The organism is Roseinatronobacter alkalisoli (genome assembly GCF_028745735.1).
GTDB lineage: Bacteria > Pseudomonadota > Alphaproteobacteria > Rhodobacterales > Rhodobacteraceae > Roseinatronobacter > Roseinatronobacter alkalisoli.
In genome coordinates this window covers 1-52,291 of record NZ_JAQZSM010000025.1, presented here as the reverse complement: position 1 = coordinate 52,291, position 52,291 = coordinate 1, and the positions used below count along the sequence as shown (strand labels likewise).

Here is a 52,291-nt window from a genome sequence, read left to right as displayed (position 1 = left end):
CCAGGCCGCGATTCAGGCGCCGGAACAATGTGACGCCCATGTAGTCTTCCAGCACACGCACCTGTCTGCTGACGGCGACCTGACTGACATTCAGTTCGTCGGCGGCCAATGTCAGGCTGTTGTGCCGCGCCGCCGCTTCGAACGCCTTGAGCGGGTTCAGCGGCGGAAGTGTGCGGTTCTGGATTTGCGTCATGCCTACATCCCTTTTTCGAACCGGTTGATCAGGGACCGGTTGTCAGGATCCACAGTAAGATACCGTGACATTAACATCAGAAAGGCGCGATGAAATGCCATTGTTACACAATGCAGTCGCATCTCGCGACAATGATGCACATTTTTGCATCATTTATGCAGACAATTCAGCATGTGTCCGCAGGTAATGCGGGAATTCAAGCAGCAGGGCAACCGCCGCTGAACAGTGAGGGCTGCAATCACCCCATGTAGGAATTGTGCTGGATGCTGTTCACAAGGAAATACAGATGAGAACGCAGCGCGTCGCGCGAGAGTGATCCGCCAAGGCAGAGCCGCACATGTTCGCCCGGTGGCGTGCCGACAGTAAACGCATCGGATGACAGCAGGCCTATGGGGCGACCGGCCATGCGTGCCACGATATCTGCACGTCCGACACCTTCTGGCAGTGACAGCCATACATTGAATGCGTTTTCTTCTGACCGGAAGGTGCATCCGTCCAGAACATCGCGCGCTATGGCCTGCCGGGCGGCGGTTTCAGAACGGATAAAGCGCCGTATCTGGTCGGCGGTTCCGTCCTCTATCCAGCGCGTTGCAAGGGCGGCCATGATCGGGGACGCCATGACTGCTTGTGTCTTGATGATCTGTCCCAGGGCGTGTGCTTCTTTTGCGTTGGGCGCGACAGTATAGGCCAGTCGCAAGCCTGCGCCGATGCATTTTGCCAGCCCCCCGATATGCCAGGTCAGATCCGGCGCAGAAACCGCGATCGGTGCTGGTGCGCGGGCCGGAACAAAGCCGTAAGCGTCATCCTCGATCAGTTGCACGCCGTGCTTGTTCAGCACTTCCGAAATAACAAGCCTGCGGTCGTTTGGTATTGTTATTGTCGTCGGGTTTTGCAGTGTCGGGTTCAGATACACGGCTTTCGGCCGGTGGGTTGCAATGGCGTCATTCAGCGCCTCGGGCAGGATGCCATGATCATCCATCCTGACGCCGATCACATTCAGGCCGCAACGGGCGGCAATGTTGCGAAACCCCGGATATGTAATCTGTTCACATAGAACCGTGTCGCCGGGGTTGGTCAGTATTGCAAGAATGGCGCAGATCGTACTGTGCGCCCCGGGTGTAATGACCACCCGCGCATTGTTGGGCATCATGCCGCGCAGACTAAGCCATGTTGACGCTGCCATCTTGTCGCGGTCTGATCCGGTCGGCGACTGGTATCTGAGCAGCTGCAACAGATTGGCGGATACATAATTCAGGCCGTTCTGCATTCTGGCGACAAGTGCTGCGTCGGTGGGTTCTGGCGGAAGATTCATGGAAAGATCTTCTTCCGCCATGCGTTGCGGGTCTGGCTCGTTGCCGGAATTCGCCTGTTTTGCAACAAAGGTGCCGCGCCCCACATGGCTTTCGACAAGTCCGCGGGATTGTGCCTCGGAATAGCCGCGCGAAACTGTGGTGAAATCAATTCCAAGGCGGTCTGCCAGGCTGCGCTGTGGCGGCAGGCGCACACCGGCTGCAAGGATCCCGCGTCCGATATCTTTTTCGATGGCATCCGCGATTGCCATGTAGCGCGGTCTGCCTTCGGTTTCCAAATCTGGCGTCCAGTCAATCATCGATCTCTCCGTTTGGGCGCAGGGTAATGGAACTTCGGGCGGGATTGAAGCGGATTGTATGGATGCAGGCCGCGAATCGCTGCAAAGATCAGCTTCGGTGCATGGGAGCGCCGGATTCCCGTTCTGAACCTGAACGAAAACCATGCAGTATGCGCAACTATTCAGCATCTTCTTGGTAAATTGTATGGATAATTGATATCTTATTGACTGCATTATTGCGGGCAAAAATTCTTTGGGCGCATGTTGGGGCATCAACAGTCAGACAGCGATGAAGGAGAACTTGATGCCTGCAGTTACCAAGGAAAAGCACAAGGATGGCGATTTTTTCGTCGATTACGAGGAAAAGGTCTTTGAAGACGTCAAGGCCGATCCTGGCGAGAAAGCTCTTGTGACCTTCCATACAGTTGCGTTCGAAGGGTCTATCGGGCTTGTCAACATTTTGCAGGCAATCCGGTTGCAGCGCAAAGGTTTCGAAACGTCGATCCTGCTTTACGGGCCGGGTGTCACATTGGGTATTCAGCGCGGCTTTCCGACGCTGGGCGACGAGGCGTTCCCGGGGCACCAGAATTTCGCCGCAAACCTGAAGAAATTCATGGCAGAGGGTGGAACGATCTATTGCTGCCGGTTCGGCCTGCAAGCGCTGTATGGTCACGGCGAGCCAGCGTTGCTGCCCGGTATCGTGCCGATAGCCCCGCAGGATGTGCTGGATTGTATCCTGCTGCACCGCAAGGACAACGCCTTCATTCTGGACACCTGGACAGTCTGAAGCCTTCGGGCCGGACCCTATGTATCTGGTCCGGCCCGATACCGGCATTTTCCTATCGACAGAGTGATATCATGCGAACCGATACAATCCGTGCCGCCGCTGTGCAGATTGCCCCTGATCTTACGGGGCGTGCCGGAACCATTGAGCGGGTTCTGAATGCCATTGCAGAGGCGGCGGGGAAGGGCGCGGAATTTATCGTCTTTCCAGAAACATTCGTGCCTTACTATCCATATTTTTCCTTCGTTCTGCCGCCGGTGCAACAAGGCCCTGCGCATCTGGAACTTTATGAACAGGCCGTTGTTGTGCCGTCCAATGAAACTCGTGCAGTGGCGGATATGGCCCGCAGGCATGGCGTCGTGGTTGTTCTGGGCGTGAACGAACGTGACAATGGATCGCTTTTCAATACCCAACTGATTTTCGATGCGGATGGCACGCTGGCGCTCAAGCGGCGAAAGATCACGCCCACGTATCATGAGCGCATGGTCTGGGGGCAAGGCGATGGGGCCGGGCTGAAGGTTGTGGAAACCAGAGTCGGCCGCGTCGGCGCACTTGCCTGCTGGGAGCATTATAACCCTTTGGCGCGCTACGCCCTGATGTGCCAGCACGAGGAAATTCACGCCGCGCATTTTCCCGGTTCGCTGGTCGGCCCGATCTTCGGGGAACAGATCGAAGTGACGATGCGCCACCATGCGCTGGAAGCGGGGTGTTTCGTGGTCAATGCGACCGGCTGGTTGACCGAAGACCAGATTCAGTCGCTGCACCCCGATCCCAGGTTGCAGTCAGCCATGCGCGACGGCTGCATGACCTGCATCATATCGCCCGAAGGCCGGCATCTGGCCGACCCGATCACATCGGGCGAGGGGATTCTGATTGCCGATCTGGATATGCGGCTGATCACCAAGCGCAAGCGCATGATGGACAGCGTTGGCCATTATGCGCGCCCAGAATTGCTGCATCTGGTGCATGACACCCGCCCCGCAGAAGCGCGCGTTGTCATGCCGCCAGCCCCGAACCCGGAACCCTTCGCGAATGTGATGGAAGAGGAGACACCCAATGTCTGACGCTGACCTGATCAACGATCTGCAATCCTACGGGATGCGGCTGGCCGATCCCGGCGCGGGGCACGAAGCGCGCCGCGGCGGGGCGGGCCCGTCTGACCACAAGGCCGTCACGCTTGGGTCAAAGACCGTCATGGTGCCTGTGCATACCGCGCCCGCCTTTCAGTCGCCGTTTCTGGTCGAGGCACCAGACGCCAGCGGCCACGCGCGCCTGACACGCGACGGGAAAGAGGTGGCACGGCTGCATTTTCCCACGCGGCCACGGTTCTATGACCTGAAAACCGCCGACGGCATACCATACAGCCATATAGCGACCCTGCATTCACGCGATGTTCTGGCGACAACAGTTCTGCAGACCTGCATCCGCTATGAAAGCCGCAAGAAGACCTGTCAGTTCTGCGCCATCGGCCAGAGTCTGGCCGCAGGGCGCACCATTGCGCACAAAACCCCTGAACAACTGGCTGAGGTTGCGAAGGCAGCGGTCGAACTGGATGGCGTGAAGCATATGGTCATGACGACCGGAACACCGCCGGGCAAGGACCGGGGTGCTGCGGTCATGGTTGACAGCGCGCGCGCGATCAAGGCAGCGGTTGATCTGCCCATTCAGGGCCAATGCGAACCGCCCGCCGATGATATCTGGCATCAGCGCATGTTTGATGCGGGCATTGATGCGCTTGGCATGCACCTGGAGGCCGTGACGCAGGAGGTGCGCGCGCGCATCATGCCGGGCAAGGCCACGGTTCCGGTTGAGAAATACATGTCGAGCTTTGAGGCCGCAGTGAAGGTTTTCGGGCGCGGTCAGGTGTCAACCTACATCCTGGCCGGGCTTGGGGACACGCGCGAGGCGATCCTGGAAATGGGGCAAAAGCTGTGTGACATGGGGGTTTACCCGTTTGTCGTGCCGTTTGTGCCTATTTCCGGCACACCGCTGGAAAGTCACCCTGCGCCCAGACCTGAATTCATGGCATCTGTCCTGCGTCCGCTTGGACAGATGATCGTGCGTGCAGGAATGCGGTCTGAAGACATTAAGGCGGGATGCGGAAAATGCGGTGCCTGCTCGGCGCTGTCGAAATATGAATCCCTGAAGGTGCCGGCATGATTGAACTGGAACCGCAACATTTCCAGTGCCCGGGATTCTACATCCGCGTGGCTTCCAGACCGTTTGAATTGCATGGTGCGCAAGCCTTGCGCCACAAAGTCTTTGTCGAGGAGCAGAAAATATTTCCGCAACATGACCGCGACGAGGTGGACCATGTCGCGACCCATCTTGTTGCGCTGTCAACCTATGCGCATGAGGCCGATGATGTGGTCGGGACCGTCCGCATTCATGAACCGCAACCGGGCCTGTGGTGGGGGTCGCGGCTGGCGGTGGACCGCGATTTTCGTCAGGTGGGGCGGTTGGGGGCCGAACTGATCAGGCTTGCGGTCTGCTCGGCCAACACCCGTGGTTGCGACACTTTCCTCGCGCATGTGCAAAAGCAGAATGTGCCATTATTTCGCAGGCTTCACTGGTCAGTCGTGGGTGAAGTGGTTCTTCACGGTGTTGTCCATGCGCAGATGCGCGCTGATCTGGCGTTTTATCCGCCTTGTGCAGACCCGGAACTGGGGTGGTTCCTGAAACCGGGAAAACGCAGATGACCGGCCCCGGTCCCTACACCCTTGCGCCGCGGTTGCGCGCGCACCCCGCGATCCGGTCGAAGCTGGGCATTGCACGCGCGGCGGGCATGCTCGGGCTGACAGCGGGGTCTGCGGGCAGGCCCGGTGACGACGCCGCCATGATTGCCACAGCCGATGGCGTTGATCTGCTGGCGGGCGAAGGGTTCATTCCCGCTTTCGTGCAGGCGGACCCATGGTTTGCAGGGTGGTGTGGTGTGATGGTGAATCTGTCCGACATTGCGGCCATGGGCGGGCGGGCGCGTGCGCTGATCGACATGGTATGGGCCCCGGATGAGGCCAGCGCGTTGCCCTTGATGACGGGTTTGCGCGATGCGGCGGCGGCCTATGGCGTGCCGCTGGTGGGCGGGCATACGAATTTTGCGGCCAGTGAACTGAACCTTGCGGTATCGGTGCTGGGCAAGGCAACCGTCCCGGTGACCAGCTTTGACGCGCGCCCCGGTGATGTGCTGCTTGCGGCGATTGACCACCGCGGTCACTATGTGAATTTCGACAATTACTGTGCCGCGCTGGATGCGCCGCATGCACGCCTGCGCGGTGATCTTGCGCTGTTGCCGGAATTGGCCGAAGCAGGTCTGTTGAATGCTGGCAAGGATATCAGTCAGGGTGGCATTGCGGGCACGGCGCTGATGCTTGCGGAATGTTCGAATGTCGCGATTGCGTTGGATCTGGACCAGATCACACCGCCCGACGGGGTTGGCCTTGAACGCTGGATGCGCAGCTTTCCCAGTTTTGGCTTTCTGCTGTCTGTCAGCCGGGAAAATGCCGGAAAGGTCTGCAATGCGTTTCGCGCACGCGGCATCTGGGCAAGCCGCATCGGGGCCGTGTCCGAGGGCAGCCGCGTGGACCTGATACAGGGGCAAGACACCGCGCTTTTCTGGGATTACGCCAGTGCGCCTTATCTGTCGTTTTCGGGAAAGGAAACCGCAAATGCCTGAAACCTATTGGACAATCCGCTGGCCTGACGGGCATGAAGAACGCTGCTATTCCCCGTCCAGCGTCATTGCCGAAACCTTCAGCGCAGGACAGAGCTACCCGTTGCCAGCGTTCATGCAATCTGCGCGCAGGGCGCTTGAACAAGCCTCCGCCCGGGTGGAGCAGAAATATGGGTTCGCTTGTTCGTTGGCCATGGATCAGCTTGACCGCCTGGAACGCCGCGCCGCCACCTTCGCAGGACAAAAGGACGCCAGGATCCTGTGCCTTGCGATTTCAACATAAAGGAGAGCGCTATGAACGCTGCAGATATCTTCGATGTTCCCGTCGCGATTATTGGCGGAGGACAGGCCGGCTTGTCTGTCGCCAAGCAGTTGCACAAAAAGGGCATCAGATCAGTAATTTTCGAAAGGCATGAGAAATTCCATTCCTGGCGGGTGAACCGCTGGGACAGCTTCTGCCTTGTGACGCCGAACTGGCAATGCCGCCTGCCCGGTTTCCATTATGACAAGGAATATGGCGGCACTGACCCGCACGGTTTCATGCTGCGCGCGGAGATCACGGAATATCTGGATGCGTTTGCGCGTAGTTTCGAACCGGACATCCGCGAACATACCCGTGTGACCCGCGTGGCACCGCATGATGATGGCGGTTTTATCGTCGAGACTACGGCGGGCACATGGACCTGCGATCAGGTGGTCATCGCGACCGGCGGTTATGACACGCCGATTGAGCCACCCTATGCCAGCAAACTGGATCCGGCGATAACGCAGATGCATTCGGTCGATTACCGGTCGCCCGCTCAGCTGCCGGATGGGGATATCCTGATTGTCGGAACCGGCCAGTCCGGCGTGCAGATCATGGAAGATTTCGTCCGCGCTGGTCGCAAGGTGCATCTGGCTGTTGGACCCGCCCCGCGCAGCCCGCGCAAATACCGGGGGCGCGATGCGACCGATTGGCTGTATGATGCCGGCCATTATGATATCACCATCGACCGCCACCCCGACCCGCACAAAGCCATGACCCAGACCAATCACTACATGTCCGGGCGCGACGGCGGCAAGGAAATCGACCTGCGCAAATGGCATGTCGATCATGGCGTGGAACTATATGGTTCGCTGGCGGATATGGACGGCAGCAAACTGAAATTCCTGCCCGATCTGAAAAAGAATCTGGATGATGCGGATGCAAGCTATGTCGGTATCTGCAATCAGATTGATGCCTATATTGCGCGCGAAGGCATTGACGCGCCGGAAGAGGCCCCATTCGCAAAGGTATGGGAGCCTGAAACAGAGCGCACCGAACTGGACACGAAAGACGCCAATATCGCATCGGTGATTTGGGCGATCGGCTTTCGCCCGGATTACAGCTGGATCGAAGTCGATGTGTTTGACGGGCGCGGAAAGCCAGAATTCCACCGCGGGGTGACGGATGTTCACGGCGTTCATTTTATCGGTCTGGGATGGCTGAATACCTGGGGGTCGGGTCGTTTTCTGGCCATTGAAGAAGACAGCGCGTATCTGGCAGAGCAGATCGAACGCCAATTGGTCATGGTCGGAACAAGGTCCGTGGCGTGATGACGTCTGTGGCAATTGCTTGCTGCTCGGGGCCGGTATTTCAGGTGAACAACCTGATGCTGGGCATGGCGCAGCTGGCACCGGCGGGCTTGTCCGAACAATGGCTGCTGCGCTATTGCGGCGATGAACACTGGCGCATGGTGGCGACTGCCCTCGGCCAGAATGATGTAATCTTCAGGGCTGCGGACGGGCGGCCCGTCTATGCGGCGTTCTGCACGACATCGCTGAAATTCCATCCGGCGGGGCGGGCATTGCTCGGGCAGGAGGTCAGGATCGCATCTGCCCTGCACGCCGTATCAGACACGCGCACAGGCTCTTGCCACATGATCACCTCGCAGGGCGGGATACTGGCCGAACTCCGGATGATTTCTACATTCGTCAGTCATGACAATAGCGGGTCGAACAAGCGCATTGTCCGCAATTCTGTGTTGGGGCAGATGCATCTTCCGGCTGCGGATGCGGCACTCGCGCGGCTTGATTGTCAGGCCCGCGCGATGTCGCGCAAGATGCGCCTTGTTCACCCGGCTGACAGCACCCCGGTCTATGCAGAGCGGCCGATACCTTCGCTGGATTTCAACGCAGTGGGTTTGTTGTATTTCCCGACATTCTCGCGTCTTGCTGAAACCGCCGAGCATGCCCGGCCATCACAACCTGCGCCGCTGCTTCAGCGAGATGTTGTCTATCTGGGCAATCTGGATCAGGGCGACACCGTGCAGATGTTCGGGCAGGGAAAGCGCTGGTTCATGGCGCGGCAGGACGGGGCGCTTATTGCCGCCGGGTTTACCCGTCGCGGCGCGCGCTAACCGTATGCGCGGGTTGGCGTATCTGGTTCACTGTCAGTGAAAGACGGGCAGACCGCAATTTGTGTCAACCGGGCTGCGGCCCTTGAACGCGATCTTGCCGGTAAGCGCATCGACCACGGCCTGTTGCACTGGCATCACCGCGCTGTAGGCGTTCACGAATGTCGGGCAATCGGGCACATGAAACGTCAGGAACGGCGAACCGAGGGACACATACAGTGTTGGCAGATGCTGCCACATCCGTTGCATGGTCAGCGGAAAAGGGCCATGAAGCTGTTCCCATCGGGGGCCAAGAACCTCTTTTCCGGACAGTCCTTCTTCGGCCATCAGATATAGACCAATATCGTGATCATCCGGGGCAATCACCTCTCCCGGGACAACGCGCGTGATGATAAAGCCCAGTGCTTCAAGCATTGCGGGAATTTCCAGATCGGGCAGGGCCGCAGACGGGCTGCGCCGGTCGCGCAATTCCGCCAGCAGAATGCGCCGGTGACGGGCGGGCAAAATGGGCAACAGGTTCTGGGTGTCCCGCACCAGTGTCACGCACCCTTCGGCGACATCCCTTGCCCAGTTGCGGTGTTGTTCACTGCCAAGCAAACTGGCGCGCTGTTTTTCATCGGGCAGAACTGGGTGGCCCAGATGCAGCCCCATGGACGCTTTCAGCGCCAGAATCCGCAGCACTGCTGCATCCAGCCGGGACTGCGACAGGGCGCCGGATTCCAGCCCGGCCCAAAGGAAGCCGATATCTTCCTCTATATCGCGCGGAAACAGCAGAATGTCACAGCCGTTTTCAATGCACATGGGCACAATGTCCTTGCGCGCCCCGCAGGATGTAAAGCCTGCCATGCCGGTCGCATCCGACACGATAACGCCGTTATAGTTCAGGTCCCCGCGCAGAAGCCCATGCAGAATGTCACCATTAAGCGAGGCGGGAAGATGCGCCCCGCTTCGCGCCGCGCCACCCAGATTGCGCCCGTAGGCAGCAAGGGTCACATGTCCGACCATGACAAGGCGCACATCCTTTCGGATAGCTTCGGCATAGATGCGCCCGAAACTTGCGCGCCATTCGTCCATGTCCATTGTGTTATGTGTGGTGACATAATGCTGGTCCCGTTCATCCAGACCATCGCCGGGAAAATGCTTGATACACGCGACAAGTCCATTGCTGTGCATCCCGTCAAGATAGGCGGAAACCATGCCGATAGTGTTGTCCACATTGTCTGAAAACGCCCGCGTGTTCACGACGTTGGACCGGAAATTCAATGCCAGATCCGCAACTGGTGTCCAGCTTACACCAAAGCCCAGATAGCCCGCCTCGCGCGCAGCGATAGCACCCATGTGGTGGGCGTTTTGCCTGTCACCTGTCGCTGCGACGGCCATTTGGTTGGGAAATGCGGTTCCAGCTTTGATACTGGCCTTCTCCGACATCTCGATATCGGCGGTCAGCAGCGGCGGAATAGCGCTTTGCTGCATCAGCAACATCGCAGAGCGGCGCAATTCGGCTTCGCTATAGCTTGGGAAACGATGAACGCCGCCGGTGCGGAAACGGGCAACTGCCTCGATTCCGGCATCAGAGAGATCACGGCACATGGGCAGAACAAGCTGCGCAATCTTCGCGTCTGTATCAAGCGCGGCAAAGCGTGTTCTGACCCAGTCCAATCCGCCTGCATCCAGATGAAACGGCGCCGCGCAAAGCTGGGCGTCGGTCAGGGGGAGGGCGGCATTGGTCATTGAAGCACCTGTTCTGGGTAAGTTGTACTTTTTGCCCAGCATATGCGACCGCCGCACAAAAGGGGGTGCGCATTCGTCAGGTCCGACCAAACCTTTCGGCAGTGGCGCTGGCGCGTCTGCGCGGTGATTGTCGCCACCAGCAGAATTTCAATTCCGGCAATGGCGGCTTGCATCGCGCAAAGCGGGCCACAACCGACCGGAACCGAACGGAGAAATCCATCATGAAGGCGTTTCAGAATTTCCGGGTGATTGACACGACGCATGTTCTGGCTGGCCCGTTTGCAGCGTTTCAACTGGCAACACTTGGCGCGGATGTCATCAAGGTTGAAGATCCGCATGACCCTGATCAGGCCCGTGGCCAAGGGCCTGACGGCGCGATGAACGATGCCGGTATGGGCACCGCGTTTCTGGCGCAAGGGTCTGACAAATCCTGTATCGCGATTGACCTGAAAACACAGGAAGGCCGCGAGGCGATGCTGCGGCTGATCGAAACTGCCGATGTCTTCATCGAGAATTACCGCACCGGCGCGTTCGACGCACTTGGGCTGGGCTATGACGAAGTGGCGAAGCGTAACCCCAGGATCATCTATTGTTCAGTTTCGGCATTCGGCGCGACAGGACCGCGCCGGGAACTGCGCGGCTATGACAATATCATCCAGGCCTTTTCCGGCTTTATGGCGATGACCGGCGATGACCCTGAAACGCCCTTCAAATGTGGGGCACCGGTCATGGATTATGCGACAGGGACAACCGCGGCCTATGCCATTGCCGCAGCACTTCTTCAGCGCGAGCGCACGGGCGGCATGGGGAATTACATCGACGTGTCCATGCTTGATGTCGCACTCATGTTCGCGACATCGCATGTCGCTTCGTATTTCTGGGGTGGCAAAGTTCCGGTAGCCAAGGGCAACACCTATCCTTTCGCGACGATCGGCATGTACTGGGCGAGTGACGCGCCCATGATGGTGTCGGCGTCAAACCTCAGGCAGCAGCGCAAGCTCTGGACGTTGCTGGGCCGCGAGGACCAGATCAAGACAGACAACAACCAGCGGCTTGATGCACATGCGCAGGAAGCGGAAGCGCTGCGCGAAAGTTTCAGGTTGAAACCGGCCCGGTATTGGGAAGATTTCCTGCAATCGCATGGAATTCCGTGCGCGCGGATACGCACTATGGACGAAGCATTGAACGATCCGCAGGTTGCCGCCCGCCCTGTGCTGCACCGGTTCAACGGACCAGAAGGCACTGTTGCAGGAATGAACACCACACTTGCTGGTTTCGGTATGCGGCACGACGGTCCTGCGCTTGTGCGGCCACCCCAGCCCACAGGCGCGCAGACGGATCAGATTCTGTACGAGCTTGGCTATGGCCCTGACGATATCAAGGCCTTACGCGCGGCCAAAATCATAGCGGGCTAAGGCGAAATGCAGCGATAAAGATGCATTGGGTACGCATTAAAATCCTATAAAAACAGCATCTTATACAAAATGTTTTAGCACGCCAAATGTCAGATGCGTTGACTGAAACAAGGGATTCTGGACGATGACACAGTAACGGTCCGGTCGGAAAAACCCTGCACCAGTACCAATAAAAACAATGCCCCTACCCATGACTGACTGATCAAACCTTACAACCGGGAGAACACCATGACATCGCTGAAGCCTCTTACATTCTGTCTGCTGGCCAGCACGGCCTGGCTGCCAGCACATGCGACAAATCTTGAAGTTACGCACTGGTGGACATCTGGGTCCGAAGCGGATGCGATCCGCGTTATTGCAGAAGCATTTGCGGAATCCGGCCATACCTGGGTCGATGGCGCCATTGCGGGTGCAGGCGGAATTGCACGGCCACTGATCACAAGCCGGATCACAGGCGGTGACCCGATGGGGGCCACCCAGTTCACGCATAGTTCGGCAATGCGCGAGCTGATCGAGTCGGGCTTCATGCGCGATGTGACGGAGTTGGCGCAAACGCAGGGCTGGAAAGATGCCATATTCCCGCAGTCGCTACTTGACAGCTGCACGTTCGAGGGCAAAATTTTCTGCGTGCCGTCGAACATCCATTCGCAGCAATGGCTGTGGCTGAACAACTCTGTTTTCATCGATAACGGGCTGGATGTTCCGCAGAACTGGGATGCGTTCGTGGCCGCTGCACCCGTCCTGCGCGAAAACGGTATCATCCCGCTGGCACAGGGCCAGCAGGCCTGGCAACAGCAATTGTTGTTCAATGTGCTGATGGTGTCCATCGGTGGCCCGGATCTGTTTGAGCGCATTTACCGCGAGCGTGAACCGGAATTTGCGGCAGGGCCGGAAATGTCAGCGGTGTTTGTGGCCGCCGGGGAAGCGCGTGACATGATGCGGGGGTCCAATATTCAGGAATGGAACCTTGCGGCGCAGCTTGTTGCGGACGGACGCGCCGCTGGCCAGATCATGGGGGATTGGGTGCAGGGCGAATTCATGCAAGCGGGCATGACGCCGGGCGAAGACCTGACATGCCTGCCCGGCCTAGGGGTGCATCAATACATCACGGCAGCAGGGGATGCTTTCTATTTCCCCAAGGTGACAGATCCCGACGTCATCGCTGCGCAGGATATTCTTGTCGGAACCATTGTGGCACCGGAAACGCAGTTGGCCTTCACAAAGGCGAAGGGTGCCTTGCCAGTGCGTCTTGATATCGAACTGGTCGATCCGACGCCCTGCATGCAGCGTGGCATGGAGATCCTCTCGCAAGGAAATGTCGTCGAAAGCGTCAATACAATGGTGTCGCCGGACACTTTGGGGCGCGTGACGGATCTGGTGGTAGAGTTTTTTGCCGACACAAGATTTTCAGTGGAACAGGCACAAGCAGAATTCGTCGACATCATTGCATCCGCCGACTGATCACGTCTGGCGTGGACCTTCTTGTCCGGTCCGCGCCATTCGCTTCACCTTCTTGCAGATTGGGGTTTTCAGATGTCGCAAAACGGCAAACCGTCAGGGCTATTCAAGAATCTTAGCGCGAAGATCGCGGCCATTCCCATGGTACTGACAGCGCTGGTCGTTTTTGTCGGTTGCACTGTCTGGACGATCGTTTTTTCCTTCACCAACTCGCGCTTGCTGCCCCGCGCCGACTGGGTTGGTCTTGCGCAATATGAACGTCTGTGGGGGACGCGGCGCTGGCTTATCTCGATTGAGAACCTGTTGATCTATGGCAGCCTTATGCTGATCCTGTCGCTGGTGCTGGGGTTTCTTCTGGCGGCCTTGATTGACCAGAAGATCCGGTTCGAGGACGGGTTCAGGACCATTTTTCTGTATCCCTATGCGCTTAGCTTCATTGTAACCGGGCTGGTGTGGCAATGGGTACTGAACCCCGAATTCGGCATTCAGAATGTCGTGCGCAGTCTGGGGTTCGGGAATTTCACCTTTGACCCGCTCTATAATCCCAATCTGGTTCTTTATGGCGTGCTGGTCGCGGGATTGTGGCATGGCAGTGGTCTGGTCATGTGCCTGATGCTGGCAGGGCTGCGCGGCATAGATGAAGATGTCTGGAAAGCGACCAAGGTTGACGGCATTCCAACCTGGAAAACCTATATTTTCGTTGTCATCCCGATGATGCGCCCGGTTTTCGTGACCACGCTGGTTCTGGTCACGTCGGGCATTATCAAACTTTATGACCTGATCATCGCGCAGACCGGTGGCGGTCCGGGTCTGGCATCTGAAGTGCCTGCAAAATTTGTCTTCGATGCCATGTTCGTTTCGCAAAACCTGGCCCAGGGGTTTGCTGCTTCAACGATGATGCTTGTTGCTGTGACCTTCATCATCATTCCATGGGCGTATCTTGAATTCGGAGGCAAGAAAAATGGCTGATACTGTCATCAGAACACAGCATGCCAGCCATGCCCATGCGGCAGGCCCCAGGCCCCGACCGATATTTTCACGCCGCAACATCATCATCTATGGTGTGCTGATCGTGCTGGCCCTTTACTATCTGCTGCCGATCTATGTGATGGTCGTGACATCGCTGAAGGGCATGCCCGAAATCCGGGTTGGCAACATCTTCGCCCCACCTGTGGAGATTACATTCGCTCCGTGGGTCAAGGCATGGTCAAGCGTATGTACTGGCCTGAACTGCGATGGCTTGTCGCGTGGTTTCCTGAACTCGCTCAAGATCACGGTTCCGTCGGTCTTTTTCTCTATCGCGGTGGCCTCGGTCAATGGCTATGCGCTGTCGATGTGGCGCTTCAAGGGGGCCAATGTCCTGTTCACCATCCTGATCATCGGGGCCTTCATTCCCTATCAGGTGATGATCTATCCCATTGTGGTTCTGTTGCGCGAAATCGGCCTTTATGGCGAGCTTTCTGGCCTTGTGCTTGTGCATACTGTCTTTGGCATGCCGATCCTGACACTGCTTTTCCGCAACTATTTTTCATCGGTCCCGGAAGAGTTGTTCAAGGCGGCGCGTGTCGATGGCGCCGGGTTCCGGACCATCTATTTCAAGATCATGTTGCCAATGGCCCTGCCGATCTTTGTTGTTGCCGTCATTCTGCAGACCACCGCTATCTGGAATGATTTCCTGTTCGGGGCCATCTACACCCGCCCGGAGAATTACCCGATGACGGTCCAGCTGAACAATATCGTCAATTCGGTCACGGGTGTTAAGGAATACAATGTGAACATGGCGGCGACACTTCTGTCCGGCATTGTTCCCCTCTCCATCTATCTCATCTCTGGCAAACTGTTTGTTCGCGGCATCGCCGCTGGCGCTGTGAAAGGATAACGCGATGCAGTCGAGTGTTTCGATCCAAAATCTGAAGCTGGACTATGGCACGGTCTCGGTCTTGCGCGATCTCAATCTGGAAATTGGCCAGGGTGAGTTTCTGGTTCTTCTGGGTTCATCCGGCTGTGGCAAGTCTACCTTGCTGAACTGCATTGCGGGCCTGCTGGAACCGTCGGATGGCAGCATCTACATCAACGGCCAGAATGTCACCTGGGCAGAACCGTCCAGACGTGGCATCGGCATGGTGTTCCAGTCCTACGCGCTTTATCCGCAGATGACGGTTGAGGGGAACCTGTCCTTTGGCCTGAAGAACATCCGTATGCCGAAGGAGGAGATCAGGCGCCGCGTGGCCCGTGCCGCCGATGTCCTGCAGATTGAGCCGCTTCTGAAGCGCAAGCCCGCCGCCCTGTCTGGCGGGCAACGGCAGCGGGTGGCGATTGGCCGCGCGCTGGTGCGCGATGTCGATGTGTTCCTGTTTGATGAACCACTGTCGAATCTGGATGCAAAACTGCGCGCCGATCTGCGGGTAGAGATCAAGCGCCTGCATCAGAAACTCAGGAACACCATGATCTATGTGACACATGATCAGGTCGAGGCGATGACCCTTGCAGACCGCATTGCGATCATGAAGGGCGGTGTGGTCATGCAGCTTGGCAGCCCGAACGAAATTTATAACCGGCCCGCCAACAAATATGTGGCCGATTTCATCGGGTCACCGTCGATGAATTTCTTCGAAACAACCCTGAGCAGGGGCGCGGAACCCAAGGTTGTTCTGGCAGGCAGGGATGTGCCGCTGGCGACATATGGGTTCGTTCGCAAGGATTTTGCGGGCGCGGTCTGGTTCGGCATTCGGCCAGAGCATATCCTGACGGGCGAGGCCGCGGCTTCGGCGCCGGTCAGGTTTGAAGTTTGCGCAGAACTGGTCGAACCTATGGGGTCTGAAATCCTTGTCTGGTCGACGCTTGCGGATACGTCCATAAGGTTCCGACTTGATGGACAGGAAAAGGTTGCGACGGGTGACATGCTCCGAATCGGGTTTGACCCGGCGCGCGCGTCGATATTCGACAAGGCCGAAGAACTGCGCGTGTAATGGCCGCGCCGCTGTCAGGACAGCTCGGCAGGTTCGTTGTTATGTGGCGGAATGCGAAATACATTCAGCGTCATTGATATAAGCGTGTAATATCCCAACACGCCGATCAGATCGACCAGCCTTTCGGTGCCAAGTATCCTGCTGGCCTGTGCATAAAGTGCATCGGGGACATGGCGTGTTTCCAGCACGGATCGTGCAACCGCATGCACGATCTTCTCGTCGGTATCTGCATAGGTTGGCGGCGTTCCGGTGCGGATTGCCTCGATCACATCGGCAGACAGACCGGCTTTCAAGGCTTCTTTCTTATGTGCAGCCCATTCATATTCGGCACCCCAATGGCGGGCCATGGTCAGGATGGCCAGTTCGCTCAGGCGTGGATCAAGTGATGTATCATACCGGCAGTATCGTCCAAGTTCCTGCGCACGCGCCGCCAGTTCCGGGCGGTGCAGCCAGATTGCAAGCGGGCCACGAACGCCGCCGCGCGGACCAGAGGCGATGCTGTCGTGAATTTCGCGCTGGCGCGGGGTGTAGGTTTGCGGGTCGGGCGCGGACAGGCGCGGCGCGGGCCAGTCCGGATTTTGACTATTGCTGTCTTCCATCGGTTTTTCCTGTTCAGCCAGACTTATGCTTGTATCCCACAGTTTTATTGTCGGCTGACCTGATAATTTCTTTGGCAATGCGAATCCCTTGTCCGTTGTCGCCCTTTGCCGAAACCCGCTAGACATAAGGCCCAAGACGGAGGACATGAGCATGACAGACGCCTATATCTGCGACTATATCCGCACACCTGTTGGTCGCTATGGCGGTGTGTTGTCGTCTGTCAGGGCTGATGATCTTGGGGCGGTTCCGATCCGGGCGTTGATGGCACGCCACAGCATTGACTGGTCCGCCGTGGACGAAGTTGTCTTTGGCTGCGCCAATCAGGCAGGCGAGGACAACCGGAATGTTGCGCGCATGTCCGCACTTCTGGCGGGGCTTCCGGAGACCGTGCCGGGAACGACAATTAACCGGCTTTGCGGTTCTGGCATGGATGCGGTCCTGACAGCCGCGCGCGGCATTCGCTCGCGCGAGACTGAGCTGGTCATCGCAGGCGGTGTCGAATCCATGTCGCGCGCGCCTTTCGTGCTGCCCAAGGCTGGTTCGGCTTTTGCGCGTTCGGCCGAAATTCACGACACCACCATCGGCTGGCGTTTCGTCAACCCGCTGATGCAGGCCCAGTATGGCGTCGAGTCCATGCCCGAAACAGCGGAGAATGTTGCCGAAGATTTTGGCATTTCGCGCGCGGATCAGGATGCCTTTGCCCTGCGTTCGCAGCAAAAGGCAGGGGTCGCGATGCAGAATGGCCGCCTTGCCAGCGAGATAACGCCGGTCGCGATCCCGCAGCGCAAAGGTGCCGTACATAATGTAGACACGGACGAACACCCCCGCCCGGAAACGACACTTGACGCGCTGGCCGCGCTCAAGGCGCCGTTTCGCAAGGGTGGATCCGTGACCGCAGGCAATGCATCGGGCGTCAATGACGGGGCTGCGGCGCTGATTATCGCGTCTAAAGCCGCAGCAAAGCGCCACGGACTGACCCCGATTGCCCGCATTCTTGGCGGTGCCACAGCAGGTGTTGCGCCCCGCATCATGGGTTTCGGGCCTGTGCCTGCATCCCGGAAGCTGATGGCGCGCCTTGGTCTGTCCCAGTCAGATTTCGACGTGATCGAGTTGAACGAGGCCTTTGCCAGTCAGGGGTTGGCAACGTTGCGCGGGCTGGGAATTGCGGATGATGACGCGCGTGTAAACCCCAATGGCGGCGCGATTGCGTTGGGTCACCCCTTGGGAATGTCGGGTGCGCGGATCACCGGGACAGCGGCCCTGGAACTTGCCAGAACAGGTGGCCGCCTTTCGCTGTCGATGATGTGTATCGGTGTCGGGCAGGGCATCGCGATCGCGTTGGAGCGGGTCTGAACCCGCCCCTCAAGACTAACCCCCGGTTATGTCATTGCAACATAATGTCGCTTTCATACTGTTCGGATTTGTCTTCGTATGCCCCGGCCAGTGTGTCGCACCACCAATCCCACGGCCATAGAAGGAGTGTCATCCGATGACAAATGGACTTACCCCCGAGCAGGCCGAACTTGCGCAGGCCGTTCGCCGGTTTGCCGAAGGAGAGTTGACCAATGGCGCGCTGCAACGTGCCCATACCCGTGACTATCCTTGGGATGTGGCGGCCAGGCTGTCGGATATGGGGATGCTTGGCATTACCATTCGCGAAGAAGATGGGGGCGTTGGTGGCAGTCTGATGGATGCCGTCATCACCATTCAGGAACTCGCGATGGTCTGCCCCAAAAGTGCAGATGTCGTGCAGGCAGGAAATTTCGGGCCGATCCGCACCTTCGCGGAATTCGCCACCCCTGCCCAGAAGGCGCGGTGGCTGCCTGATCTTCTGACGGGCAAGAAGCTGATCTCGCTTGGCATGAGCGAGCCGGACGCGGGTTCCGCCGTGACGGAGTTGAAAACCACAGCGCGCAAGGACGGGGATGACTATCTCCTCAACGGTGCGAAAGTCTTTTCAACGCATAGTCCGCATGCCGATTTGTTTCTGATATATGTCCGCTTCGGGCCGGGAACCGGTGGCATCGGCTCAGTGCTTGTTGAACGTGGCACGCCGGGATTCACCATTGGTCAGCCAGCCCCGTTCATGAGTGGCGAAGAATGGTGCCCACTGTATTTTTCGGATTGCCGCATCCCGGCGGATAATGTGCTGCTTGGCGAAGGCGGGTTCAAGAAGCAGATTGCGGGGTTCAATGTTGAACGGATCGGCAATGCCGCGCGCGCGCTGGCGCTGGGGCGTCACGCTTATGAGGTTGCGCGCCGACATGTGACCATGCGCAGCCAGTTCGGGCGCCCGTTATGCGAGTTTCAGGGCCTGCAATGGCAATTTGCCGAAATGATCGTCAAGTTGGAAGCCGCGCAGATGTTGCTTTATCGCGCTGCGCGCGATGGCGATGAAAACGGCTTGCCCTGTGCGTTCAATACTGCTGTTGCCAAGCTGGCCTGCAACGAGGCCGGGTTCGAGGTGGCAAATGCCGCGATGCAGGCCATGGGGGCTTATGGGTATTCGACCGAAAGTCTGGTGGAATACTGCGTCAAGCGCACACGCGGCTGGCAGATTGCGGGCGGGTCGACCGAGATGCTGAAAAATCGCATTGCCGAACATGTATTTGAACGGCGATTCAGCCAGAGGCCCGCATAATGGCAGGGCAGGTTCGTTTCGAACGCGATGGCAGCATTGCTGTTCTTGTGATCGACAATCCGCCGGTGAATGCGGGTTCACATGACATCCGCAAGGGATTGCTGGCTGCGATTGCGCAGGTCGAATCCGACAGCGATCTGACAGGGGCCGTGTTGATCGGGGCAGGGCGCAGTTTTATCTCCGGTTCGGATATCCGCGAATTCGATCTGCCGCTTGGCCCGCCCCAGATGCCGCAGGTCATCGCGGCTATTGAACAGGCGTCGAAACCTTTTGTGGCCGCGCTGCATGGTGCGGCGCTTGGGGGCGGGTATGAACTGGCGCTTGGCTGCGACGCGCGGATTGCCGCGCCCGGCACAGTGGTCGGACTGCCGGAAACCGCACTGGGCATCATTCCGGGTGCGGGCGGCACGCAGAAACTGCCGCGGCTTGTCGGCAAGGCTAAGGCGATACAGCTAATCGCAAATGCAACGCGGATCGGCGCTGAAGAAGCCCTTGCACTGGGTATGGTGGATGCAGTCGCACCCCGTGATCTGCGCCGCGTCGCGGTGGAACGCGCGCAGGACATGGCCGGTATCAAGCGGCGCGTGATCGATATGGATGTGCCGCAAGCGGATGACGTGGAAGCGGCAGCGGCGCGCGCGTCGCGCCGGGCACGCCCGCATGTTCTGGCCGCAATCCACCATATCCGCGCGGCCGGTGACGTGCCCGCCGCGCAAGGGTTGGCCGCAGAACGCGCGACATTTCAGATGTTGCGCACCGCCCCCGAGGCGAAGGCCCTGCGACACATATTCTTTGCCGAACGCGACGCCGCGCGGGGCATGCCTGACCGGGTGGCCAAACCCCTGCCTGTTTCGCTGTTCGGGGTGATTGGCAGTGGCACAATGGGGGCAGGAATTGCCGCTGCGATCCTTCAAGCCGGAAAACCCGTGATTCTGGTGGATACGAATGCAGCGGCCCTGCAACAGGGTGTCGAACGGATAGAGGCCGCGCTGGCAAGTGGCGTGAAACGGGGCCGCATGCGACCTGCGCAGGCGCAGGCCGCGCGCGATGCCTTGCGCATAGCAACCGATCTTGCAGCGCTTGCCCCCTGCGATCTGGTCATTGAAGCGGTGTTTGAGGATCAGCAGGTCAAGGAGGCGTTGTTTCGCGCGCTTGATTGCATTGTGGAACCAGACGCCATTCTGGCAACGAACACGTCGTATCTTGATATCGACCGTATGGCAGCGGAAATATCGCGCCCGGAGCGCGTGATCGGCCTGCATTTCTTCAGCCCGGCGCATATCATGAAGTTGCTGGAAATCGTGCGTGGTGCCAGCAGCAGTGACGATGCGATGGCGACGGGCCTTGCTGTTGCGCGCATGTTGGGCAAGCAACCGGTGGAGGCAGCAAACGCTTTTGGTTTCATCGGAAACCGCATTTATGCGGCATACCGCATGGCGTGTGAATTCATGATCGAGGACGGGGCCTTGCCGCAAGACGTTGACGCGGCCCTGGAGGCGTTCGGCTTTGCGATGGGTCCGTTTGCCGTGGCCGATCTTTCCGGGCTTGATATCGCTTGGCGCATGCGCAAGCAAATGGCCGCTGCACGTGACCCGGCGGATCGCTATGTGCATATCCCCGACCGCCTGTGCGAAGCCGGGCGGCTTGGGCGGAAAACCGGTGCGGGATATTACCTTTATGACGCAGAGGGCCGGAAAACCCCCGATCCCGCAGTAGAAGCGCTGATCCTTGCGGCCTCAGCCGAGAAGGGGATTTTGCGCAAAAGCCTGTCATCCGAGGAAATTCAGCTGCGCGCGCTCGCCGCCATCGTGAACGAGGCCGCGCTGGTTGTGCAGGACGGTGTTGCGCTGCGGGCCGGTGATGTCGATGTGGTGCTGGTAAACGGCTACGGCTTTCCGCGGTGGCTGGGCGGACCGGTACATTGGGCACGGCAGCAGAATCCGGAACATCTGGCGCAAGCCTGCGCGCAATTCGCAGAACATGCAGGATCACGTCGTCGCACAGGAGATCTGCGCGCATTGAGCGTGGAAATTGGAGAGAAGAAATGACACAACAGAACTCGGCACTCGATGCGCTTTGGATGCCGGAAAGCGTCGCGGTTGTAGGGGCATCGGCCGACCCGAACAAAACCGGTGGCCGACCGGTCAATTATCTGCTCAAGCACGGATTTCAGGGGAAAATCTGGCCTATAAACCCGCGCGCGGATGAAATCGAAGGGTTGCCTTGCTTTGCCAGCGTGGCGGATCTGCCGGGCGCGCCTGATGTTGCCATCGTGCTTCTGGGCGTGGAGCGCGCAGAAGCGGCGGTCCGTGATCTGGCGGCAAAAGGGTGCCGGGTCGCAATTGTATTGGCCAGTGGCTATGGCGAAGCAGGCGAAGAGGGGCGCAGGCGGCAGGAGGGGTTGCGCGCAGCCGCCGGGGATATGCGGTTGCTGGGGCCAAACACCATCGGTGCCATGGATCTGACACGCGGCATTGTACTGTCAGCAAGCGGCGCGCTGGAGGGCGACAACATTCCCAAGGGCGGGATTTCGGTTGCCTCGCAAAGCGGTGGCATCCTTGGCGCGCTTCTGTCGCGCGGCGCGGCGCGCGGTATCGGCTTTTGCAAGCTGGCGTCTACGGGCAATGAGGCCGATATCGATATTGCCGATCTGATCGAAGCCTATGCGACAGATGATACAACCACAGTCATCGTTGCCTATATAGAAGGTATTCGTTCGGTCGAAAAATTCCGTCATGCAGCCCTGACTGCGCGCAGTGCTGGTAAACCGTTGGTTGTCTATAAGGTTGGACGCTCTGAATCCGGGGCGCGGGCTGCTGTGTCGCATACCGGGGCCATGGCGGGCGAAGACCGCGTTTATGATGCATTGTTCCGGCAGGTCGGTGCCATTCGGGCCGAAACCTTCAGCGATTTGCTGGACCTGCCGGCCATGCTGGCCAGCAAGCGTGAGTTGCCCGGCAAACGTATTGCCATCCTGACCTCCACCGGGGGGGCTGGTAGCCTTGTCGCGGATAATTGTGGTATTCTGGGGTTGGATGTGCCGGAACTTGACGACAGGACCGGTGCCGTTCTGGCGGGTCTTCTGGGACAGGATGCGCCCATGACCGGCAACCCGGTTGATGTGACGCTTGCGGGCGTTGAACCGGCCATCATGACAGCTGCGACTGAAGCCTTGCTTGCATCCGACGGGATTGACGGGGTGGTGGTCGTGGTCGGTTCGTCCGCCCTGGCGCGGCCAGATGTGGCCGTCGGTGCCATTCGCGCAGGCGCTGCCCAAAGCGATAAGCCCCTGATCGCCTATGTCAGCCCACATGCGCCGCATATTGTCGAATTGCTCAACCGTGAAGGTGTCCCTGCCTTCGCCGCGCCAGAAACCTGCGCAACAGTGCTGAAAGCGGCGCTCAGGTCAGGGCCGGTCGGCGCACCGTTGGCGTTGCAGGACAATGTTTCTGTGCCCGATGACCTGCCCGTCGGCACCCTGAACGAGGCGGAGGCGCGCGCGCTTTTCGACGCTTTCGGTCTGAGCGGGGCCGCAAGCCATGTCGTCAGGACGGCAGATGAAGCGATAAAGGCGGCCCGCAAGCTGGGTGGCCCGGTGGTGCTGAAGGTTCTGTCGCGCGAGATTGCCCATAAATCGGATGTCGGCGGTGTCCGCGTCGGGCTGTCAGCAGACAATGTCGGCGCGGCCCTGACAGAGATGGCGGCGACGCTGGCCGCCCGGAACCTGCCAGAACCCGAGGGCTATCTGGTGCAGGCGATGCTGCGCGGCGGGATGGAGATGATTCTTGGTTTCCGCCATGATCCGCAACTGGGGCCGCTGGTCCTGCTGGGCGCAGGCGGGGTTCAGGCAGAGCTGTCGGGCGACAGCACCTTGCGGCTGCTTCCGCTTGCCGAAGGCGATGCGCGCGCCATGGTTGACGAACTGCGCGTCAAGCCTTTGCTGGACGGCTATCGTGGCGGGCCGGCGCATGATGTGGATGCGCTTGTCGCTGCGATAGAGGCTTTGGCGCGGATGGGCGCAGCGCTTGGCGCCCGCTTGCAGGAAGCAGAGATCAACCCCTTGTTCGTGATGCAGGACGGGCAGGGCGTGGCGGCTGCGGACGGGCTGATCGTGCTGGCGGACTGACCTGCACTAACGCGGGCTGTGGGACACACGAAAGATGCCTTGGGCAGAAATGACCGAGGCGTCTGCCACATGGGCGGTGCCCGCGACAAACACCAGGCGCGTGGTCACTTTTACGATTTCCGGTTCTATTTCAACAAGATCACCGATCCTGACTGGCGCCAGGAAATTATGGTTCAGGCTTATAGTGGCCCCGCGTGTTGCCCCCGTTGTGACCCGCGCGAACTGCCCGAACGCGCGGTCAACAAAGGTCATCAGCATCCCGCCATGCACCACGCCGTTGCGGTTGGCGTGAAAAGGGCGGGCGATAAACGCCATCTGCATCCGGCCGTTGATGTCGCGGCGCCACAAGCCGCCCACATGCCCGACGAAGCCGTCATCGGTTTCCGGTCGCCATCCTGCATTTTCCAGATCCTGTTCCATAGCGCAAGTCTGGCGCAGGATGCAGGGGCAGGCAAGCTGCCTGTCGCATGTTCCGAGGCCAACTTCTTGTTATGGCCGCCCCAAGTTTAGACTGTTGTGAAAAAATACGTATGGCTCGACACTCCGCAGATCAGACAGTGGTGCCGTACCGCAGGGAGGGGAAAGTGCTCGATCGAGACTATCGTGATATCGTTGCCGGATTGGTAATAAGCACAATGGGGGGTGCGGCGGCACTCTATGCGCTTGCGACCTATGCAACAGGCACATTGACGCGCATGGGTCCGGGAATGATGCCCGCTACGCTTGGCACAATCCTTGTGGTGTTTGGCCTTCTTATCGCCATTCCGGCGCTGGCGCGGCGCGGGAAAACAGTCCACGTCCGTGTTCGCCCGCTGATTTTCCTGTCCGCCAGCGTCCTGAGCTTCGCGGTCATGATCCGGTCAGTCGGCTTTGTTCCGACAGTTTTCGCGACAACCTTCATCGCGACATTCGCCGAATCCAATCTGTCGCTCACGCGTGCGGCGGTCCTTGCCGGGGCAATGGCGCTGCTGACATGGTCCATCTTCATCCTTGGTCTTGGGCTGACCATTCCTGCTTTTGATTGGCGCTTCTGATGGAACTTCTCGCAAATCTCGCGCTGGGGCTTGAAACGGCGATCACACCCTGGAACCTGTTCTACTGCTTCGCGGGGGTCTTTCTTGGCACGTTCATCGGGGTCATCCCTGGTGTGGGTCCGCTGGCCGCGATTTCGATGCTGTTCCCGATTACCTTCTATCTGGACCCGACTTCCGCGCTTATCATGCTTGCGGGCATTTATTACGGGACCACTTATGGCGGCTCCACCGCATCGATCCTGCTGAATATTCCCGGGGCCACCTCGGCGGCGGTGACTTGTCTTGACGGCTATCCCATGGCGCAGCAAGGCCGGGCCGGTGTCGCGCTGTTCATGACGACGATCGCGTCGTTCGTCGGCGGGTCGATCGGCATCATCATTCTTAGTCTGTTTTCGCCGCTGATCGCGGAATATGCGTTGCGGTTCGGACCCGCTGACTATTTTGCGCTGATGGTTCTGGGACTTGTCGCGGCCTCGACAATTACGAATGCGTCGCCGTCAAAAGGGCTGTCGATGGTTGTGCTGGGCATGCTGATCGCGACTGTCGGCATTGACAGCCAGAGCGGCGCTGCACGCTATACCTTCGGGTCCATGAGTCTTCTGGACGGTTTTGGTATTGCCGCGCTGGCGATGGGCCTGTTCGGGGTAGGTGAGATCCTGACATCCGTGGGCGCGACACGCGACGCCAGGATCGACAGTTCCAGCGCAAAACTGCGCAACATGATTCCCACCCGCGAAGACTGGCGCCGGTCCTGGAAACCGGGGTTGCGCGGCTCTGCCATCGGCTCTTTCTTCGGGGCATTGCCCGGAACGGGACCGTCCATTGCGTCCTTCATGGCCTATGCGGTTGAACGGCGCGTGTCATCGACACCTGAGCGGTTTGGAAATGGCGCGATCGAAGGGGTCGTTGCCCCTGAAAGCGCAAACAACGCCGCCGACCAGACAGCGTTCATTCCGACGCTGACGCTGGGCATTCCGGGCAGCGCGACAATGGCGCTGATGCTGGGTGCATTGATGGTACATGGCATCCAGCCCGGCCCCACCTTGATTTCGCAACAGCCGTCCCTGTTCTGGGGTCTGGTGATGAGTTTCTGGATCGGCAACCTGTTGCTTGTGGTGCTGAACCTGCCGCTGATCGGGCTGTGGGTGCGGCTGCTGCTGGTGCCATATCACTACCTCTACCCGGCGATTCTGGTCTTTGTCTGCATCGGGGCATACAGCGTGCGCGCCAATCCGGCTGATGTGCTGATGGTGCTGGGCTTCGGTGTTCTGGGCTATGTCATGCGCCTTGCCGCTTTGCCTGCAGCGCCGCTGCTGCTGGGTTTCGTGCTGGGACCGCTGGTAGAGACGCAGTTCCGCCGGGCCATGGTTCTGGCACGGGGGGACTTCACCGCCATTCTGGAGCGCCCGCTTGCCGGAACTGTTCTGGCCCTTGCGGCCCTGCTGCTGGCCTGGACCCTGTATGTCGCGGGCCGGGATTTCCGACGCAAGGCGCGGGACCGCAGATCGTCACGAAGCGGTCTGGGCTGAGATGGGCGCACGGCCCGGACACCGGGTCATGCTTGCGGTTGCCCTGAAACCGCACACACAAACAAACAAATTCGCGACACCACCAAAAGGGAGGAACTACCCATGAAATCCATAATAGCCGCCGCCGTTCTGGCAGCCCTTGGCACCAGCGTTGCCAATGCCCAGGACAGCTTTCCAGACGGTCCTGTCACCATTATTGTGCCCTATGGTACGGGCGGATCTACCGACACCACCATGCGCGCGCTTGCGATCGAACTGGAAAAAATCTGGAACCAGCCAATCGTGATCGTGAACCGGCCAGGCGCGGGTTCCATGATTGGCACGACGGAACTGACGCAAGCCGAGCCCGACGGCAAGACACTTCTTATCAACACCGCCGCCATCACCACCGCACCGGCATTGCAAAGTGATCTGCAGTTCGACCCTGTCAACGATATCACGCCCATCTCGCTGCTGATCACCAGCCCCTATGTTCTGGTGGGTGGCGCCAATGTCCAGTCAACCGATTTTTCCGGCTTCATGGAAGAAGCGCAGAGCCGCCTGATGTTCATGGCCACTGCGGGGCCGGGTAGTTCGGGCCATTTCATGTCTGAACTGGTGATGCAGGCAGCAGACCTGCCCGCCGATATTGTGCATTTCGGGGGCGCTGGCGAATCATTCACCAATCTGATGGGCGGCCATGCCGACACCTATATCTCGACGACACAAAGCGTGATGCCCTATGTCAATGACGGCCGCGCAAAAGCATTGGCCGTGCTGGCGCCCGAACGCTTCCCGCTATTGCCCGATATTCAGTCCAGCGGCGAAGTCGGTGTGGCCGGTGTCGAACTGGAAGGCTGGGTCGCAATCTTCGGTCCGGGTGGCATGGATGACGCGCTCGTCGACAGGATCAACGCCGATCTTGCCGAAGCCATGGCCTCTGAGCGGATGCAGGAACAACTGGAGCAGAACTATGCTTTGGCGGGCAACCTGTCACCGGCAGAATTTGGCGAAATATATGTGCGCGATCTGCAAATCTGGCGGGACCTGGCGGCCGAACGCGGCATCGGCCAGTAACATCCAGCCATGTGAAACACTGAAAGTCGGCCCATCGGGGCCGGCTTGTTCATTTGGGCTGCAACAATCTTTGCGGGTTGCCATCCAGCCACCCATCCAGATTCTCAACTGTCTGGCGATAGAAGCTTTCGAATGTTTCTTGCACAGCGTAGCCCAGATGCGGGGTGGCCAGCATATTGGGGAACTGGCGGATCGGGGCGTTGGCAGACAGGGGTTCGTGATCAAAGACATCAATCCCGGCCCCGGCGATCTGCCCGTCGACCAGCGCTGCCTGCAAGGCGACCTGATCGACCAGCGGGCCACGTGCCGTGTTGATCAGGATTGCATTGGCCTTCATGCGGGCAAGGTCAGCGGCCCCGACAATGCCTTCGGTCGATGGCCCCAACACCAGATGCAGCGACACGATATCCGCGTTCCCGAACAGGGTGGCCTTGTCTGCATATTCGGCCCCGGCGGCTTCGGCGCGCTCGGGTGTCAGGTTCGGACTCCAGGCGATGACCTTCATGCCGAATGCCTGCGCGACCAGCGCCATACGCGCGCCCAGCCTGCCCAGCCCCACCAACCCGAGGGTCCGGCCATAAAGGGCCTGCCCAAGCCGCGACTGCCAGGCACCTGCGCGCAGGGCCGCTGATTCTGCCGGAATATGCCGCATCAGCCCGATGATCAGACCCCAGGCCAGTTCTACTGTTGCGAATGCGCCATTGCCGCTGCCATCCGTTGTCATGATGGGGATGCCAAGTTCCGCGGCGGTAACACTGTCCAATGTACGGTTCTGACGCCCGGTTGCCGCGATGACTTTCAGGTTCGGCAGTCCGCGCAGAACGGCTGCAGGAAAATCGGTGCGCTCTCGTAGCAGACAAAGCGCGTCATAGGGGGCCAGTTCCTGAAGCAGACGCCCGGACGGTACGGCATGGGTCAGGAAGGTAATTTCTGCGCGGTCTTCAAGGTGTGACCAGTCCGCAAGGCGATGGGCAACGCCCATATAGTCGTCCAGAACGGCAATCCGGGCTTTGCGGTCCTTTGGTAGCGGGCGGTATTCGTTCATTTTACTGGTCCTTATCCGGTTTTGCGCCGCTCATATCGGGCGAGCAGTCGCACGATCCAGGGAATGTTCGGCATGATTATGAAAATGCGCACAAGATGAAAGGTGGTAATAAGCACAACGTTCTGACCCAGAAACCTGGCTGTCAGGGCCATTTCGACAACGCCACCCGGCGCGGACCCCAGAACCATGGTCTGCCAATCGACACCCGATACTATAGCAATAGCAACTGCGCTGAGTGAACACAGAAGCAGCAACAGAAGCGATGACCCCGCGCTGATAAGCGTGAGCCGCAGCGCAGAGGTCATGAATTCGCGCCGGAACGTTGCCCCCAGCCATGTGCCCAGCAGAATTTGCGCAAGCGCCAGAATATCGGGCGGATAGGCGACAGGCCCGTTGCCACTGACCGCCAGCAATGCCGCAGCTGCCATAGGCCCCAGAAAGTTGGGGTTCGGCACGCGCAGGACACGAAACAGCAATGCACCTGCCACACCGATCGCGACCAGCCACAGAATGTGACCGGGGTCCGGCAGTGCGAAACCAACGGCCTGCCGATGCACGTCCGGCCACCCATCAAGCGCATAGAGCGCGAAAGGCAGAATAAGGACGACAGCAGCCATGCGCAGCGTTTGCGAAAATATTACGGGCGTGGGGTTTATGCCGGCAGCCCGCGCCATGGACGCTGCCTCGACCGGGCTTGTTGGCACAGATGACAGAAAGGTCTGCGCGACGCTTTGCCCGGTCAGATGCGAAACCAGTATGGAAACCGCCAGAATACACAGGCCCGTCGCAAGGGCCGCGCCTATGATAACGGGCGCAAAGCCGAGCAGCAGGTCAAGCGCTTCGGGCGAGAAGGCAAGCCCCACCTGCGTGGCAACCACCACCTGCCCGACAGGGCGCAACCGGGTAGGTACGGTGATCTGCGGCGCAGGCCCCATGAAAATGGCTGCGGTGACAACCAGCGGTCCAATCATCCAGGGCAGGGGCGCGCCCATCCGTTCAAACACCCAGCCTGCGGCCGCCGCAATCAAAAGCAACACGCCCAGGCCCAGACTGTGGCGCCAGCCCCTGACGGATGGCGGTTTCGGGGGTGGGGACTGGGGTTTTTCCATGCGAATGCCCGTTTGTGGCACGCAAATGCGCCACCTTGACGATATTATTGGCACAGCGTTAGCATAACAAATCCGGAAGTTAACCGGCATAAACCTTGCGCAGGGATAACCAATCATTATGCAACGCCGCCGTATTAATCTTCCTCTCAACCCTTTGCGTTCTTTCGCAGTGGCGTCCCGGCATAAGACATTCACGGCCGCTGCGCAGGAACTGGGCGTCAGTCAGGTTGCGATCAGTCGCCAGATTTCCATCCTGGAAGATTTTCTGGATGTCAGCCTGTTTGAACGCGGTGTCCGCTCGGCCAAACTGACAGAGGTGGGACGTGCCTTCGGGTTGGAAATAGCGGGCCTTTTCGATGATCTGGAGCGCGCGACTCAGCGCATGATCAGCCACGAAACCGAAGGGACTGTCAGTCTGCGTGTCCATCCGACAGTTGCGCATCACTGGCTTATGCCAAAGCTTCGTGATTTCACCAGTCGCCACCCCGATATCCGCGTTCGCTTCGACACCAAGGTGGAGCCTCTTGATTTTCGCGGCACGCATCTTGATGTGGCGTTGCAGCTTGGCACAGGCGACTGGCGCGATGCCCGCATGCGCAAGCTGTGGGACGAGGAGGTCGATGTCGTCTGCTCTCAGGCATATCTGGAATCAATCGGTGGATTGGCGTCCCCGCAGGACGTCATCAAGGGGGAGTTGCTGCATTCGCGCTACCGTCGGCGCGCCTGGGAATTCTGGGCACGCGCGGTAAAGGTCGACATGGATTTCAATACAGGCACGGATTTCGACACATCGCTTCTTACTTTTTCGGCGGCGCAGCAGGGGCTGGGGCTGACGATCGGGCAACTGGGCCTGCTTGACGATGTGATAGCAGAGAGGCGACTTGTCCGCCCGCTTGACATGCGCGTTCCGACCGGCGCTGCGTTCTATGTCATCTGGCCGACCACGGTTTCGGTCAGTGTGAAAACCAAGCGGTTTATCGACTGGCTGCTTGATCAGGTTGGACAGCCGCGCGAATTTTTCAAATCCCGCACGACGTGATCCTGCACCCCCGGATCAGACCCGCGATTTGCCGAGCCTTACCTCTAATCAGGTCTCATGCCTTAAAAGCCCTGATAGACTGATGGTTGAGTCATAGAGGGACAACGCATCATGAGTGGACGGCTGACCGGAAAAGTCGCAATCATTACAGGGGCAGGGCAGCAGCCCGGCGCAACCCCGGGCAATGGACGCGCAACCGCCATCCGCTTTGCACAAGAGGGTGCAACCTGCGTTCTGGTCGATGTGAATGCCGGGTGGGCGCATGAAACCCGCGCGATGCTGGACAGCGACGACGCCATTGTTATCGCCGCAGATGTCACTGATGAGGCCGCTTGTCAGGGCATCATGCAGCAAACGCTGGACCAGTTCGGACGCATTGATGTGCTGCACAGCAATGTCGGCATGTCCAAGGGTGATCGCGCCACACCTGATCTGGACACCGAAACCTGGGACAGGTTGATGACTCTCAACCTCAAAAGCATGTTCATGCTTTGCAAGGCGGCGCTGCCCACGATGCGCGCGCAAGGCAGCGGGTCAATCATCACCATTTCCTCGACAGCCTCAAAGGCGATGCGCCCAACGGTGGCCTACAAGACCTCAAAAGGGGCAATCAACACTTTCACCCAACATGTGGCTGCTGAAAATGCACGCCATGGGGTGCGCGCGAATGTCATTCTGCCGGGCTTGATCAACACGCCCATGGCAATCGAGCGCCGCGCGCAGGAATCAGGCCGCCCGCGTGAGGACATTCAGGCAGAACGCGATGCGCTGGTGCCTATGGGGTATATGGGCGACGCATGGGATGTCGCGAATGCCGCAGTCTTTCTGGCATCGGACGAAGCAAAATACATCACGGGCGTGTTGTTGCCCGTTGATGGCGGTCTGTTGCTGAAGCGGGGATAAACCGGATGAACGAAAACCCGCTTGTTGTGCTTGCCCGGGCCGCAAACGATTGGCGCACGCGCGAGCTGTCGCCTGACGTATTGCATGACACCCGCCGTGCGGTGCTGGACTGGTTCGCCGCAATGCTGCCTGGCTGCGCCGAGGGGCCATCAGTGCCATTGGCCCGCGCGCTTGATCGGGCGCGCGGCGATGGGCGCGCGATCGCTTACGTGACAGGGACGGCCGGAAGTGCCCGTCACGCGGCCCTTCTGAACGGCGTGGCAAGCCATACGGTCGAGTTTGACGATATCTTCCGTGATGGCGGTTACCACCCCGGCAGCCCCACCATTGCGGCGGCCCTTGCCGTTGCGCAGGATGAAGGGGCAAGTCCGGAGGCGTTTCACCGTGCGGTGATCGGCGGCTATGAAGTGGGGTGCCGGATTGCGCTGGCCCTTCAGCCAAGCCATTACCGCAACTGGCATATCACCGCGACTGTGGGCACTATCGGTGCGGCTGTCGCCACGGCCATGCTCAAGGGTTGCGGTGCGGAGGGTATTGGCAATGCGATTGCGATTGCCAGCAGTTTTGCGGGCGGGCATCAGGAAAACCTGCAAGGGCAGGGCCAGACCAAGCCCTTGCATTGCGGCCATGCCGCCGAAGCTGGGGTGCTTGCCGGTCTGGCAGCGGCGGAAGGGATCACCGGTTCGCCCGACAGTCTGCATGCAGCGCATGGATATGCGGCCGCCACCAGCGACAGTACCGGGAACTGGGATGCGGCCTTGCAGGGGCTGGGCGAGTGGACGCCGATTTCACGGATGACCTTCAAGAACCATGGCTGTTGTGGGCATATTTTCCCAACCCTGGACGGGCTGCGCGCCGCGCTGGCAAAGCGCCCCTTCGGCCCGGACGATGTTGCGCGCATAGAGGTACAGGGCTACGGTCCCACCGCCCTGATCTGTGACCGCGTAAGGGTTGAAACCACAGCAGATGCGCGTTTCAGTGTTCAGTATTGCGTGGCGGCCCTGCTGTATATGGGTGCTGTGCGCCTTGCGGCCTTTGCCCCGGACGCGATGGCCCGTGCTGATATGCGCGCCTTCATGCCCAAGGTCAGCGTTGCCCAGGATGCCGGGATTGCCGCCGCCTATCCGGCCCGGCGTCAGGCGCGACTGGTGATTACCCTGACCACAGGCGAGGTTCTCACGCATTTCCAGCCCACCCGCAAAGGCGACCCTGACGACCCGCTGAGCGATGCGGAGTTGTTCGAGAAATACCAGGAGCTTGCAACCGAAGTTCTGGACAAGGACAGCGCGCGGCATCTGCGCGAAACGATCATGTCCTCGGACCGCCTGCCTGGCAGCATTCCCCTTCAGTTTCCCAAACATCCCGCGGCCTGACCCGCGCCAGCTATAAGGATCACGAAGATCATGAAAGACAACAACCCTCCCGCTGCCCCGCAAGCTGAATTCGTCGAAACCGAGATCCGGGGCACGATCGCGATTATCCGCTTGAACCGGCCTGATCTGCGCAACGCCATCAATGACCAGATGCGTCAGGAACTTGTTTCGATATTCGAATGGGCCGACCAGACCCCGGCCATCCGGGCCATCATTCTGACCGGTGCGGGCAAAGGTTTTTGTTCAGGCGGTGATATCGGTGGGATGCGCGAACGCCTGAGCGCGCCACAGGATGAAGTGTCCTTCAATGGCTGGATGCGTCAGAAAAAGACACATCGCGGCGTTGCAGTGATCCATGGATGCACCAAGCCTGTTATCGCTGCGATGAATGGGGCCGCGTTTGGTCTTGGCCTTGATATGGCCATGGCATGTGACTTCATCATTGCCGTGGACGGGGCCAGAATGTCGATGAGTTTCCTGAAACGCGGGCTGGTGTCAGACGGGGGCGGCATGTATTTCCTGCCCCGTCGGGTGGGTCTTGTGCGTGCAAAGGAACTTATCCTGTCAGGGCGCGTGGTCCTGACGGACGAGGCGCTGGCCATCGGGCTTGTTGACCGGGTCACAACGTCCGAATCCCTGTTGGACGAGGCCTGCGCATGGGCAGAGGAACTGACACAGGGATCGCCGGCTGCTGTCGCCTTGACCAAGGCAATACTGGACAAGACCTTCGAAAGTTCTGACGAAGACATTTTCGCCCTTGGCCGTCAGGCGCAAGCCATCTGTTATTCGACAAAAGAGCATCGCGCCTCTGTCGAGGCGTTCTTGCACAAGGCCGATACCAAGGCATAAGTTCAGGAACATGGGCGCGGTGGCAGCACGTCAGGCTTGCCACTGCCGCCGGACCCGTCACATCTGTTCGCAGGTGATCCGCCCTGCGCAACATGCGGGCGACGCTGAAACTTGCCTGTCTGTCGCCTAGCCGCAGCAATGGCCCATCTGTTTGATCGCCCCTAACATTTACTCAATTCAGGCAATCATCTGCATCTGCTAGGCTGGTTATAACCGATGGTTCGTTCCCACCGCCAACACATGAGAAACCAATATGACAACGCTGGTCACAATCCCGGGCATTATGTCCGATGAAAGAACATGGGCCCCGGTTGCGGCAGCGTTGGCGCCCCGGATCGGGAATGTGCATGTGGCCGATACCACAACCGATGACACATTGCAGGGGATGGCCGCCCGTGCCCTGTCGCAGACGGGCGGCAACCTGATCATCATCGCCCATTCCATGGGCGGGCGCGTCGCCATGGAGATGGGCCGACAGGCCCCAGAGCGGATCAGGGCGATGGTCCTTGCAGGCATAGACGCCGATGGACCAGGTGAGAACGAAGCGGCGAAGCGCGAAGCGCGGATTTCGAAGGCCAATGCCGGGATGGAAGCCTATGGCCGGGACTGGGCGCCAACGGTCCTTTCGGGCGCGAATGCGAAAAACGATGCCCTTGTGGCGAAGGTCAGGCAAATGGTTGAAGATTGCCCGCCACAGGTGCATGCCCGCCAGAATACCGCACTTCTGCACCGGCCCGATGCAATGGCCTATATCGGGGATTTCCCTTTTCCGGTGCTTCTGATCGCGGGGGATGAAGACCATCTGTGTACTGAAACCGTGCTGCGCGCGGTTGCCGCAAGAATTCCGGATGCGACATGTATCACGATTGTCGGCGCAGGGCATTTGTTGCCATTTGAACAGCCGGATGAATTGGCGCTGGTCATTTCCCAATGGCTGCAGGAAAAGGCAGTGTATTGACGGCGGACAGGCATCCGCCCCGGCCACAGCCGCGCGGCAGCAGGCATTCACTGCCGCCCGGTCCGGATATCCGGTGAAAATCCGCGCCCGGACTGACCGGGTTCAGGAATGATCTGAAATGCCATGAAGGCCCGGAATCCCGTTTCAACTATGATACCATCCCCAAAAGGGGCGGTTGCGCCGCGGTAAACGCGGCAAGCCGACTGGCGTGCGAATAAGCTTTCCGCGCCCCTGTTTGCGCGGTGCCGCCCCTTGCAATCCGCATGGCGGGAAATTTAGCCTTCCAATTCCGACAGTAATAGTAAACTATGCGCAGGCTGCCAGATTCCCTGTCGGGATATCTGGTATCGTCAGCCAGCTGGTCGCGAGCATCACTTCCATCACACAACAATAAAGGAATCGATTCTCATGTTTCGACGTCAGTTGCTGGCCGGTGTTGTCGGCGCGTTTACCGTTCTTGGTGCCTTTGGTCCCTTGTCTGCATGGGCTGAAGGGACGCTTGTCGTGACCGACCTTGCCGGGCGCATGGTTGAGGTGCCACATAACCCGCAGCGTGTCATCCTTGGCGAAGGGCGGTTGCTTTATGCCACCTCTATCCTTGATCGGGATGATCCCGTGGCGCGTCTGGCCGGTTGGGCAGAGGACATGATCGTCAATGACCCGGGAACCTACAGGGCATTTCTTGCAGCCTTCCCGCAGCTTGCAGACGTTCCCCGCTTTGCCAATGCCTACGCTGCGGATTTCAGCGCTGAACAGGCAATCGCCCTGGAAGCTGACCTGATCGTGCTGCCGCTTGGCGGGTATTACAGAGCTGTCGACGGCAACCTTCTGGCCACGCTTGAAGCGGCCGGGATTCCAACAATCTTTGTCGACCTGCGCGAAGACCTGCTGGAAAACACCGCACCGTCCATGGCGCTTCTGGGCCGGATCTTTGACCGCGAAGATGTCGCGCAGCGCTTCAATGATTTCTACCTGTATGAAACCCGCGCGGTCACAATGCCCGCCACGCGGATTGCACCAAAGGACCGCCCGCTGGTCATCATGGAACGCGCGCAAGGGATCGGCACCACCTGTTGCAACACCTACGGGGCAGGCAATCTGGGGCGGCTGGTGGATGCCGCAGGTGGCCAAAACTGGGGAAGCAGCCGTTTTCCGGGGACTGGCGGGGAAATTTCGCTGGAAACCATCATCGCAGAAAACCCTGCAGTCATTATCGGGACCGGCGCGGACTGGTCCGAAGCCCGGCCCGAAAGTACCGCAGTGCGCTTTGGCTATGAACTTGCCGCTGACGAGGCACAGGCAGAGCTTGCCGCACTTGCCACGCGGCCCGGCTGGACGGAATTGCAGGCCGTGGCCTCCGGTGATTTTCATTCGGTCTGGCACCAGTTCTACACCGGCCCGCTGCATCTGGTGGCGCTGCAACTTTTTGCAACATGGCTGCACCCTGATGATCCTGCCTTCGCGCAGATCGACCCGGAAGCAACCATGCGGACCTTCCATGATGAATTCCTGCCCATTCCCTATACCGGCGTCTTCTGGACGAGCCTGCACGATGCACAGCACTGACGTTCCGCACATCGACGGGGGCGCTTCGCGCGCCCCCGCCCCATTGCGTCAGGGCGTTGCTGCCCTGCTATGGGCACATCAGGCGCGACACAGGCGCAAGGCCGTCATCACCTTGTCGGCCCTGATTTTGCTGGCCGTGCTGGTCATCATGGATTTCGGTTCCGGCCCTGCCGCCATCAGCCCCCCTGATCTGTTGCGGGCGTTGTTCATGCCCGACACCATATCGGGCGGTACGCGGGTGATTGTCTGGAATATCCGCCTGCCGGTCGCGCTGATGGCGCTGGCTGTCGGTGCAATGCTGGGGCTGGCCGGGGCGCAGATGCAGACCATCCTTGGCAACCCGCTGGCCGATCCGTTTACCCTGGGCGTATCGTCTTCGGCCAGCGTGGGCGCAGCGGTTGCAATCACACTGGGCCTGAGCGTGGTGCCCGTCGCCGGAACGGCCCTGGTGACACTGAACGCTTTTGTCTTTGCCTGTGGCGCATCGCTGCTTGTATTCAGCCTGACCCGGATCCGCGGCGTCACACCCGAAACCATGATCCTGTTCGGGATCGCGCTGATGTTTTCGGCCAATGCCGTTCTGGGCCTGCTGCAATATTCGTCATCAGAATCCCAGCTGACAATGATCGTTTTCTGGATGATGGGGTCGCTTACACGTGCGTCGATGGACAAGGTGTATATTGCATCGGGCGTGCTGGGTGTCGGCGTGTTCTTCTTCTGGCGCATGCGCCACGCGTTGACTGCGCTGCGTATGGGTGATGACCGCGCGGCAAGCCTTGGGGTTGATGTCAGCCGGTTGCGGCTTTGGGCCTTTATCGTCATCGCGCTTCTTGCTGCGACATCGGTGGCATTTGTAGGCGTTATCGGTTTCGTCGGTCTGGTCGGCCCGCATATAGCGCGGCTGCTGGTGGGCGAGGATCAGCGGTATTTCCTGCCGCTGTCGATGATCGCCAGTGCCTGCCTTCTGGTGGCCGCATCGATCCTGTCACGAACGATCACGCCGGGGGTCATTTACCCCATCGGCATTATCACAGCGCTGATCGGCGTGCCGTTCTTTCTGGCGCTGGTTCTTGGACGCAGGAAGGTTATGTGATGACACATCTTCACGCACATGGCATGACGGTCCGCTATGGCGGCACCACCGTTTTGCACAATGTTACGCTGCCGGCATTGCAACCCGGCAGCGTAACGGCACTGATCGGCCCGAACGCTGCGGGAAAATCAACCTTGCTGCGCGCGCTGGCAGGGCTTGGTCCGCTGGCCGCGGGCGAGGTCTGGCTGGCGGACACGCGACTTGACGGTATGCGCCGCCGCGACTGGGCACGCCATGTCCGCTATGTCCCGCAACTTTTCGGACATTCAGCGGCATTGACGGTGCTGGATGCGGTACTTGTGGCGCGACTGGCAGGTGATCTGCATGTGCGCGCCGCCGCGCAGGACCGGACCGCAGCCGCTGAAGCACTGGTGGAGGTCGGCATCGCGCATCTGGCGGAGCGTCCGGTCACCGACCTGAGCGGTGGTCAGCAACAACTTGTTGCGCTGGCGATGGGTCTGGCCCGCCCGGCGCCGGTTCTGCTGCTGGACGAACCAACCAGCGCGCTGGATCTGCGGCGCCAACTGGAACTGCTGAACGTGGCGCGCCGCGTCGCGCGTGACCGCAATGTCATCCTGATCGCGGCATTGCATGACCTTAATCTTGCAATCCGGCATGCGGATAGCTGCATCCTGATGTATGATGGCCGGATCTGCGCCACCGGAACACCAGAGGATGTCATCTTATCAGCGCATAGCGAAGGCGTTTACGGTGTCCGGTTGAACAAGGCAGAAACCGCAGCAGGCCGCTTGCTGGTGGAGGCAGAACTATGACTGAAATGCCCCCCCTGACCAATCATTCCGTGAAGGACAGAATTCGCGACTACTGGTCGTTCCGCGCCGCGACATTCGACAATGATCCGGGTCATGCCATCGAACCCGTCAGGGAAGCGCCCCTGTGGCAGGCGTTGATTACCCGAACGCTGGGGCCGGTGAAGGGCAAGCAGGTGCTTGATCTGGCCAGCGGCACAGGCGAGATCAGCCGCCAGCTTCTGGATCTGGGTGCTGACGTGACCGGCGTTGATTTTTCGGAAGAGATGATGCACCGCGCGCGCGAAAAACACGCGGGCAGGAGGTGGCAGGGCGTCCTTGATGATGCCGAAATTCTTGCCTCGCAACCGGATGCACATTTTGACGCGATCATGACGCGGCACCTTGTCTGGACCTTGCCCGACCCGGATGGCGCGTTCCGGACATGGTATCGTGTCCTGAAACCCGGCGGACGCATTCTTCTGGTTGACGGCGACTGGCGCAGCAACGGTTTTCCGCGAAACATGTTGCGTGCTCTGGCCGACTGGCTGGAGCCGGGAAAAGACCGGCCCAATGCGCGTGCGGATTACGGCGATATCATGGACCATGTGAAATATGGCAAAGGGGTTGATGCAATGCTGTTGGCAGATGATCTTGCGGCGGCTGGATTTACCGGCATCCGGACATATTCCTTGCGGGATATCTATTGGCGGGGCATGGGGCATGCCCCTTGGCCCCGGCGTTTGCGGCTTATGGCATCCCGTAAATTTGCCATGGTCGCGCAACGACCGCTGACGAAGCAGTAAACCGGCGCGGAACAGTTCCAGCCAAGCAGGCAAGACTGCGGGCCGTTCTGCGGCGCGCAGGTCGAAATCGCGCAAAGCGATATCAGGGCCGGGACAGGAACACGCGCATATCCGCAAGGGTCATGTCAGGCGTCCACCTCCACCCGGCCCACCGGTTTGGAACAACACGCAAGGATGTATCCGCTTTCGATGTCTTCTTCCGTGATCCCGCCGTTATGTACCATATGCACTTCGCCCGACACCTTGCGCGTCCTGCAGGTTCCGCAAAGGCCGAAATTGCAGCCCGACGCGACAGCCAGACCATGGGCGCGGGCGACCTGCATGATTGTGTCGCCCTCTGTGCAGGTGACAGTCAGGCCGGACCGGGCGAAGACAATCTCCGCCTGTGCGCTGTCATCCGGTACAGGGTCATCAAATTCCTTGATATCGGACACGCTTTCAGCGGGTGCGTGGAAGGATTCCTGATGATAGCGCGCCATGTCATAGCCCAGCGATATCAGGATTTCGCGCACCGCAGTCATGAAGCTTTCTGGCCCGCAGCAATAGACATCGCGTTCCAGATAGTCATTGCACATCAGGCCCAGCATCAGCTGGTTGAACTGCCCGCGATAGCCGGTCCAGACATCATAGGGTTCCGACCGGCTGACCACGAAATGCAACCCCAGCCCCGCCACGCGCGAAGCCATGTATTCCAGCCTGCGCCTGAAGATCAGGTCACTGGGGCGGCGGGCGCATTGGATGAAACAGATATCCGGGTCTTCGCCACGTTCAAACAATGTGGTCGCCATGGACATCATCGGTGTCACGCCGGACCCGGCGGAAATGAACAGGTATTTCCCGTCGGGCTGCGGTGGAAGGTGGAACAAGCCCGCAGGCCCATAGGCGCGCAGCCGCATGCCGGCCTGCAAATGATCATGCATCCACCGCGTCCCGACGGAATCCGGCTGCAGCTTGGTGGTTATGCTGATATAGGCCGATGTCACCGGCGACGACGAAATGGTATAGGTACGCTGCACATTCCCGCCGGGAACAGGCAGATCCAGCGTCAGGAACTGACCGGCACGATAGACAAACATGGCCGCCGATGGCGCGCGGAACACGAATGTCCGGACGCCGGGCGCTTCGGGCAGCACGGCCACGCATTCCAGTTCTTCATCATCACGCCAGGCCGGACTGTCCTTGCTGGGCATCGGGATCATGGTATTACTCCGCTGCGATCTGGTGTGGCCCCATCAGGGCTGTGTGCAGGGTGCGGCAATACCAGTCCACGAACTGGTTAACGCCGCCTTCCTGCGCGCGGCTGTAGGGGCCGGGCAGATAGGCGGGTGAGTTGATACCGCGCTGATTTTCTTCGACAATCCGGCGGTCTTCGTCATTGGTATTGATCCACACCTCTGTCAGGCGCTTCAGGTCGTAATCACGCCCTTCTTCGGCATCCTTATGCACCAGCCATGTGGTTGTGACCTGTGTCTGCTGCGGGCCGACGGGCAACACCCGGAAGGTCAGAACATGGTCTGACAGGAAGTGATTCCAGCTATTGGGGTAGTGGAAAAACAGGCATGATCCCGCGTCATCAAACGGCACATGCCCGACGCGCTTTGCAACAGCCGCTTTGCCGTCCAGTGTGTAGCTGACACCCTTGCCCAGGAACGGAATACGCACGAAGCGCCAGCGCTCAAGCGGGTCGATGACGTATTTCGACGGCAGGCCCGCAGCTTCGCAGCGGTCCACATGGGCGCGGCCCATATTGCTGGTGGTGCTGTCATCGGCCCCCACAAGATTGGGGTCGTCAGGGAAGGTCACGCAAAGTGACGGGTGCGAGCCAGAGCAATGATAGCATTCGCGGTTGTTTTCCAGCACCAGTTTCCAGTTGGCCTGTTCGATGATGCTGGACTGATGCGCGATTTTCAGATTGGCCAGATCATGCGGGCCAAGGTAGCGGGCGGCATGGGCCTCCAGCGTGCGTGTATCGGGTGCGTGTTCGGCCAGACAGATGAACACCATCCCCGACACTTCGCGGCAATGGACAAGGCCAAGCCCATGCGCCGAGGGGTCGAAATCATCGCCCATTTCGCGCGCCCACAGAAGTTTGCCATCCAGATCATAAGTCCATTGGTGGTAGGGGCAGACAAGCTTGGGGGCAGTGCCCTTATGGGCGCTACAAATCCGGCTGCCCCGGTGACGGCAGGAATTATGGAACGCCCGGATCACCCGGTCAGCCCCGCGCACCAAAATCACCGAAGCCGTGCCGATTTCCAGCGTGATATAGCTGCCGGTTTTCGGCAATTCAGCGGAAGGTGCCGCAAAAATCCAGTCGCGTTGCCAGATGTTGCGCAGGTCGGCATCAAAGACTTCAGAATCATTATAAAAAGGCTGCGGTAATGAATGCCATGGCTTGCGGGACATGAGCAGGTAGAGAAGGTCAGAATTGCTGATCATCGGGGAGGCCTTTGTAACGACAGGTCAGATAATCTTTGTCCCGGTCTGCGGGGAAGGGTGCTGCGGGCGGCTGGATGGCAGGACGGATGGGGCATGAGAGCAGATGGTTCTTAGAGATGACTCAGTGATGCGGAAATAAGCTGCGCAGCGCGCGTCTGTGTGCGGCATAATTTGTTTTTTTCGCGGCACGCCGGACATACGCACAGGGTACGCGGGTGCCAATCGCGGGGTTCCGGCATGCCGCGCGGTGACCGAGTCGCCATGACCGCCGCGCTGCGCTTTTTATCCGGAACCAGCGGCCTTGTGATTGATCAGATAGCGGCACCGCGACAGGTGACTTGATTTTGTTCCCTTTATGTTCTATTCTACAAAAGACGCCAGAAAGGGAGAACCCCGATGGAAGACACCACATTCGCCCTGCCCGCAACGCCCCGGCAGATCGCTTATGCGCGCGCGCTTGCACTGCGCAACAAGACCCTGCTGCCCTGGGCGGTTCAGCAGGACCGGAGGGCGCTGAGCACCTGGATCGAAGCACAGTCTAAACTGAAGCCCGCATCCGCGCTTGACTGCCTGCCTTCGTCCAGACAGGTCGCCTTTGCCGAACGCCTTGCGCGCATCAAGCGCCGCGCCGTGCCGGAGGAATGCTTCCGCGACAAGGGGCTGATGTCGAAATGGATCGACGGAAACAGATAAGGGTGGGCGGCTGCGGCTTGACCCCTTGTTGACCGTCGCGCGTGTAATCAGGGTTCAGATACCTGTTCGGAATTGCTGAAATCGTAATGCCGACACTGGAATCCGGGTCACTGGTGCGTGTCATTTCTTACATCATGTGTCTTTCCGCGCCACAGCCGCAGCAGCGGCGCGACGACCTGCGCAAGCAGGACCAGCACGATGCATGCAAACAGCACTGCACTGATCGGGCGGGTGAGGAAGGTTGTGAAATCACCGTCCGACAGCATTAAGGAACGTCGGAAATTTTCTTCCATCAGTGGTCCCAGAACCAGGCCGAGCACCAGCGGCGCCGCCGGAAAGTCAAGCAGCCGGAGGATGTAGCCCAGAAAACCGAAAGCCAGCAACTGGTAGATGTCGAAAACGGAATAGCGGATCGAGTAGGTGCCGATCACGACAAGGACCAGAATCGCAGGATACAGCAACCTGTAGGAAATGCGCAGCATCGATACCCAAAGCCCGATCATCGGGATGTTGAACACAAGAAGGATCAGGTTCCCCAACCAGAAGCTGGCGACCAGACCCCAGAACATTTCGGGCGTGTTGGTCAGCATCTGCGGACCGGGGTTCACGCCATGCACAATCATTGCGCCCAGCAGCAACGCCATGACCGCATCGCCCGGAACGCCCAGGGTAAGCGTTGGGATAAAGGCCGTCTGCGCCGCAGCGTTATTTGCGGCCTCTGGTCCGGCCACACCTTCGACAATGCCCTGGCCGATGCGGGCGCGGTTGCGCGCGACTTTTTTCTCTGTCGCGTAGGAAAAGAACGAGGCAATGGTTGACCCGGTGCCCGGCAATGCCCCGAAGAACGATCCGATAGCTGAGCCACGCCATATTGCCGGCCAGCTGTCGCGCATTTCGGTGCGTGTCGGGATCATTGAACGCAGTGTTACCTTGTGCATGGGGCGCGTGCGTTCAGATCGCCCGATATTGGACAGGATTTCGGACAACCCGAACAGACCCATCGCCGAGGCTACGAGGCTGATACCGTCCATCAGTTCGAACTGGCCATAAACAAAGCGCATGGTACCCGATGTCGTGTCTAGACCAACGATGCCCAGCAGCACGCCCAGCACGACCATGGCAAGGCCACGTGTCGCCGAACCCTCGGACAAGGTTGATGCCGCGATAAGGCCGAGTGCCATGAGTAGGAAATATTCCTGGCTGCCGAAGCGCAGTGCGAAAGCCGCAAGGGCTGGTGCAAACCCCGCCATCAGCAGAATGCCGATACTGCCCCCGACAAATGACGCGACAGCAGACAGGAACAGCGCGGCACCGGCGCGCCCGTTCTTTGTCATCTCATAGCCGTCCATGCAGACCACGGCGGATGATGCAGTTCCCGGAAGGCGCAGAAGAATGGACGCGACCGACCCGCCATATTGCGCGCCATAATAGATGCCGGCCAGCATGATCAGCGCATCAGTCGCTGCGATGTAATAGGTCAGCGGCAGTAATAATGAGATTGCCGCCAGCGGGCCGACGCCGGGAAGCACACCTATGAACATCCCGATGGACACGCCGATGAAGCAGAACATCAGCGTGTCCCATGACAGGGCGACCTGAAAGCCAAGCAGAAGATTGTCGATCATGTACGTATCCAGGGCGGAAGCATGGTCAGTTGAAGCCCGAGCGCAAGCACGAAGATTACCCAGATCATGACAATGACAGTCACCACCAGCAAGGCTATCTCTTGCCAGGACCGGCCGGGTTCAGCCATGGCAGAAACGGTCACGAGCACAGCGATTGCAATGCCACCGCCCAGCACCGGATAGAGCATGCCGAAAAGGATGATCGCCCCCAGCAGATAGATGACCGGGCGCAACCTGCCGAAATTGACGCGCTGCCCGGGGTTGCGCCAGCCTTCGGCCAGCAACATTACCCCGAAAAGCACGAACAACCCGCCGAGCAGGGCAGGAAAGTAGCCCGGCCCCATAGAGGCGGGTGTGCCAAGGCGCAGGCGGGACACTTCGGAAAAGGTAACTGCGGCGGCGGCGAACAGCAGCATCGCACCAAGGCCGCTGCGCGAGGTCAGCGCTGCGATCAATCTGTTCTGCATGGCGGCTCCTGTCTGGTCAGCGGCCCCGAAAGACCGGTGGCCGTTTGTTCCGGAAGGCGTCGAGCGCATTGGCCGCGTCCTCGCTGTTCATGACCGTGTCGACTTTGCGTGTGACATCAAACAGTGTCTGGATCGGGGTGTCGCCCACCGCGTCAAGGCTCATGCGCTTCAGCATTGCGATGACCAATGGCGCGTTGTCTGCCAGCCGTCGCGCCATGCGCTGCGCTTCGGCCACATGCGTCCCCGCGGGGACAAGGCGGTTCACCATCCCGCAGTCATAGGCACGCCGCGCAGCTATAGGGTCGCCAAGCAGGATCATTTCCTGAACCACACGCAATGCGCCGCGCTTGGCTAGTGCCGAAACGGCGCCTTTGGCAACGCCTATCTTAGCTTCCGGATAGATAAGCTCTGCATCCTCGGTCAGGACGATGAAATCGCACATCATCGCCAGTACCAGCCCGGCGCCGATGGCCTTGCCGCTGATTGCAGCGATGATCGGCTTGTCGCAGCGAAAGCCGAATTCCGGCACTGCATGCCAGAACAGTTCTGGCGGGTCTTTCAGGTCCGCACCGGCGCTGAATACCTTGTCGTCACAGGACTTCAGGATGGCGACACGCGCATCGCCATGCGCGAATTTATCCCAGCACTGGCGCAAATCCGTAAACATCCGGGCGGTTAGCGCATTGCGTTTTTCCGGGCGACAGATGGTGATTTCCGCAATTCCATCGGCTTCTTCATAGCGGATATTTTCAAAATTCATCGCGCAGCCCCTGTTTTCAGGTGAAAAAGACCGCCCTTGAACAAGGGCGGTCAGGTGCGGGAGGAACCGTCAGTTGATCGAAATACCGGCGGCGTCGCGGATGTTGACAAAAATCTCCAGATCGCTTTCGACCACGGCATCGGTCGCTGCCGGGTCGCGATACATTGGCAAAAGGCCCATTGTCAGAACCTGCTGCTGATAGCTTTCGCTTGCGAGCAGGTCTTCAAGCGGCGCGCTCATCTGTGCGATTATGGCGGGGTCGGTCCCTGCGGGTGCAAATACGCCGAACCAGCCGACGATGGACACATCAAAACCCTGTTCCTTTGCAGTGGGCACGTCCGGATAGGCCGGGTGGCGGTCATCCGACAGGGCTGCGATAACATTCATCATGTCATTGTCGATCTGCCGCGTCACCGCAGGGTCGGCCATGAAGCCAATCTCACCCGAGAGGATCGCTGTTACAGCATCGTTGCTGCCGGCATAGGGAATGTGTGTGGCGGTGGTGCCTGTCTGCTGAAGGAAATATTCGGTCGAGAACTGGCCCATGGACCCGATGCCGGCCGAGCCGTATTTTACGTTATTCTCCTTGAGATACTCCACGAAGCTGGCCAGATCAGCGGCGCGGGTATCGGCGTTCACACCGATGAAAACCAATGAATCCGCTGTGGTTGCGATACCGTCGAAGCTGTCGGTCGCGCTGTAGGATACGGCCGGGTTGATGACCGGTTGCACAACATTGGTGGCATTGTTGCCAAAAAAGATGGTGTAGCCATCATTGGGCGCGCCTGCGGCCAGTGTGGCGCCGACTACGCCGCCAGCGCCGGGCTTGTTCTCTATTACGACAGGCTGACCGATGGCTGCTGCGATGGCGTCCGCGGCAAGGCGGGCGAGGATGTCGGTGGTTCCGCCAGGATTGTAGGGCACGATCATCGTGACAGGCTTTGACGGCCAGTCCTGTGCGAATGCGCTGCCTGCCATCAATGACAGACCGGCAACCGCAAGAACGAGTTTCCTGGAAATCATGGCGTATCCTCCCTTTTGCCATCTGGCTGCCTCTGGGGCAGCCTCTCCTCAAAAATACACTAACATGGAGAAAGTTGTTTCTCAATAAATTGTTTTGTTCTATTATAGGGAACAAATACGAATACTCCAGCATTAACGCGACGCACCAGAAGGAGATGGAATGGACACTACATTGTTGAAGGGGCTGGCTATTCTGGAAGCGATTGTTGCCGAAATTGAACCGGTGGGCATATCGGAGCTGGCGCGCAAACTCGGCCTGCCGAAAAGCAACGTACATCGCACGATTGCGACACTGCGCGCCGCGGGCTATCTGGAGTTTGACCACGATTCGCGGCGGTATTTCCCGTCGCTCAAGCTGGGGCAGATGGGCAGCCACGTCACGGCACGGTTTCCGTTTCGCATGGCGGTCATGCCGTTTCTGGAAGACCTGGTTCAGCGGACCGGCGAAAGTGCGCATTTTGCCCTGCTGGACAGAACCAGCGTCGTTTTCCTTGCAAATGCTTTGCCGCAGGTTGCTGTCGCATCGGTCATCCCAGACAATCTGACCATACGCTGGGACGACAGCGCGCTTGGTATTGCGCTTGTGTCTGCACTGCCAGACGAGGACCGGGAAGAACTGCTTGCGGCATCGGACCTGTCCGACGGGGCGGCCCAACAGGTCACGCAGGCCATTGACGCTGGCTTTGCCCTGACACGGCGGCATGAGTCACGGCGCATTTTTGAACTTGGAGCGCCGATCCGTTCAAAGTGGAATACGGTCATCGGTGTCATCGGCATTACCGGTCCGGCCATGCGGTTTTCAGAGGAACGTCTGCAGGACCAGATCACTGCGGTGAAGGCCGCCGCCGCGTCAGCCTTTCATCACGACAAACACGACCTTTCCGAAAACATCCAGTCTGATAGAGTGCTTAAATGATCAAGTCTGTGGACAAGGCCTTGCGCCTTTTGGAAATCCTGTCGCAATCGGACCGCCCGATGCGGCTGCGCGATATTTCGGATGCGTCCGGGCTGACGCGGTCGAATGCATTCCGGATGCTTCAGACGCTCCGCGATCTGGGCTATGTCCAGCAAAACGGCGACGGGTCTTACTATGACCTTACGCTCAAGCTTTTTGAAGTCAGCGCGCGCAAGGTTGCGTCGAATTCCCTGGTGTCGGCGGCCCACCCGATCCTTCAGCGTCTGTCTGAACACGTTACAGAAAATGTCATGCTTAGTGTCCGCGAGGATCTGACCAGCGTTGTCATCGACCGTATCGAAAGCCGCGCCTTCGTGCGGACGTTCGCCTATCTTGGTGCGCGCGCGCCACTTCATACTGTGTCCGGGGGCAAGGTGCTGCTGGCCTATGCCCCAGACGAGGTGGTTGCCGCCATGTCGCAGAACCTTGTCAGGTTCACCGCCAGAACGATCACCGACCCAGACCGCCTTGCACAGGAGATTGCGGCGATACGCAAACGCGGCTATGCGACCGCGTTTCACGAAATCAACGAGGCCGCGCGCGGCGTTGCGGTGCCGATCCGGTCGCGCCATGGTGATGTTGTCGCGGCGCTGAGCATCTCTGGCCCGATGGAAGATCTGAGCGATGAACTGATCGGGGACTTCGTGGCATTCCTGAAGGAGCATGCCGCATTGATTGAACGTGCCTGGCCCGGCACCAATCAGGGTGCCGGACTTTCCAGTGTTCCACGACCGTCCAGCGCATAGGCGCCGGTTTCAGTAATCCGGAAGGGGTTAATCTCAAAATCCCGCAACCGGTCGCCAAGATCCGGGCCAAGCCAGGACATCCGCGCGATTGCCGCGCAGGCCGCATCGATGGCCAGGGGCGTCTGGCCTCGTGCACCTGACAGCAGTGGCCAGAGGCGCAGGCTTTCCAGCATCTTACGCACATCCTGTGGTGTTACCGGCGCGCGGCGCTGGACGACATCGCGCAGCAATTCAACATGAATGCCACCCGCGCCCAGGATAAGCTGCGGACCATAGCCCGGTTCGTTTTTCAGCCCGACGATCAGCTCGATTCCCGGGGTGATCATCTGCTGTACGTCGATCCGTATATCTGCGCCCGGAGAGGCCTTTTCCATCGCCTGCGCAATCGTGGAAAAGGCCGCGCGCAGATCCTGTTCCGTTTCAAGCCCCACCTTTACAAGGCCCGCGTCGCTTTTGTGTACCACATCCGCCAGAACGCCTTTCAGGACCACCGGATACCCGCAGGTTTGCGCGGCAAGAACAGCCTCGTCGATTGTTCCTGTCAATTGCGCTGCGGGCACCGACACATCATAGCCCGCGAGAACGGCCTTTGCCTGGGGTTCGGTCAGAAACCCGTCGGCAGTCACATCTGGCGTGCCCAGACCGGTGGGCCGTTCGGGTTCCTGATGGCGCAGGGTGGATTCAGATGTCAGTTCATCCCGGTAGGCCTGCAGCACGCGATACAGATCGTCAGTGCGGGTGACGAAGGGGATACCTGCCTCAAATGCGCGTTCCCTTAGGTCAGCGCCAAAATGCGACAGGTTCAAGACAAGAATGACCGGCTTTTCCTGACGCTGCCAGACGCTGATTATATGCTCCAGCGTTTGCGGCATCATCGGCTGCGGCGTCATGACATAGACCGTGATTCCGGTTCCGGGGTCCGCATGCACCGCGTCAATGGCCCGCGCGAAGATGCCGAACTCCAGCCCGCCTTTATGCCCGCCAAGGTCAAGTGGGTTGTTCTGGTGCGAAGCGGGGTAATCCTGTTCTAGCCGCTGCAGCGTGGCGGTGGCAAAGCGCCCCGCCTGCAAATCGCGCAGGGCAAGCTGGTCCGCCATAATCGCAGCACCGCCACCCGATGCACAGATGATCCCTGCGGCAGCGGTTGCGGGCCGGGGGTTTGCTGCAAGGATTCCAGCGCAGAGGATCATCGCATCCGGGTCATCCATCAGGACGACGCCAACTTCCCGGCAAAGCGTTTCGAAAGCAGAGTATGATCCCGCAAGGCTGGCAGTGTGTGACTTGGCCAGATGTGTTCCGGCCTCTGTCCTGCCGGCCTTGACCACAAGAACCGGCTTTCCGGCGGCGCGCGCCTGAAGGCAAAGAGCGCGAAACCGCTCCGGCGATTTCAGACCTTCAATATAAAGACAGATGACCTGCGTTTTTGGATCGGCGATAAACCCGTCGAGGAAATCGCAAAGTTCAAGATCGGCCTGATTCCCGATGCTCACCATGCCAGAAAGACCCACGCCATGGTCATGCGCCTGCAGAAAAAGCGTGCCCATCATCGCACCGCTCTGGCTGACGAAAGCCACGCCGCCTTTCCGCAGTGTCTTGGCATATCGTAGCGTCGGGGTGGAGGACAGCGCGAGGCCCGCCTGGGGGATGATCATCCCCATGCAGTTCGGCCCCATCAGCCGCATGTTGTAGCGCTGTGCAATCGCGACGATCCGCGTTTCAAGCGCTGCGCCCTCTGCGCTGAACTCGCCGAGTTGCGCGGTGATGATGATGCAGGCCCCGATGCCAGCCCTGCCGCAGGCGTCGACATTTTCCTCAAGGGTTGCGGCCGGAACAGCCAGCAGCGCTATGTCAGCGGGGTCTGGCAGGTCCGCGACAGACTTGTAGCAGGGCAGGCCCAGCACCGACTCTCGTTTTGGGTTGATCGGATAGATACGCCCGCCGAACCCGTGGTCAACAAGATGATGCAGAATGCGCCCGCCAAATTTGGCGTAATCCTCGGAAGCACCGATAAGTGCAATGGATGCTGGAGCAATCACGCGGTTCATCGGGATGGCGTCTGTTCGCTTGGTCATGGTCCCCTCCCATAGTGTTCTGAATAATAGAATACATATACCTATTATGACATATTGCAGCCTACTTGCCTGATGCTGTCAAGCCCAACGGTCGCGAAGGGGGGTGTCGGTACGACATTTCATGGGTTCTGCTATGCAGGATCGGCCCATCGATCAAATCCAGACTGAATGCTGCGCGTATTGACCTTTGCGCGCCCGGAAGTCCGGTGGTCGTCCTGTTGACCGGCAATCGCGGGACGCTGCCATGTTAATTTTGTCCTGCCTGCGCAGTGGCGCTGACTTCAGCAATGCCGAACCACACATATCGCGGATGGGCGCGCTACCCCGCCTCGCACGCCATGAGGGTCTTGTGCGTGCCCGGCATCCGCTTCAGCGTCCGTTCGATTCTTTCGCGCCACTTGGGGCCGCGTTCCATTGCGTCTTCATAGGCGTGCCAGATGTCGGACGGGCGATCCTCGGACATGGTCCCGATAATGAACGCGGCCTGCTGGCGGTCTTTCTCTGCCTTGAAAGATGTCGGCCCGTCGCGGCGGCGATCCGCAACGATCAGCTTGTGTATGGCGAATTTTTCGGGGCGCGGGATCTGCACAAGCAGACCATCACGATAAAGCGCAACCGCGTGGAGCGGGTCCGAGATCAGGTAGTTCAGGTGATGCAGGGCCCGGGCCTTGACGCCCAGGGCAGGAAGATCGCGAATGCCTTCTTCTGCGTCAAAGGATGGCGTCAGGAATTCGATCATCATGCCTGTCTGCCCGCTTTGCCGCCAGCGCCAGACACTGTCGCGGTCAAGGCCCTGAACGGGATCGAATTTGAGCGCTGAGAAGGTTTCGGCAAGCGATGGCGCGACAGCGTCTTGCAAGGCAACCGAAAGGCGTTCGAACTGCGCGATGTCGACATCGCCGGTATTGGCCACGCTGCCAAGGGGGAGGGTGGCGCCAAGTTCGCCTTCCATCAGGCGAAAGGCATTTGTGCCGATCAGGGTGCCGCCTAGCCTGAACGTTCCGACCTTGGCCATGGCCAGCAGCAGCCCGCCTGTGCCGCGGTCGACCGGGGTCATGCCTTCGGCGCGCAGCAGACGCGCGAGCCTGGCGCGTTCGCGCTTGCGTTCCGCCGCCTGCGCGCGCAGGTCGTTCATGCGGTCCACGCGATTGCGCGTTTCCGTGCTGTCCGGTCCGATATACCAGAATTTCACATCGCTGCCGATTTTCTCCGCCGCGTACCAGTAGACCTTGCCGCCGCGTTCCTTGCTGACAAGCGAGCCGCGGACATTCGCGACCATGTCGTCTTTCAGAAGGCGCAAAAGATCGCCATAGGCAGACCGCGCCACAGAGCTCAGGTTCGCCATGCCAGCCTCCGGGTTGTTGTCACGGTAAACTTATATATTTCGGTTTACCGTGGCAATCGGTAAACCAATTTATTTCCGTTTACCGGGTGGAGTACTGTGTTCCGCATGCATCGCTGCCTGCAGCACCGGTGACCACCCGCGATCCCGCGCCTGTCGCCGGACAAACGGTTCCTTGTCTGCCTAAGATGTGCTCTCGGTTGCACAGACGACGTTCGGTGACGGTTACCTTACTTGTCAGCAAGCGACTGCCCAGGACCGCATCAATAGCTTCCCTAGACGCCAGCAAACCGACATCCGCCACGGCAAGGTCATCTTGGTCCATCACCAGGGCAGAAGATCTGGATACAGCCCTCTTGCCGGTTAAAATGAGAGAGGAAAATGTAGCTCCTGCTGCATCAAGAGCTTCGATTTCATTCAGCCTTGACAGCGATGAATTCGGCTTTTTTTGACTGTGCTCGGCCCACATCTTCGCCGCGGCGAGGGTGAACAGTGCCGCTTTTGAAACAGGCAGTTCCTCACTGCTAGCAACGGCTCTGATCAACTTAAGTGTTTGGGGATTACCAAACAGCCCTTCAAGCCCCCTTTCTTCAAAATGAATGAGAACAGTCTCGGCGCGCTCATCTCCGATGCCTTTCGACAAAAGACTGCGGGCGTCACACCGAGAGATTGGTTCCAGAAATAGCTCGAGTGGATCATTGCCATAGGCGTCCCCCAAAGCTTGCGCGCTTGTGGCGCTTCTCCAATCAGCCACGCGGCAAGACAGAATGAAGTTTGGGAACCCTGCTACTTCAAGAGAAGCAAGGACGGCGTCTACTGCATCTCCTTCTGCTTGCACTGCTATTTCATCCAGCGCGTCTATGACGAAGGTATTCGCGTCACCTAGGAGTTTTAAAGGATCATTCGATCGGATTAGTCGTCTTGCATGAACAAATTTGTAACCAGCCTCTTGTCCGATTTCTTCCAAAAGGGTCGTCTTTTCCCATTCCAGCATCGCCCAAGACGACAATGGGGTTCGTCCGACCTAAAAGGTCAGTGTGGGACAGCTCAAATAATTTGCCATCGGCGTCAACGCCATTCAGTCGCCGCGCAATGATGGTGTCAGTCATGATCTTCTCTCAAAAGTGCTTGCCGTACTGAACGTGAAGCTGTCCTTCAGTAATAGAATCCCCCGTACTAGCCTACAACCGCGCGATTGTTCGCCTAGCAAAAAGCTTCGTGCTAGGGATGCCCTACAGAGAAATCTCTATGTGAGTTCATCCTCGCTACATGCTGCTTTCTGCAGCAGCAGCGAATTTTCGCAATGCAGGCTGCGACCGCGGCAACGACGTCATCCAGTGAAGGGCGGCTGTGGGCCGGGCACGCCGATCCCGCAGTCGCCTTCGCAGAGGGCGGAAACCCGACCAATGCACATGCCGCAGGGCGAACATAGCATCGCGCCACTGCGGACTTTCGAGGGATGTCACCCCCGGGACCGCGCTTGTTGCTCTGGCGCCGCATGGCTGGGCGT

General features: G+C 59.3%; 48 protein-coding genes. 32 read left to right on the top strand and 16 right to left on the bottom strand.

Features of this window, described 5'->3' with window-relative positions:
* Together PUT78_RS18820 and PUT78_RS18815 are read right to left on the bottom strand one after the other, a co-directional pair.
* Positions 1 to 193 (bottom strand): LysR family transcriptional regulator (locus PUT78_RS18820; protein WP_274353817.1); only part of this gene is annotated, 193 nt, incomplete at its 3' end.
* A gap of 238 nt (positions 194 to 431) precedes the next feature.
* On the bottom strand, positions 432 to 1,802 hold the full coding sequence (locus PUT78_RS18815; protein WP_274353816.1) for an aminotransferase-like domain-containing protein: 1,371 nt from the start codon (positions 1,800 to 1,802) through the stop codon (positions 432 to 434).
* Positions 1,803 to 2,085: 283 nt separating this feature from the next.
* Here PUT78_RS18815 and PUT78_RS18810 point away from each other — a divergent pair, with 283 nt between their 5' ends.
* The 8 genes from PUT78_RS18810 to PUT78_RS18775 all read left to right on the top strand — a co-directional run bounded on the left by PUT78_RS18810 (position 2,086) and on the right by PUT78_RS18775 (position 8,613).
* Positions 2,086 to 2,568, top strand: a complete 483-nt coding sequence (locus tag PUT78_RS18810; protein WP_274353815.1) for an MSMEG_0572/Sll0783 family nitrogen starvation response protein — start codon at positions 2,086 to 2,088, stop codon at positions 2,566 to 2,568.
* A gap of 71 nt (positions 2,569 to 2,639) precedes the next feature.
* Complete coding sequence (locus tag PUT78_RS18805; protein ID WP_274353814.1) at positions 2,640 to 3,629, top strand: Nit6803 family nitrilase; 990 nt, start codon at positions 2,640 to 2,642, stop codon at positions 3,627 to 3,629.
* Positions 3,622 to 4,725 (top strand): MSMEG_0568 family radical SAM protein, encoded by a 1,104-nt coding sequence (locus PUT78_RS18800; protein WP_274353813.1) that lies wholly within the window; start codon positions 3,622 to 3,624, stop codon positions 4,723 to 4,725. Before PUT78_RS18805 ends, PUT78_RS18800 begins: the two co-directional genes overlap by 8 nt.
* Positions 4,722 to 5,264 carry an MSMEG_0567/Sll0786 family nitrogen starvation N-acetyltransferase gene (locus PUT78_RS18795; protein WP_274353812.1) on the top strand — a complete coding sequence of 181 codons (543 nt, stop codon included), beginning with the start codon at positions 4,722 to 4,724 and terminating at the stop codon, positions 5,262 to 5,264. The genes PUT78_RS18800 and PUT78_RS18795 overlap by 4 nt, the downstream gene beginning before the upstream one ends.
* Positions 5,261 to 6,238 carry a sll0787 family AIR synthase-like protein gene (locus PUT78_RS18790; RefSeq protein WP_274353811.1) on the top strand — a complete coding sequence of 326 codons (978 nt, stop codon included), beginning with the start codon at positions 5,261 to 5,263 and terminating at the stop codon, positions 6,236 to 6,238. Before PUT78_RS18795 ends, PUT78_RS18790 begins: the two co-directional genes overlap by 4 nt.
* Positions 6,231 to 6,518 carry an MSMEG_0570 family nitrogen starvation response protein gene (locus PUT78_RS18785; RefSeq protein ID WP_274353810.1) on the top strand — a complete coding sequence of 96 codons (288 nt, stop codon included), beginning with the start codon at positions 6,231 to 6,233 and terminating at the stop codon, positions 6,516 to 6,518. The genes PUT78_RS18790 and PUT78_RS18785 overlap by 8 nt, the downstream gene beginning before the upstream one ends.
* A gap of 11 nt (positions 6,519 to 6,529) precedes the next feature.
* Positions 6,530 to 7,810, top strand: coding sequence for an MSMEG_0569 family flavin-dependent oxidoreductase (locus PUT78_RS18780; RefSeq protein ID WP_274353809.1), 1,281 nt, complete (start codon positions 6,530 to 6,532; stop codon positions 7,808 to 7,810).
* On the top strand, positions 7,810 to 8,613 hold the full coding sequence (locus PUT78_RS18775; RefSeq protein ID WP_274353808.1) for a Pnap_2097 family protein: 804 nt from the start codon (positions 7,810 to 7,812) through the stop codon (positions 8,611 to 8,613). Before PUT78_RS18780 ends, PUT78_RS18775 begins: the two co-directional genes overlap by 1 nt.
* 33 nt (positions 8,614 to 8,646) lie before the next feature.
* On the opposite strand, the gene PUT78_RS18770 is transcribed toward PUT78_RS18775, so the two are convergent.
* A complete protein-coding gene (locus PUT78_RS18770; protein ID WP_274353807.1) occupies positions 8,647 to 10,341 on the bottom strand; it encodes a glycoside hydrolase family 3 protein in 1,695 nt (564 codons plus the stop codon).
* Between the two features lie 221 nt (positions 10,342 to 10,562).
* Between PUT78_RS18770 and PUT78_RS18765 the strand changes: the two genes are divergently transcribed.
* The 5 genes from PUT78_RS18765 to PUT78_RS18745 all read left to right on the top strand — a co-directional run bounded on the left by PUT78_RS18765 (position 10,563) and on the right by PUT78_RS18745 (position 16,183).
* Positions 10,563 to 11,756: a CaiB/BaiF CoA transferase family protein gene (locus PUT78_RS18765; protein ID WP_274353806.1), complete on the top strand. Its 1,194-nt coding sequence runs from the start codon at positions 10,563 to 10,565 to the stop codon at positions 11,754 to 11,756.
* A 228-nt stretch (positions 11,757 to 11,984) separates the two neighbouring features.
* On the top strand, positions 11,985 to 13,217 hold the full coding sequence (locus PUT78_RS18760; RefSeq protein WP_274353805.1) for an ABC transporter substrate-binding protein: 1,233 nt from the start codon (positions 11,985 to 11,987) through the stop codon (positions 13,215 to 13,217).
* A gap of 72 nt (positions 13,218 to 13,289) precedes the next feature.
* Positions 13,290 to 14,183 carry a carbohydrate ABC transporter permease gene (locus PUT78_RS18755; RefSeq protein WP_274353804.1) on the top strand — a complete coding sequence of 298 codons (894 nt, stop codon included), beginning with the start codon at positions 13,290 to 13,292 and terminating at the stop codon, positions 14,181 to 14,183.
* A complete protein-coding gene (locus PUT78_RS18750) occupies positions 14,176 to 15,093 on the top strand; it encodes a carbohydrate ABC transporter permease (RefSeq protein ID WP_274353803.1) in 918 nt (305 codons plus the stop codon). Before PUT78_RS18755 ends, PUT78_RS18750 begins: the two co-directional genes overlap by 8 nt.
* A gap of 4 nt (positions 15,094 to 15,097) precedes the next feature.
* Entirely contained in the window at positions 15,098 to 16,183 is a 1,086-nt protein-coding gene (locus PUT78_RS18745) for an ABC transporter ATP-binding protein (protein ID WP_274353802.1), read from the top strand.
* Positions 16,184 to 16,197: 14 nt separating this feature from the next.
* On the opposite strand, the gene PUT78_RS18740 is transcribed toward PUT78_RS18745, so the two are convergent.
* The gene (locus PUT78_RS18740) at positions 16,198 to 16,782 is read right to left on the bottom strand and encodes a carboxymuconolactone decarboxylase family protein (RefSeq protein ID WP_274353801.1); all 585 of its coding nucleotides are present in this window, start codon (positions 16,780 to 16,782) and stop codon (positions 16,198 to 16,200) included.
* A gap of 151 nt (positions 16,783 to 16,933) precedes the next feature.
* Between PUT78_RS18740 and pcaF the strand changes: the two genes are divergently transcribed.
* The 4 genes from pcaF (at position 16,934) to PUT78_RS18720 (ending at position 23,550) form a co-directional block, all read left to right on the top strand.
* On the top strand, positions 16,934 to 18,136 hold the full coding sequence (pcaF, locus tag PUT78_RS18735) for a 3-oxoadipyl-CoA thiolase (protein WP_274353818.1): 1,203 nt from the start codon (positions 16,934 to 16,936) through the stop codon (positions 18,134 to 18,136).
* Positions 18,137 to 18,272: 136 nt separating this feature from the next.
* Positions 18,273 to 19,424 carry an acyl-CoA dehydrogenase family protein gene (locus PUT78_RS18730; RefSeq protein WP_274353800.1) on the top strand — a complete coding sequence of 384 codons (1,152 nt, stop codon included), beginning with the start codon at positions 18,273 to 18,275 and terminating at the stop codon, positions 19,422 to 19,424.
* On the top strand, positions 19,424 to 21,472 hold the full coding sequence (locus PUT78_RS18725; protein WP_274353799.1) for a 3-hydroxyacyl-CoA dehydrogenase NAD-binding domain-containing protein: 2,049 nt from the start codon (positions 19,424 to 19,426) through the stop codon (positions 21,470 to 21,472). The genes PUT78_RS18730 and PUT78_RS18725 overlap by 1 nt, the downstream gene beginning before the upstream one ends.
* Positions 21,469 to 23,550, top strand: coding sequence for an acetate--CoA ligase family protein (locus tag PUT78_RS18720; RefSeq protein ID WP_274353798.1), 2,082 nt, complete (start codon positions 21,469 to 21,471; stop codon positions 23,548 to 23,550). Before PUT78_RS18725 ends, PUT78_RS18720 begins: the two co-directional genes overlap by 4 nt.
* Before the next feature lie 6 nt (positions 23,551 to 23,556).
* Here the strand turns inward: PUT78_RS18720 and PUT78_RS18715 are convergent, their stop codons facing one another.
* Positions 23,557 to 23,970, bottom strand: coding sequence for a PaaI family thioesterase (locus PUT78_RS18715; protein WP_274353797.1), 414 nt, complete (start codon positions 23,968 to 23,970; stop codon positions 23,557 to 23,559).
* 164 nt (positions 23,971 to 24,134) lie between these two features.
* Between PUT78_RS18715 and PUT78_RS18710 the strand changes: the two genes are divergently transcribed.
* The 3 genes from PUT78_RS18710 to PUT78_RS18700 all read left to right on the top strand — a co-directional run bounded on the left by PUT78_RS18710 (position 24,135) and on the right by PUT78_RS18700 (position 27,169).
* Positions 24,135 to 24,584, top strand: a complete 450-nt coding sequence (locus PUT78_RS18710; RefSeq protein ID WP_274353796.1) for a tripartite tricarboxylate transporter TctB family protein — start codon at positions 24,135 to 24,137, stop codon at positions 24,582 to 24,584.
* Positions 24,584 to 26,113: a tripartite tricarboxylate transporter permease gene (locus PUT78_RS18705; protein ID WP_274353795.1), complete on the top strand. Its 1,530-nt coding sequence runs from the start codon at positions 24,584 to 24,586 to the stop codon at positions 26,111 to 26,113. Before PUT78_RS18710 ends, PUT78_RS18705 begins: the two co-directional genes overlap by 1 nt.
* A 102-nt stretch (positions 26,114 to 26,215) precedes the next feature.
* Positions 26,216 to 27,169 carry a Bug family tripartite tricarboxylate transporter substrate binding protein gene (locus tag PUT78_RS18700; RefSeq protein WP_274353794.1) on the top strand — a complete coding sequence of 318 codons (954 nt, stop codon included), beginning with the start codon at positions 26,216 to 26,218 and terminating at the stop codon, positions 27,167 to 27,169.
* Positions 27,170 to 27,218: 49 nt separating this feature from the next.
* On the opposite strand, the gene PUT78_RS18695 is transcribed toward PUT78_RS18700, so the two are convergent.
* Both PUT78_RS18695 and PUT78_RS18690 read right to left on the bottom strand, forming a co-directional pair.
* Complete coding sequence (locus PUT78_RS18695; protein ID WP_274353793.1) at positions 27,219 to 28,214, bottom strand: D-2-hydroxyacid dehydrogenase family protein; 996 nt, start codon at positions 28,212 to 28,214, stop codon at positions 27,219 to 27,221.
* A gap of 11 nt (positions 28,215 to 28,225) precedes the next feature.
* A complete protein-coding gene (locus tag PUT78_RS18690; protein ID WP_274353792.1) occupies positions 28,226 to 29,323 on the bottom strand; it encodes an AbrB family transcriptional regulator in 1,098 nt (365 codons plus the stop codon).
* A 118-nt stretch (positions 29,324 to 29,441) separates the two neighbouring features.
* Between PUT78_RS18690 and PUT78_RS18685 the strand changes: the two genes are divergently transcribed.
* The 9 genes from PUT78_RS18685 (at position 29,442) to PUT78_RS18645 (ending at position 38,659) form a co-directional block, all read left to right on the top strand.
* The gene (locus PUT78_RS18685) at positions 29,442 to 30,362 is read left to right on the top strand and encodes a LysR substrate-binding domain-containing protein (protein ID WP_274353791.1); all 921 of its coding nucleotides are present in this window, start codon (positions 29,442 to 29,444) and stop codon (positions 30,360 to 30,362) included.
* Between the two features lie 111 nt (positions 30,363 to 30,473).
* Positions 30,474 to 31,265 (top strand): SDR family NAD(P)-dependent oxidoreductase, encoded by a 792-nt coding sequence (locus tag PUT78_RS18680; protein ID WP_274353790.1) that lies wholly within the window; start codon positions 30,474 to 30,476, stop codon positions 31,263 to 31,265.
* Positions 31,266 to 31,270: 5 nt separating this feature from the next.
* On the top strand, positions 31,271 to 32,638 hold the full coding sequence (locus PUT78_RS18675) for an MmgE/PrpD family protein (protein WP_274353789.1): 1,368 nt from the start codon (positions 31,271 to 31,273) through the stop codon (positions 32,636 to 32,638).
* Positions 32,639 to 32,668: 30 nt separating this feature from the next.
* Positions 32,669 to 33,487: an enoyl-CoA hydratase/isomerase family protein gene (locus PUT78_RS18670; protein ID WP_274353788.1), complete on the top strand. Its 819-nt coding sequence runs from the start codon at positions 32,669 to 32,671 to the stop codon at positions 33,485 to 33,487.
* 253 nt (positions 33,488 to 33,740) lie between these two features.
* Positions 33,741 to 34,445 (top strand): alpha/beta fold hydrolase, encoded by a 705-nt coding sequence (locus tag PUT78_RS18665; protein WP_274353787.1) that lies wholly within the window; start codon positions 33,741 to 33,743, stop codon positions 34,443 to 34,445.
* A gap of 408 nt (positions 34,446 to 34,853) precedes the next feature.
* Positions 34,854 to 36,011, top strand: a complete 1,158-nt coding sequence (locus tag PUT78_RS18660) for an ABC transporter substrate-binding protein (RefSeq protein WP_274353786.1) — start codon at positions 34,854 to 34,856, stop codon at positions 36,009 to 36,011.
* Entirely contained in the window at positions 35,998 to 37,104 is a 1,107-nt protein-coding gene (locus tag PUT78_RS18655) for a FecCD family ABC transporter permease (RefSeq protein ID WP_274353785.1), read from the top strand. Before PUT78_RS18660 ends, PUT78_RS18655 begins: the two co-directional genes overlap by 14 nt.
* The gene (locus PUT78_RS18650; RefSeq protein WP_274353784.1) at positions 37,104 to 37,877 is read left to right on the top strand and encodes an ABC transporter ATP-binding protein; all 774 of its coding nucleotides are present in this window, start codon (positions 37,104 to 37,106) and stop codon (positions 37,875 to 37,877) included. The genes PUT78_RS18655 and PUT78_RS18650 overlap by 1 nt, the downstream gene beginning before the upstream one ends.
* Positions 37,874 to 38,659, top strand: a complete 786-nt coding sequence (locus PUT78_RS18645) for a class I SAM-dependent methyltransferase (protein WP_274353783.1) — start codon at positions 37,874 to 37,876, stop codon at positions 38,657 to 38,659. Before PUT78_RS18650 ends, PUT78_RS18645 begins: the two co-directional genes overlap by 4 nt.
* Before the next feature lie 125 nt (positions 38,660 to 38,784).
* Here PUT78_RS18645 and PUT78_RS18640 read toward each other — a convergent pair whose 3' ends face one another.
* The gene (locus tag PUT78_RS18640) at positions 38,785 to 39,858 is read right to left on the bottom strand and encodes an FAD-binding oxidoreductase (RefSeq protein ID WP_274353782.1); all 1,074 of its coding nucleotides are present in this window, start codon (positions 39,856 to 39,858) and stop codon (positions 38,785 to 38,787) included.
* A 4-nt stretch (positions 39,859 to 39,862) separates the two neighbouring features.
* Complete coding sequence (locus PUT78_RS18635; RefSeq protein WP_274353781.1) at positions 39,863 to 41,098, bottom strand: aromatic ring-hydroxylating oxygenase subunit alpha; 1,236 nt, start codon at positions 41,096 to 41,098, stop codon at positions 39,863 to 39,865.
* A gap of 396 nt (positions 41,099 to 41,494) precedes the next feature.
* Here PUT78_RS18635 and PUT78_RS18630 point away from each other — a divergent pair, with 396 nt between their 5' ends.
* Positions 41,495 to 41,791 carry a hypothetical protein gene (locus tag PUT78_RS18630; RefSeq protein ID WP_274353780.1) on the top strand — a complete coding sequence of 99 codons (297 nt, stop codon included), beginning with the start codon at positions 41,495 to 41,497 and terminating at the stop codon, positions 41,789 to 41,791.
* Between the two features lie 107 nt (positions 41,792 to 41,898).
* Here PUT78_RS18630 and PUT78_RS18625 read toward each other — a convergent pair whose 3' ends face one another.
* The 4 genes from PUT78_RS18625 to PUT78_RS18610 all read right to left on the bottom strand — a co-directional run bounded on the left by PUT78_RS18625 (position 41,899) and on the right by PUT78_RS18610 (position 45,666).
* Entirely contained in the window at positions 41,899 to 43,416 is a 1,518-nt protein-coding gene (locus PUT78_RS18625) for a tripartite tricarboxylate transporter permease (protein WP_274353779.1), read from the bottom strand.
* Entirely contained in the window at positions 43,413 to 43,883 is a 471-nt protein-coding gene (locus tag PUT78_RS18620; RefSeq protein WP_274353778.1) for a tripartite tricarboxylate transporter TctB family protein, read from the bottom strand. Before PUT78_RS18620 ends, PUT78_RS18625 begins: the two co-directional genes overlap by 4 nt.
* Before the next feature lie 16 nt (positions 43,884 to 43,899).
* Positions 43,900 to 44,643 (bottom strand): enoyl-CoA hydratase/isomerase family protein, encoded by a 744-nt coding sequence (locus PUT78_RS18615; RefSeq protein ID WP_274353777.1) that lies wholly within the window; start codon positions 44,641 to 44,643, stop codon positions 43,900 to 43,902.
* A gap of 69 nt (positions 44,644 to 44,712) precedes the next feature.
* Positions 44,713 to 45,666: a Bug family tripartite tricarboxylate transporter substrate binding protein gene (locus PUT78_RS18610; RefSeq protein ID WP_274353776.1), complete on the bottom strand. Its 954-nt coding sequence runs from the start codon at positions 45,664 to 45,666 to the stop codon at positions 44,713 to 44,715.
* A 160-nt stretch (positions 45,667 to 45,826) separates the two neighbouring features.
* Here PUT78_RS18610 and PUT78_RS18605 point away from each other — a divergent pair, with 160 nt between their 5' ends.
* On the top strand, positions 45,827 to 46,582 hold the full coding sequence (locus PUT78_RS18605) for an IclR family transcriptional regulator (protein ID WP_274353775.1): 756 nt from the start codon (positions 45,827 to 45,829) through the stop codon (positions 46,580 to 46,582).
* Positions 46,579 to 47,367: an IclR family transcriptional regulator gene (locus PUT78_RS18600; protein ID WP_274353774.1), complete on the top strand. Its 789-nt coding sequence runs from the start codon at positions 46,579 to 46,581 to the stop codon at positions 47,365 to 47,367. The genes PUT78_RS18605 and PUT78_RS18600 overlap by 4 nt, the downstream gene beginning before the upstream one ends.
* On the opposite strand, the gene PUT78_RS18595 is transcribed toward PUT78_RS18600, so the two are convergent.
* The 3 genes from PUT78_RS18595 to PUT78_RS18585 all read right to left on the bottom strand — a co-directional run bounded on the left by PUT78_RS18595 (position 47,322) and on the right by PUT78_RS18585 (position 51,790).
* Positions 47,322 to 49,439, bottom strand: coding sequence for an acetate--CoA ligase family protein (locus PUT78_RS18595; RefSeq protein ID WP_274353773.1), 2,118 nt, complete (start codon positions 49,437 to 49,439; stop codon positions 47,322 to 47,324). The two genes, PUT78_RS18600 and PUT78_RS18595, sit on opposite strands and share 46 nt — an antisense overlap.
* Before the next feature lie 319 nt (positions 49,440 to 49,758).
* Positions 49,759 to 50,784 (bottom strand): nucleotidyltransferase family protein, encoded by a 1,026-nt coding sequence (locus tag PUT78_RS18590; protein ID WP_274353772.1) that lies wholly within the window; start codon positions 50,782 to 50,784, stop codon positions 49,759 to 49,761.
* Between the two features lie 79 nt (positions 50,785 to 50,863).
* Positions 50,864 to 51,790 (bottom strand): hypothetical protein, encoded by a 927-nt coding sequence (locus PUT78_RS18585; RefSeq protein ID WP_274353771.1) that lies wholly within the window; start codon positions 51,788 to 51,790, stop codon positions 50,864 to 50,866.
* Positions 51,791 to 52,291: the final 501 nt, after the last annotated feature.

Coding starts and splice junctions, on each gene's coding strand:
- PUT78_RS18815 (WP_274353816.1), bottom strand. CDS start 1,802: ATGATTGACTGGACGCCAGATTTGGAAACCGAAGGCAGACCGCGCTAC.
- PUT78_RS18810 (WP_274353815.1), top strand. CDS start 2,086: ATGCCTGCAGTTACCAAGGAAAAGCACAAGGATGGCGATTTTTTCGTC.
- PUT78_RS18805 (WP_274353814.1), top strand. CDS start 2,640: ATGCGAACCGATACAATCCGTGCCGCCGCTGTGCAGATTGCCCCTGAT.
- PUT78_RS18800 (WP_274353813.1), top strand. CDS start 3,622: ATGTCTGACGCTGACCTGATCAACGATCTGCAATCCTACGGGATGCGG.
- PUT78_RS18795 (WP_274353812.1), top strand. CDS start 4,722: ATGATTGAACTGGAACCGCAACATTTCCAGTGCCCGGGATTCTACATC.
- PUT78_RS18790 (WP_274353811.1), top strand. CDS start 5,261: ATGACCGGCCCCGGTCCCTACACCCTTGCGCCGCGGTTGCGCGCGCAC.
- PUT78_RS18785 (WP_274353810.1), top strand. CDS start 6,231: ATGCCTGAAACCTATTGGACAATCCGCTGGCCTGACGGGCATGAAGAA.
- PUT78_RS18780 (WP_274353809.1), top strand. CDS start 6,530: ATGAACGCTGCAGATATCTTCGATGTTCCCGTCGCGATTATTGGCGGA.
- PUT78_RS18775 (WP_274353808.1), top strand. CDS start 7,810: ATGACGTCTGTGGCAATTGCTTGCTGCTCGGGGCCGGTATTTCAGGTG.
- PUT78_RS18770 (WP_274353807.1), bottom strand. CDS start 10,341: ATGACCAATGCCGCCCTCCCCCTGACCGACGCCCAGCTTTGCGCGGCG.
- PUT78_RS18765 (WP_274353806.1), top strand. CDS start 10,563: ATGAAGGCGTTTCAGAATTTCCGGGTGATTGACACGACGCATGTTCTG.
- PUT78_RS18760 (WP_274353805.1), top strand. CDS start 11,985: ATGACATCGCTGAAGCCTCTTACATTCTGTCTGCTGGCCAGCACGGCC.
- PUT78_RS18755 (WP_274353804.1), top strand. CDS start 13,290: ATGTCGCAAAACGGCAAACCGTCAGGGCTATTCAAGAATCTTAGCGCG.
- PUT78_RS18750 (WP_274353803.1), top strand. CDS start 14,176: ATGGCTGATACTGTCATCAGAACACAGCATGCCAGCCATGCCCATGCG.
- PUT78_RS18745 (WP_274353802.1), top strand. CDS start 15,098: ATGCAGTCGAGTGTTTCGATCCAAAATCTGAAGCTGGACTATGGCACG.
- PUT78_RS18740 (WP_274353801.1), bottom strand. CDS start 16,782: ATGGAAGACAGCAATAGTCAAAATCCGGACTGGCCCGCGCCGCGCCTG.
- pcaF (WP_274353818.1), top strand. CDS start 16,934: ATGACAGACGCCTATATCTGCGACTATATCCGCACACCTGTTGGTCGC.
- PUT78_RS18730 (WP_274353800.1), top strand. CDS start 18,273: ATGACAAATGGACTTACCCCCGAGCAGGCCGAACTTGCGCAGGCCGTT.
- PUT78_RS18725 (WP_274353799.1), top strand. CDS start 19,424: ATGGCAGGGCAGGTTCGTTTCGAACGCGATGGCAGCATTGCTGTTCTT.
- PUT78_RS18720 (WP_274353798.1), top strand. CDS start 21,469: ATGACACAACAGAACTCGGCACTCGATGCGCTTTGGATGCCGGAAAGC.
- PUT78_RS18715 (WP_274353797.1), bottom strand. CDS start 23,970: ATGGAACAGGATCTGGAAAATGCAGGATGGCGACCGGAAACCGATGAC.
- PUT78_RS18705 (WP_274353795.1), top strand. CDS start 24,584: ATGGAACTTCTCGCAAATCTCGCGCTGGGGCTTGAAACGGCGATCACA.
- PUT78_RS18700 (WP_274353794.1), top strand. CDS start 26,216: ATGAAATCCATAATAGCCGCCGCCGTTCTGGCAGCCCTTGGCACCAGC.
- PUT78_RS18695 (WP_274353793.1), bottom strand. CDS start 28,214: ATGAACGAATACCGCCCGCTACCAAAGGACCGCAAAGCCCGGATTGCC.
- PUT78_RS18690 (WP_274353792.1), bottom strand. CDS start 29,323: ATGGAAAAACCCCAGTCCCCACCCCCGAAACCGCCATCCGTCAGGGGC.
- PUT78_RS18685 (WP_274353791.1), top strand. CDS start 29,442: ATGCAACGCCGCCGTATTAATCTTCCTCTCAACCCTTTGCGTTCTTTC.
- PUT78_RS18680 (WP_274353790.1), top strand. CDS start 30,474: ATGAGTGGACGGCTGACCGGAAAAGTCGCAATCATTACAGGGGCAGGG.
- PUT78_RS18675 (WP_274353789.1), top strand. CDS start 31,271: ATGAACGAAAACCCGCTTGTTGTGCTTGCCCGGGCCGCAAACGATTGG.
- PUT78_RS18670 (WP_274353788.1), top strand. CDS start 32,669: ATGAAAGACAACAACCCTCCCGCTGCCCCGCAAGCTGAATTCGTCGAA.
- PUT78_RS18665 (WP_274353787.1), top strand. CDS start 33,741: ATGACAACGCTGGTCACAATCCCGGGCATTATGTCCGATGAAAGAACA.
- PUT78_RS18660 (WP_274353786.1), top strand. CDS start 34,854: ATGTTTCGACGTCAGTTGCTGGCCGGTGTTGTCGGCGCGTTTACCGTT.
- PUT78_RS18655 (WP_274353785.1), top strand. CDS start 35,998: ATGCACAGCACTGACGTTCCGCACATCGACGGGGGCGCTTCGCGCGCC.
- PUT78_RS18650 (WP_274353784.1), top strand. CDS start 37,104: ATGACACATCTTCACGCACATGGCATGACGGTCCGCTATGGCGGCACC.
- PUT78_RS18645 (WP_274353783.1), top strand. CDS start 37,874: ATGACTGAAATGCCCCCCCTGACCAATCATTCCGTGAAGGACAGAATT.
- PUT78_RS18640 (WP_274353782.1), bottom strand. CDS start 39,858: ATGATCCCGATGCCCAGCAAGGACAGTCCGGCCTGGCGTGATGATGAA.
- PUT78_RS18635 (WP_274353781.1), bottom strand. CDS start 41,098: ATGATCAGCAATTCTGACCTTCTCTACCTGCTCATGTCCCGCAAGCCA.
- PUT78_RS18630 (WP_274353780.1), top strand. CDS start 41,495: ATGGAAGACACCACATTCGCCCTGCCCGCAACGCCCCGGCAGATCGCT.
- PUT78_RS18625 (WP_274353779.1), bottom strand. CDS start 43,416: ATGATCGACAATCTTCTGCTTGGCTTTCAGGTCGCCCTGTCATGGGAC.
- PUT78_RS18620 (WP_274353778.1), bottom strand. CDS start 43,883: ATGCAGAACAGATTGATCGCAGCGCTGACCTCGCGCAGCGGCCTTGGT.
- PUT78_RS18615 (WP_274353777.1), bottom strand. CDS start 44,643: ATGAATTTTGAAAATATCCGCTATGAAGAAGCCGATGGAATTGCGGAA.
- PUT78_RS18610 (WP_274353776.1), bottom strand. CDS start 45,666: ATGATTTCCAGGAAACTCGTTCTTGCGGTTGCCGGTCTGTCATTGATG.
- PUT78_RS18605 (WP_274353775.1), top strand. CDS start 45,827: ATGGACACTACATTGTTGAAGGGGCTGGCTATTCTGGAAGCGATTGTT.
- PUT78_RS18600 (WP_274353774.1), top strand. CDS start 46,579: ATGATCAAGTCTGTGGACAAGGCCTTGCGCCTTTTGGAAATCCTGTCG.
- PUT78_RS18595 (WP_274353773.1), bottom strand. CDS start 49,439: ATGACCAAGCGAACAGACGCCATCCCGATGAACCGCGTGATTGCTCCA.
- PUT78_RS18590 (WP_274353772.1), bottom strand. CDS start 50,784: ATGGCGAACCTGAGCTCTGTGGCGCGGTCTGCCTATGGCGATCTTTTG.